Source organism: Saccharibacillus alkalitolerans, assembly GCF_011090185.1.
Taxonomy (GTDB): domain Bacteria; phylum Bacillota; class Bacilli; order Paenibacillales; family Paenibacillaceae; genus Saccharibacillus; species Saccharibacillus alkalitolerans.
Genome location: NZ_JAAFGS010000009.1, coordinates 115343 through 164128, shown reverse-complemented (window position 1 = coordinate 164128; position 48786 = coordinate 115343). Strand labels below are relative to the sequence as shown.

40 protein-coding genes (1 of these 40 running past the window's edge) are annotated in these 48786 nt (G+C 60.7%); 28 read left to right on the top strand and 12 right to left on the bottom strand.

Going from position 1 to position 48786, the window contains the following annotated elements; all coding sequences use genetic code 11:
* Positions 1-273: 273 nt before the first annotated feature.
* From GYN08_RS20345 to GYN08_RS20285, 13 genes are all read left to right on the top strand, one after another.
* Entirely contained in the window at positions 274-1758 is a 1485-nt protein-coding gene (locus GYN08_RS20345; RefSeq protein WP_166278384.1) for an ABC transporter substrate-binding protein, read from the top strand.
* 138 nt (positions 1759-1896) lie between these two features.
* Positions 1897-2826, top strand: a complete 930-nt coding sequence (locus tag GYN08_RS20340) for an ABC transporter permease (RefSeq protein WP_166278381.1) — start codon at positions 1897-1899, stop codon at positions 2824-2826.
* Positions 2827-2887: 61 nt separating this feature from the next.
* Positions 2888-3835: a carbohydrate ABC transporter permease gene (locus tag GYN08_RS20335; RefSeq protein WP_408015079.1), complete on the top strand. Its 948-nt coding sequence runs from the start codon at positions 2888-2890 to the stop codon at positions 3833-3835.
* Between the two features lie 233 nt (positions 3836-4068).
* Positions 4069-6411 (top strand): glycoside hydrolase family 3 N-terminal domain-containing protein, encoded by a 2343-nt coding sequence (locus tag GYN08_RS20330; RefSeq protein ID WP_206023851.1) that lies wholly within the window; start codon positions 4069-4071, stop codon positions 6409-6411.
* A gap of 108 nt (positions 6412-6519) precedes the next feature.
* A complete protein-coding gene (locus GYN08_RS20325) occupies positions 6520-9846 on the top strand; it encodes an alpha-mannosidase (RefSeq protein ID WP_166278378.1) in 3327 nt (1108 codons plus the stop codon).
* A 144-nt stretch (positions 9847-9990) separates the two neighbouring features.
* Positions 9991-11310: a glycoside hydrolase family 125 protein gene (locus GYN08_RS20320; protein WP_166278375.1), complete on the top strand. Its 1320-nt coding sequence runs from the start codon at positions 9991-9993 to the stop codon at positions 11308-11310.
* A complete protein-coding gene (locus GYN08_RS20315) occupies positions 11307-14675 on the top strand; it encodes a beta-galactosidase (protein ID WP_166278372.1) in 3369 nt (1122 codons plus the stop codon). The genes GYN08_RS20320 and GYN08_RS20315 overlap by 4 nt, the downstream gene beginning before the upstream one ends.
* Positions 14676-15137: 462 nt before the next feature.
* Positions 15138-15986, top strand: coding sequence for a hypothetical protein (locus GYN08_RS20310; protein WP_166278369.1), 849 nt, complete (start codon positions 15138-15140; stop codon positions 15984-15986).
* A 241-nt stretch (positions 15987-16227) separates the two neighbouring features.
* Positions 16228-16752: a hypothetical protein gene (locus GYN08_RS20305; RefSeq protein WP_166278366.1), complete on the top strand. Its 525-nt coding sequence runs from the start codon at positions 16228-16230 to the stop codon at positions 16750-16752.
* A gap of 43 nt (positions 16753-16795) precedes the next feature.
* Positions 16796-17368 carry an SUKH-4 family immunity protein gene (locus GYN08_RS20300; RefSeq protein ID WP_166278363.1) on the top strand — a complete coding sequence of 191 codons (573 nt, stop codon included), beginning with the start codon at positions 16796-16798 and terminating at the stop codon, positions 17366-17368.
* A gap of 160 nt (positions 17369-17528) precedes the next feature.
* The gene (locus GYN08_RS20295) at positions 17529-18368 is read left to right on the top strand and encodes a nuclear transport factor 2 family protein (protein WP_166278360.1); all 840 of its coding nucleotides are present in this window, start codon (positions 17529-17531) and stop codon (positions 18366-18368) included.
* Between the two features lie 241 nt (positions 18369-18609).
* Positions 18610-19902, top strand: coding sequence for an amino acid permease (locus tag GYN08_RS20290; protein WP_166278416.1), 1293 nt, complete (start codon positions 18610-18612; stop codon positions 19900-19902).
* Positions 19903-19905: 3 nt separating this feature from the next.
* The gene (locus GYN08_RS20285; RefSeq protein WP_166278041.1) at positions 19906-20082 is read left to right on the top strand and encodes a hypothetical protein; all 177 of its coding nucleotides are present in this window, start codon (positions 19906-19908) and stop codon (positions 20080-20082) included.
* Between the two features lie 55 nt (positions 20083-20137).
* Here GYN08_RS20285 and GYN08_RS20280 read toward each other — a convergent pair whose 3' ends face one another.
* Both GYN08_RS20280 and nfi read right to left on the bottom strand, forming a co-directional pair.
* Positions 20138-21019: a hypothetical protein gene (locus GYN08_RS20280; protein ID WP_166278357.1), complete on the bottom strand. Its 882-nt coding sequence runs from the start codon at positions 21017-21019 to the stop codon at positions 20138-20140.
* 107 nt (positions 21020-21126) lie between these two features.
* Positions 21127-21828: a deoxyribonuclease V gene (gene nfi, locus GYN08_RS20275; RefSeq protein ID WP_166278354.1), complete on the bottom strand. Its 702-nt coding sequence runs from the start codon at positions 21826-21828 to the stop codon at positions 21127-21129.
* A 144-nt stretch (positions 21829-21972) separates the two neighbouring features.
* Here nfi and GYN08_RS20270 point away from each other — a divergent pair, with 144 nt between their 5' ends.
* Positions 21973-22788 carry an ankyrin repeat domain-containing protein gene (locus tag GYN08_RS20270; RefSeq protein WP_166278351.1) on the top strand — a complete coding sequence of 272 codons (816 nt, stop codon included), beginning with the start codon at positions 21973-21975 and terminating at the stop codon, positions 22786-22788.
* Between the two features lie 86 nt (positions 22789-22874).
* Here the strand turns inward: GYN08_RS20270 and GYN08_RS20265 are convergent, their stop codons facing one another.
* Positions 22875-24113 (bottom strand): MFS transporter, encoded by a 1239-nt coding sequence (locus GYN08_RS20265; protein ID WP_166278349.1) that lies wholly within the window; start codon positions 24111-24113, stop codon positions 22875-22877.
* A 140-nt stretch (positions 24114-24253) separates the two neighbouring features.
* On the opposite strand from GYN08_RS20265, the gene GYN08_RS20260 reads away from it, so the two are divergent.
* Positions 24254-24772, top strand: a complete 519-nt coding sequence (locus GYN08_RS20260; protein WP_166278347.1) for a GrpB family protein — start codon at positions 24254-24256, stop codon at positions 24770-24772.
* A gap of 79 nt (positions 24773-24851) precedes the next feature.
* On the opposite strand, the gene GYN08_RS20255 is transcribed toward GYN08_RS20260, so the two are convergent.
* From GYN08_RS20255 to GYN08_RS20240, 4 genes are all read right to left on the bottom strand, one after another.
* On the bottom strand, positions 24852-25310 hold the full coding sequence (locus GYN08_RS20255; RefSeq protein ID WP_166278345.1) for an AAA family ATPase: 459 nt from the start codon (positions 25308-25310) through the stop codon (positions 24852-24854).
* A 27-nt stretch (positions 25311-25337) separates the two neighbouring features.
* Positions 25338-26072 (bottom strand): tRNA(His) guanylyltransferase Thg1 family protein, encoded by a 735-nt coding sequence (locus GYN08_RS20250; RefSeq protein ID WP_166278343.1) that lies wholly within the window; start codon positions 26070-26072, stop codon positions 25338-25340.
* An 18-nt stretch (positions 26073-26090) separates the two neighbouring features.
* Positions 26091-26630, bottom strand: a complete 540-nt coding sequence (locus GYN08_RS20245; RefSeq protein ID WP_166278341.1) for an SUKH-4 family immunity protein — start codon at positions 26628-26630, stop codon at positions 26091-26093.
* A 170-nt stretch (positions 26631-26800) separates the two neighbouring features.
* Complete coding sequence (locus GYN08_RS20240; RefSeq protein ID WP_166278339.1) at positions 26801-27994, bottom strand: M20 metallopeptidase family protein; 1194 nt, start codon at positions 27992-27994, stop codon at positions 26801-26803.
* A gap of 221 nt (positions 27995-28215) precedes the next feature.
* Between GYN08_RS20240 and GYN08_RS20235 the strand changes: the two genes are divergently transcribed.
* Complete coding sequence (locus GYN08_RS20235; protein ID WP_166278337.1) at positions 28216-29901, top strand: methyl-accepting chemotaxis protein; 1686 nt, start codon at positions 28216-28218, stop codon at positions 29899-29901.
* 77 nt (positions 29902-29978) lie between these two features.
* Here the strand turns inward: GYN08_RS20235 and GYN08_RS20230 are convergent, their stop codons facing one another.
* Positions 29979-31367, bottom strand: a complete 1389-nt coding sequence (locus GYN08_RS20230; RefSeq protein ID WP_166278335.1) for an SMI1/KNR4 family protein — start codon at positions 31365-31367, stop codon at positions 29979-29981.
* Between the two features lie 245 nt (positions 31368-31612).
* Between GYN08_RS20230 and GYN08_RS20225 the strand changes: the two genes are divergently transcribed.
* The 9 genes from GYN08_RS20225 to GYN08_RS20185 all read left to right on the top strand — a co-directional run bounded on the left by GYN08_RS20225 (position 31613) and on the right by GYN08_RS20185 (position 42386).
* Complete coding sequence (locus GYN08_RS20225; protein ID WP_166278333.1) at positions 31613-33028, top strand: methyl-accepting chemotaxis protein; 1416 nt, start codon at positions 31613-31615, stop codon at positions 33026-33028.
* A gap of 346 nt (positions 33029-33374) precedes the next feature.
* On the top strand, positions 33375-34583 hold the full coding sequence (gene fabV / locus GYN08_RS20220; RefSeq protein ID WP_166278330.1) for an enoyl-ACP reductase FabV: 1209 nt from the start codon (positions 33375-33377) through the stop codon (positions 34581-34583).
* A 204-nt stretch (positions 34584-34787) separates the two neighbouring features.
* On the top strand, positions 34788-35183 hold the full coding sequence (locus tag GYN08_RS20215) for a hypothetical protein (RefSeq protein ID WP_166278328.1): 396 nt from the start codon (positions 34788-34790) through the stop codon (positions 35181-35183).
* Between the two features lie 272 nt (positions 35184-35455).
* Positions 35456-36988 (top strand): MFS transporter, encoded by a 1533-nt coding sequence (locus GYN08_RS20210; protein WP_328802986.1) that lies wholly within the window; start codon positions 35456-35458, stop codon positions 36986-36988.
* 270 nt (positions 36989-37258) lie between these two features.
* A complete protein-coding gene (locus tag GYN08_RS20205) occupies positions 37259-38887 on the top strand; it encodes a sensor histidine kinase (RefSeq protein ID WP_235946410.1) in 1629 nt (542 codons plus the stop codon).
* The gene (locus GYN08_RS20200; protein ID WP_166278325.1) at positions 38880-39584 is read left to right on the top strand and encodes a response regulator transcription factor; all 705 of its coding nucleotides are present in this window, start codon (positions 38880-38882) and stop codon (positions 39582-39584) included. The genes GYN08_RS20205 and GYN08_RS20200 overlap by 8 nt, the downstream gene beginning before the upstream one ends.
* A 250-nt stretch (positions 39585-39834) precedes the next feature.
* Positions 39835-40737, top strand: coding sequence for a hypothetical protein (locus tag GYN08_RS20195; RefSeq protein ID WP_166278321.1), 903 nt, complete (start codon positions 39835-39837; stop codon positions 40735-40737).
* A gap of 12 nt (positions 40738-40749) precedes the next feature.
* The gene (locus GYN08_RS20190; RefSeq protein ID WP_166278318.1) at positions 40750-41475 is read left to right on the top strand and encodes an ABC transporter ATP-binding protein; all 726 of its coding nucleotides are present in this window, start codon (positions 40750-40752) and stop codon (positions 41473-41475) included.
* Complete coding sequence (locus GYN08_RS20185; RefSeq protein WP_166278316.1) at positions 41472-42386, top strand: ABC transporter permease subunit; 915 nt, start codon at positions 41472-41474, stop codon at positions 42384-42386. The genes GYN08_RS20190 and GYN08_RS20185 overlap by 4 nt, the downstream gene beginning before the upstream one ends.
* Positions 42387-42630: 244 nt before the next feature.
* Here GYN08_RS20185 and GYN08_RS20180 read toward each other — a convergent pair whose 3' ends face one another.
* The 3 genes from GYN08_RS20180 to GYN08_RS20170 form a co-directional block, all read right to left on the bottom strand.
* Positions 42631-44115, bottom strand: coding sequence for an MFS transporter (locus tag GYN08_RS20180; RefSeq protein ID WP_166278313.1), 1485 nt, complete (start codon positions 44113-44115; stop codon positions 42631-42633).
* Between the two features lie 2 nt (positions 44116-44117).
* Positions 44118-44627 carry an ArsR/SmtB family transcription factor gene (locus GYN08_RS20175; protein WP_235946409.1) on the bottom strand — a complete coding sequence of 170 codons (510 nt, stop codon included), beginning with the start codon at positions 44625-44627 and terminating at the stop codon, positions 44118-44120.
* Between the two features lie 547 nt (positions 44628-45174).
* Positions 45175-45927 (bottom strand): ZIP family metal transporter, encoded by a 753-nt coding sequence (locus tag GYN08_RS20170; protein WP_166278311.1) that lies wholly within the window; start codon positions 45925-45927, stop codon positions 45175-45177.
* Positions 45928-46169: 242 nt separating this feature from the next.
* Here GYN08_RS20170 and GYN08_RS20165 point away from each other — a divergent pair, with 242 nt between their 5' ends.
* From GYN08_RS20165 to GYN08_RS20155, 3 genes are all read left to right on the top strand, one after another.
* Positions 46170-47477 (top strand): VWA domain-containing protein, encoded by a 1308-nt coding sequence (locus tag GYN08_RS20165; RefSeq protein ID WP_166278308.1) that lies wholly within the window; start codon positions 46170-46172, stop codon positions 47475-47477.
* A 55-nt stretch (positions 47478-47532) separates the two neighbouring features.
* Positions 47533-47799, top strand: coding sequence for a hypothetical protein (locus GYN08_RS20160; protein ID WP_166278306.1), 267 nt, complete (start codon positions 47533-47535; stop codon positions 47797-47799).
* Positions 47800-47957: 158 nt separating this feature from the next.
* On the top strand, positions 47958-48416 hold the full coding sequence (locus GYN08_RS20155; protein ID WP_166278303.1) for a hypothetical protein: 459 nt from the start codon (positions 47958-47960) through the stop codon (positions 48414-48416).
* A gap of 67 nt (positions 48417-48483) precedes the next feature.
* On the opposite strand, the gene GYN08_RS20150 is transcribed toward GYN08_RS20155, so the two are convergent.
* On the bottom strand, positions 48484-48786 hold the 3' end of the coding sequence (locus GYN08_RS20150; protein WP_166278300.1) for a metallophosphoesterase family protein. Its footprint extends 423 nt past the window's final position; 303 of the gene's 726 nt are visible here — the last part of the coding sequence; the start codon falls outside the window, past its right edge — the gene reads right to left on this strand; it ends in the stop codon at positions 48484-48486.

The following is a 48786-nucleotide window of genomic DNA, read 5'->3' as shown; positions in this document are numbered from 1 at the left end:
GCCGAGCCGAGCCGAGCCGAGCCGAGCCGAGCCGAGCCGAGCCGGAAATGAAAAACAAGTCATTTTCATGTAAATAAATATTTCTTTTCATGATAGAGATCGTCGACAAAGGCGGTCTTTTCTTTATTTTGTACCCTTAAATATTGAGTTTCGCTCCTTTATGAAAGTGCTTTCATCCTCTAGAGTAAAGATAGTTCTTACGGCAAGGAAGAACGGACAGAAGGTCGGCAAGGCGGACACACAGACAGCAATTCAATAGAGGAGGTCTATTTCATGCAAAAAGGCAAGAAAAGATTTTCGCTCGCCCTCTCGATGCTGACGGCAGGCGCGCTGCTTCTCTCCGCGTGCGGCGGGGGAGGGGGCGGCAGTTCCGCGTCGGGCGGAGAAGGCACTCCGGACAAACCGGTGGAGCTGATCTGGTACACGATCGGCACGCCGCAGAAGGACGTCGACAAGGTCATGGCCGAAGTCAGCACATACACGGCCGAGAAGATCGGAGCGACCGTCAAGATGAAAATGATCGACTGGGGCGACTATCAGCAGAAGATGCAGGTGCTGGTCGCTTCGGGCGAGCCGATGGACATTATGTTTACTTCTTCCGGCGGTTTCGACTACGTGCAGAACGCGCGCAAAGGCGCGTTCATGGAACTCGACTCGCTGCTGGACGAATACGGAAAGGGCATCAAGGAGACGGTGAACCCGGCCTTCCTGGAAGGTTCCAAAGTCGACGGCCACAATTACGCGATCCCGGCCAACAAAGAGCTTCCGCAGCAGGAAGTATGGCGCTTCAACAAGACGCTGGTCGACGAATACGGGATCGACATCGCGAAAGCGAACACGCTGGACAGTCTGGAACCGATGCTGAAAACGGCCAAGGAAAAGTCGCCGGACGTGACGCCGTTCGCCATGGATAAAAACTACGTGCCTTACGTGCCGTACGATTACGTGATCCAGAACCTGCCGATGGCGGTCAAGCTAGATACGGCGGACTACAAAATCGTCAACATCCTGGAGACGCCGGAAATGAAAGAAGCGCTGACCACGATGCATAAATACTACCAAGCCGGTTATGTGGCGCCCGAAGCCGCGACGACCGGTTCGACAAGCGACCTGATGACGTCCGGCAAATGGCTGCTCGACCGCGCGCAGACCCAGCCGCTCGCCGACAACGTCTGGTCCGCCAGCTACGGCTACCCGGTCGTCTCGACGCCGGCCAGCGAACCGATCATCACGAACAACTCCGTGCAGGGCTCGATGATGGCGATCTCCGCCAACTCGGAGTACCCGGAAAAAGCAATGGAGTTTCTGAACCTGTTGAACACGGACGTCACGCTGCGCAACATGGTGGACTCCGGCATCGAAGGCACGCACTACAAGAAGACGGCCGACAACCGGATGGAAAACCTGCCGGAGTCGAAAAATTACGATATGCCGTCCTACTCGCTCGGCAACAACATGCTGCTGTACCTGAACCCGAACGACCCGGATAACAAATGGGACGAATTCAAGACGTTCAACGAATCCGGCGTCGATTCCCCGATCCTGAGCTTCAACTTCGACCCGAAAAACGTGTCGAGCGAACTCGCCGCCGTGCAGAACGTAAAGGAGCAGTTCTGGTCTTCCCTGATGACCGGCACGGTCGATCCCGAAGCGTATCTGCCGCAGGCGATCGAGAAGTTCAACCAGGCGGGCCTGGAAAAAGTAATGGCCGAAGCGCAGACTCAGCTGGACGCCTGGAAAGCGGAAAACGGCAAGTAAGATTCAAGCCCGGATAACCGCCGGGAACGGATAAAAAAGAACACGGTCAGGGATCGGGCGGATAAGCAGGATCGCCCGGTCCTTTTTTACCCGACGCGCAGGCCGCATCGCCGCGCGGAAGAAGGAGGATGCATACGCATGGGAAGATTTTTCAAAAACGTCAACCGCAACAAAGCGCTGCTGTTCATGGTGCTGCCGGGAGCGATCTGGTTTTTCTTTTTCTCCTACCTGCCGCTCGCGGGTACGATCGTCGCGTTCAAGGAATACCGGTTCAGCCGCGACGGATTCTGGGCCAGCATATTCCGCAGCGAGTGGGTCGGCTGGGACAACTTCAAATTTCTGTTCAGTACCGACGACGCTTTCACGATCACGCGGAATACGCTGCTCTATAATATCGCGTTCATCGTGCTCGGCCTGGTCTTCTCGGTGCTGCTGGCGATTATTTTGTCCGAGCTGGTCAATCGCAGGCTGTCGAAGATTTATCAAACGGGCATGTTCCTGCCTTACTTCCTGTCCTGGGTCATCGTCGGCTATTTCGTGTTCAGCTTCCTGAGCATGGACCGAGGGCTGGTCAATCAGATTCTGGGCTGGTTCGGCATGGACCCTGTCCAATGGTATTCCGAAGCGAAGTATTGGCCGTATATCCTCATTCTGGTCAATCTGTGGAAGTCGATCGGGTACAGCAGCGTCGTCTACCTCGCCGCCATCCTCGGCATCGATAAGTCGCTGTACGAAGCGGCGATGATCGACGGAGCGAGCAAATGGCAGCAAATCCGCCGCATTACCCTCCCGATGCTGATGCCGATCATGACGATCATGACGCTGCTCGCCGTCGGCAAAATTTTCTATGCGGATTTCGGCCTGTTCTACCAGGTGCCGAGGGATTCCGGAACGCTGTACCAGGTGACCAACGTCATCGACACTTACGTTTATCGCGGACTGATGACGACGGGCGAGATCGGCATGAGCGCCGCCGCGGGGTTGTACCAGTCGGTCGTCGGCTTCGTGCTCGTCATTCTCTCCAACTACGTCGTTCGCCGCATGGATAAGGACAGCGCGCTGTTCTGATCGTTTCTGCCGCTGTGCCGCCGACCCGAAGGGCCGGCCAACAAGAAAGGATGGTGCCGTTATGCAGATGACGCCCAACGCGAAAGTCATTAAACCGAAACCGAGAACGAAAGCGCGCGACTTCCATCGGATCACGCCCGGTTGGAACATCGTGTTCAATCTGATCGCCGGGCTGTTCGCCCTGGCCTGCGTGTTCCCGTTCGTCTTCGTCGTCATTATCTCCCTGACCGACGAGAGCGTGCTGGCAAGGGAAGGCTATCGGCTGATACCGTCGCAGTGGAGCCTCGAGGCTTACCGTTACATTTTCGAGAGCGGCGACACGCTGCTCAGAGCATACGGCGTCACGATCGCCGTTACGCTGATCGGCACGGTCGTCAGTCTGATCATGATCTCGCTGTACGCTTACGCGATCTCCCGCAAAAGCTTCCGCTACCGCCGGTTTTTCTCCGTGTTCGCGATCTTGACGATGCTGTTCAACGGCGGGATGATCCCGACGTACATGATCGTGGCGCAGCTGCTCGGGCTGAAAAACAGCATCTGGGCGCTGATCCTGCCGCTGGCGATGAACGCGTTCTACGTCATGATCCTGCGTACGTTTTACAGCACGAGCGTGCCGGATGCCCTGATCGAATCGGGCAAGATCGACGGCGCGGGCGAGTTCCGCATTTTCGTGAAGATTATCGTGCCGCTGTCGCTGCCGGGGCTGGCGACGATCGGGCTGTTCAGCACTTTGGGCTATTGGAACGACTGGTTCAACGCGCTGCTCTACATCGATAATCCGAATCTGGTACCGCTGCAGTCGATGCTTATGCGGATCGAATCGAGCATGCAGTTTATCCAGCAGAACTCGGCCAACAGCAATATCAGCATGGCCGCGCTTCAATCGCTGCCGCAGGATACGGCGCGCATGGCGATGGTCGTGCTGGCGACGCTGCCGATTATTTTCGCTTATCCGTTCTTCCAGCGCTATTTCGTGCAGGGCTTGACCATCGGCGCGGTGAAGGAATAAGAAGGTGCTCCGAAAAAGCGGAAGTCGCAAAAATCCTTCGAAATTGGCGGAATATTGTATCGACATAGGCGGTAGGCAACAGGCAATATAGAGGCAGAGCGGCGCGCAAGACCAAGAACAGACGGTTAGAGGAACGAACGGATGGACGGAAGCGATCATGAACCCGCAGACCGATTCCGGCGGTTTCCGCCGTGCAAGATCGGCCGGGCAGACACTCGGAGGGAGGAAGAAGCATGACGGAAAAAACGTCCGGAACGGCCGCGGCAGGACCCTGGCTGGACGCGGCGCTGCCTGCGGAGAAGCGGGCGGAGCTGCTGCTTGCGGCGATGACCCCGCGCGAGAAAGTCGGGCAGCTGATCCAGCCGTTCGGTTGGACGACCTATTCGCGCCGCGAAGGAAAAGCGGAATTGACGGAGGACTTCAAGGAACGGGTGAAGATGGGCGACGTCGGTTCGCTGTACGGCACGCTGCGCGCCGACCCGTGGACAGGCGTGACGCTTGCTACGGGACTCTCTCCGGCGGAAGGGGCCGAAGCGGTCAACGACATTCAGCGCTACGCGGTCGAACATTCAAGGCTGGGCATTCCGCTGCTGATCGGCGAAGAGTGCTCGCACGGCCATATGGCGATCGGGGCGACCGTGTTCCCGGTGCCGCTGAACATCGGCAGCGCCTGGAACACGGAGCTGTACCGGGAAATGTGCCGGGCGGTCGCGGCGGAGACGCGGGCGCAGGGCGGAGCGGCGACGTATTCGCCGGTGCTCGACGTCGTGCGCGATCCGCGCTGGGGCCGGACGGAAGAATGCTTCGGCGAAGACCCGTTCCTGGTCGGAGAGATGGCGGCGGCGGCCGTCGAAGGACTGCAGGGAGAGCGCCTGGACGGCGAAGACAGCGTCGCCGCGACGCTGAAGCACTTCGTCGGTTACGGCAGTTCCGAAGGGGGACGCAATGCGGGTCCCGTACATATGGGCTGGCGCGAGCTGCTCGAGATCGACCTGTATCCGTTCGAGCGGGCGGTCAAGGCGGGAGCGGCTTCGATCATGCCGGCCTACAACGAAATCGACGGCGTGCCGTGCACGACCAACAGCCGGCTGATGGACGGCATCCTGCGCGGCGAATGGGGCTTCGACGGCCTCGTCATTACGGACTGCGGCGCCATCGACATGCTGGCGAACGGCCACGATACCGCGGACGGCGGCGAGGACGCGGCGCTGCAGGCTCTCCGGGCGGGCATCGACATGGAAATGTCCGGCGAAATGTTCGGCCGCCATCTGCTGGCGGCGTTCGAATCCGGCGAGCTCGAGCCGGAGGTGCTGGATCGCGCTGCGCTGCGCGTGCTGAAGCTGAAGTTCGCGCTCGGGCTGTTCGAGCGCCCGTACGCCGACGCGGAGAGAGCGGCCGGGATCATCGGCTGCGAGGAGCATGCGCGTCTGGCCCGGCAGCTGGCCGCGGAGAGCGTCGTTCTGCTGAAGAACGACGGAGGCCTGCTGCCGCTGCCGGACAGCGTCGGCAGGGTGGCGGTGATCGGTCCCAACGCGGACCGGGGCTACAACCAGCTCGGCGACTATACGTCGCCGCAGCCGGAAGGTCGCGTATCGACCGTGCTGCGCGGCTTGAGCGAGCGGCTGGGAGAGGAGCGCGTGCTGCATGCGCCGGGCTGCCGCATTCGCGGCGAATCGCGCGAAGGCTTTCCGCGCGCGCTGGAATGCGCGGCGCAGGCCGACGCCGTCGTGCTCGTCATGGGCGGCTCGAGCGCCCGCGACTTCGGCGAAGGCACGATCGACCTGCGGACCGGCGCTTCGCTGGTCACGGGGGAAGCGGTCAGCGACATGGACTGCGGCGAAGGCATCGACCGCATGACGCTGGGTCTGTCGGGCGTGCAGCTCGACCTGATCCGCGAAGTGCACGCGGCCGCCGCGGGCAAGCCGGTGATTGTCGTCTATATCGGCGGACGCCCGGTGGCGGAGCCGTGGGTGGAAGAGCATATGCCGGCGCTGCTGCAGGCCGGATATCCCGGGCAGGAAGGCGGCCGCGCGATCGCGGACATTCTGCTCGGCGACGTCAACCCGTCGGGCCGGCTGACGATCTCGGTGCCGAAGCATGTCGGCCAGCTGCCGGTGCATTATCTCGGCAAGCGTTCGCGCGGCAAACGGTATCTGGAAGACGATTCGAAGCCGAGATATCCGTTCGGCTACGGACTGAGCTATACGCATTTCGACTATTCGGAGCCGGTATTGTCGGAAGGCCGGATTTCGCTCGAGCGCATCGCGGCGGGCGAAACGGTCGCCGTTTCGGTCACGGTCACGAATGCGGGAGACCGGGAAGGCGCGGAAGTCGCGCAGCTGTATGTCTCCGACGTCGTGAGCGCCGTTACGCGGCCGGCGAACGAGCTGAAAGGGTTTCGCAAGATCGTGCTCAAGCCCGGCGAGAGCCGCAAAGTGGAATTCGAAATCGGAGCGGAGCAGCTCCGCTACATCGGTCCGGATTGCGTGCCGGTCGTCGAACCGGGCTTGTTCCGGATCCGGGTCGGCCGGAACGTGAACGATACGCTCGGCGCCGATTTGACGGTCGGACATTAAGCGGGCAGGCCGCCTAACGGACCCATCAGATACAGATACATGAAATACAGGCTCATCCGTTACAGACTCATGAAACACAGTCCAATCGCAGGAGAGGAATGAGTATAGATGCAGCGTTTGACTCGTTTTATCCGGGAGCTGTCCCGGCAGCAGTGGCTGAAACAGGCGGAATGGAAAGACTGGGACATTACCCGCTCGACTTACGGGCTTCCGGGGGAATATACGGACATCGAGCCTTATCCGCAGGGACGCGAATTGAATCCTTTTCCTAGCCGAAACGGAACGACGTATTTCTTCCGGACGAAGCTCGCGCTTCCGGAAGGATGGGACGCGGACGCCGTCGGCCTGATCTTCGACTGCGGCGGCGAAGGGCTGCTGCGGGTGAACGGCGCGTCGTATCAGGGAATCGACGACAATCATACGTACGCGACGCTCGACCTGACGCGTGTCGGCCGGGAGCCGGAGCTCGAGATCGAGATGTTCGATATCATACCGGAACCGTACGATCCGCTGAACGAGCAGGCGACGATCAAGCCGCCGATCACGGCGGTGCGCAGCCTGATCGTGCTGCCGAACGAGCCGGTGCGCAGCCTCATGTATACGGTGACGGTCGTTCGCGATTCGGCCTTTCTGCTGCCGGACGCCGATTTCCGCCGCGTCCGGCTGATCGAAGCGCTGCACGCGGCGATGGACGCTTTTACCGGACTGACGGGCGAAGAAGTGCTTGAAGGGTCGGCGGTGTCCGCGATCGAGAAGCGCTTGAGAACCCGCACGCTCGAGATCGGCGGCAACAATGCCGAAGGGCGGGAAATCATGGTCGGCCAGTCGCATATCGACATCGCCTGGCTGTGGCCGGTGCGCGAGACGGTGCGCAAGACGAGCCGCACGTTCGCCAGCGTCGATACGCTGATGCGCGAATACCCGGGCTATCTGTACACGCAGAGCCAGCCCGTGCTGTTCGAGTTTCTCAAAAACAACGATCCCGAGCTGTACGAACGCGTCAAAGCGCGGATCGAGGAAGGGCGCTGGGAGTTGGTCGGCGGCATGTGGGTCGAACCGGACCTCAACATTCCGAGCGGCGAGTCGCTGATGCGGCAGATGCTGTACGGGCAGCGCTTTTATCGGGAGGAGTTCGGCAAAATTTCGCGGATCGAATGGCTGCCGGACACGTTCGGCTACTGCGCGTCGCTGCCGCAGATTCTGAAGCACGGCGGGGTCGAATATTTCATGACGACCAAGCTGAACTGGAACGATACCAATACGTTCCCTTACGACCTGTTCCACTGGGTGGGCATCGACGGCACGCCGATTCTGTCCTACCTGAACCACGGCGTTAACGAGCATACGCATCCGAAAGACATACACGAGCACTGGCAGTCCTACCGCCAGAAGGACAAGCATCCCGAACAGATGCTGCTCTACGGACACGGCGACGGCGGAGGCGGCGTGACGCGGGAAATGCTGGAGTATATCGACCGCGCCGACCTGATGGTCGGGCAGCCGGGCAGCCGTTACGGCACGGCCGCGGAGTTCTTCGACGGCATCCGGCAGAGCCGTCCGGATCTGCCGACCTGGCGCGGCGATCTGTACCTGGAGCTGCACCGGGGCACGTACACGACGCATGCCTACAACAAGCGGGCCAACCGCAAAGCGGAGATTCTGTATCGCGAAGCGGAGCTGTGGAACGTATTGGCGGCGGGCGCGGACGAGATCGCGTCGGTGCAGGCAAAAGCGGAAACCGACGCCGCGGCAAGAATCGCGGCGGCGGACTTCGCGGGCGGAGAACCGGTTCCCGCCGGCGCTTCGGAAGAGGCGGCAATCCTCGGCTTCGCCGCGGACGGAACGCTGCCGCCTTTGACGAAGCACGAAGGCTGCGGCGAAGCGCTGGAATCGCTGCGCAAAGGCTGGAAGCTGATCCTGCTCAATCAGTTCCACGACATTATTCCGGGCTCGGCCATCACGGAAACGTACCGGACCTCCGGCGCCGAGTACGAGGAAGTGTTCGCGGAAGGCCGCCGGAGTCTGGAGATCGGAACGAGCGCGCTGGCGAACCGGATCGATACGGCAGGCGAAGGGACGCCGTACGTGATCTTCAACAGCCTGGGCTGGAACCGCTTTGCCGTCGTGCGGATCGAAGACGCGGCGGGGCAGGCGGCGTACGACGCGGAAGGCACCCGTCTGGAGGCGGATGACGACGAGGCGAGCGGCGGGCTGTTCGTATACGTGCCGCATATTCCGGCGCTCGGCTATGCGACGATCTGGCTGCGTCCGGCGGGACAAGAGACCGGCGATCCGGCCGAAGCTTCCGCGCCGGCGGAACTTTCCGGAGGAGAGCCGGCGCACGGCCGGAACGCTGCGCCGACGTCCGAATCGGCAGCGGGCGCCGACGTCCCGGACGTCTGGGAAACGCCGTATTACACCGTTCGCTTCAACGGCGACGGCGAGATGGTCTCCCTGTTCGACAAGGAAGCGGAGCGGGAAATCGTCCAGCCGGGTTCCGCGGCGAACGTCTTCCAATTTTTCCATGACCGTCCGACTTCCTGGGATGCCTGGGACGTCGATCCGCGTTTCGAACGGCAGCCGGCAGGGAAAGCGCAGCTGCTGGAGAAAACGGTCGTGTCTTCCGGCGGCGTGCGCGACGTGCTGCGGTTCCGCTGGAAGTTGAACGATTCCGCGATCGAGCAGGATCTCATTTTCTACAAGCATGACCGCCGCATCGACTTCAAAACGCATGTGTCGTGGCATGAAGCGCACAAACTGCTCAAAGTGGCGTTCCCGGTCGACGTGCTGGCGGAAAAGGCGACGTACGAAATTCCGTTCGGCTCGCTGGAGCGCCCGACCCACCGCAACACGAGCTGGGAGCAGGCGCAGTTCGAAGTGTGCGGTCACCGTTTTGCCGACGTGTCCGAGCGCGGTTACGGCGTCAGCCTGCTGAACGACTGCAAATACGGTTACGACATTCAGGGCAGCACCCTTCGCTTGTCGCTGCTGCGAGCGCCGAAATGGCCGGACGCGCAGGCGGACCTGGGCGAACACGATTTTACGTATTCGCTGTATCCGCACGCGGGCAGTTGGGTCCACGCCGATACGGTGCGGGCCGCGGCGGCGCTCAATCAGGAGCTGCCGGTCGTGCGGACGACGGCCCACGCGGGCGACCTGGGAGCCCGCATGTCGCTCATCGCCTTCACGGGCGAGCATGTTATACTGGATACGGTCAAGCCGGCCGAAGACGGAAGCGGCATTATCGTGCGAATGTACGAATCGGCGGGCGGCCGCGAGACGGTAGGATTGAACTGGCGGCACGCGTTCGAACGGGCCGTGCTGTCCGGAGCGCTGGAAGAGGACGGCGAAGAGCTTGAACTGCAAGGAAGCGCCGCCGTGTTCCTGTCGTTCAAGCCTTACGAGATCAAGACGGTCAAGCTGATCCGAAAATAAAGCTGCAGAATTCCCGGTACTGCCGGCGCCTTCCGCACAACCATCCAAACGACGGCTTTCGCTGCCGGGACGGGGTTTGGCGGGGCGCCGGTTTTATTTTCGAACATCATCCCTTACTCCCAATCCGCAAAGGAGCGATTCCGTTTGGAACAATTCAGACTTCCTCAAATTCCGATGCCGAAATTCGAACTTCCGCAGGCGATTCAGGACGTGCTCGCCGAAGCCGATGCCGCGCTGGCCCACCGGCCGAAGCTGTTGAAGCTGTTCAAAAACTGCTTCCCGAACACGCTGGAGACGACGACCAAGCTGATGGACGACGGTACGACCTTCGTGATCACAGGCGACATTCCGGCCAGCTGGCTGCGGGATTCGGTCGAGCAGGTGGCGCATTATATTCCTTTCGCGAAAAAGGATAAGGATCTGCAGCGCATCATCGGAGGCTTGATCAAGCGCCACGTCAAGTACGTCCTGATCGACCCATACGCGAACGCGTTCAACGAGACCGCCAACGACTGGCACTGGAGCAAAAACGACGGCACCGAGATGTCTCCGTGGGTCTGGGAGCGCAAGTTCGAGATCGACTCGCTCTGCTTCGTCGTGCGCCTGGCGTATCTCTATTGGAAGGAAACGGGGCTGACGGACATCTTCGACGGGAATTTCCGCGAAGCGATGGAGGCGATCGTGCGTCTGTTTCGCACCGAGCAGCATCATATGGAGCAGTCTCCGTACCGCTTCACCCGCGACAACGGCATCGAACAGGATACGCTGCAAAACGGAGGACTCGGCATGCCGGTCAACTACACGGGCATGGTCTGGTCGGGCTTCCGCTCCAGCGACGACGCGTGCGATTTCCATTACAATATACCGGGGAACATGTTCGCGGTCGTGGCGCTGCGGCAGATGCAGGAGTTTTTCGAATGGATTTTCCGGGATCAGGATTACGTGCGCGAGCTGAAAAAGCTGGAGCAGGAGATCGACCGCGGCATCCGGCTGTACGGCATTTACCGTCATCCGCGGTTCGGCCCGATCTACGCGTACGAGACGGACGGCTTCGGCAATTACTGTCTGATGGACGACGCCGGCACGCCGGGCCTCATGTCCATTCCGTATCTCGGTTATGCCGGCGCGGACGATCCGGTGTATCGGAATACGAGACGGTTTGCGCTGAGCCGCGAAAATCCTTTCTATTATGAAGGTTCGGCGGCCAAAGGCATCGGCAGCCCGCATACTCCGCCGGATTACATCTGGCATATGGCGCTGTCGATGCAGGGACTGACGGCTTCCTCGAAGGAAGAAAAGTTGGAATTGATTCAAATGCTGGAGAACACGGACGCCGATACCGGGTTCATGCACGAAGGCTTCCACGCGGACGACCCGGCGATCTTCACGCGGACCTGGTTCGCCTGGTCGAACAGCCTGTTCTCCCAGCTTGTGTACAAGTCGATGAAGGAGGGCATTTTGTGAGCGAGACTTATTTGAAAAAAGCGGCGGAGCCGCCGAACAAGCGGCTGATTTTCTTCCGCGATCCGAGCTTTCCGGCTTCCGGCCCGCTGCCGGGACTGAAGGAGCTCGGCGCATACGGCGTCGTGACGAGCGCCGCCGATCTCGGCGACGCCCTGACCGACCGCTGCGGCGACGGGAACGGCGTGCTGATCAATCTGCATGCGCCGTATTTTCCGGAGAGCGCCTGGAGCAGCATTCTGGCGTTTCTGAAAAAAGGCGGCGGACTGCTCAGCGTCGGCGGCGCGCCGTTCAAGCGCCCGGTGCGCCAGGAAAGCGGCCGCTGGCGGATCGGCCCGGAGCAGACGGGCTACCATCAGCAGCTGTTCATCCATGAGACGCTGCCGGTCGAAGCCGGCCGCGCCGTGCGGCTGGAAGCGGCGCCGGAGCTGCCTCTGCTGAGCGGCGACGAAAGATTGTTCGCGCCCGAGACGGGCGCTTCGGCCGGAGCGGGCATCGGCGGCACCTGGAATCTGGTGCCGCATACGACCCGCGACGCCGATCTGCCGGAGCAGATGGGCTCGGCGGGCACGATGAGCACGCGGATCACGCCGCTGCTGCGGGCGTACGACGCCTCGGACCGGCCGATCTCCGCGCCGGCCGTGCTGTGGGAGCAGATGCGCGGCCCGTTCGCCGGCTCGCGCTGGGTGTTCGTGAACCGTCCGCTGACCGCCGGGCTGGCGGAAGGCGAAGGGCTCGAAGCGCTGTCCCGCTGGGCGGCGTTCTGCGGCCGCGAAGCGGCCGAGCTGTCGCTGGCGCCGCACAGCGCCGCGTACGAGCCGGGCGAGCGCGCGCGGCTGACGCTGCGCGCGCAGGCTATCCGGCGCGCGGGCGTGCCGGCCGATCTGCCGGCATTCGCCGGGCAGAGCGACGTCGGCCGGCTGGTCGGCGGCGGCAAAATCGAACGGATCGCGAAGTCCGGGCCCGGACGCGGCGGCGAAGCGGATGGAGCTGCCGCCGAGCGTTCCGCGGAGGGGGCGGTTCCGGCGGAAGGGAACGAAGGCGTGAAAGCGTCGGATTCCGTCGCAGCCGCACCGGGAAGTTGGACGTTCCGTCTGTCCGTCGCCTCGCCGACCGGCGAAGAAGTGTTCGCGCGGACGCTCGCGGTTCCGGTGACTTACGAATGGACCGCGCGGAACATCCCGCTTCCGTTCGACGTCGAACCGGGCCTGTATACCGTGAACTGCGTCGCCGAGTCGCCGGAAGGCGAAGTTCGCGTATTGAAGCAGGGCTTCTGGGGCCGCGACCAAGAGCTGCTGGCTTCGGGGCGGCCGATCTCGGCGGGACGGGATTACTTCCTTCAGGACGGACGCCCGCTGCCGATCGTCGGCATGACCTACATGACGTCCGACGTGGCGCGCAAGTTCTTGTTTCTGCCGAATGCGGCGGTCTGGGACCGCGACATGGCCGCGATGGCGAAGGCCGGCATAAACTGGATCCGTACCGGCATCTGGACGGCGTACCGGAACGTCATGCAGGTGGACGGCCATGCGTCCGAGGAAGTGCTGCGGGCGATCGACGCGTTCCTGCTGACGGCGGCGAAGCACGATCTGCACGTGACGTTCACGTTCTTCTCGTTTACTCCCGAGACGTGGGAAGGCAAAAATCCGTATCTCGACCCGCAGAGCGTGGAGGCGCAGAAGCGGTTTATCCGCTCGATCGTGAGCCGGCACGTTCATTCGACCCATGTCGACTGGGATCTGATCAACGAGCCGTCGATGTTCGATCCGGCGCGGATCTTCTCGGCGGGACCGCGCTCGATGCGCGACGAGTACGAACGGGCCGCCTTCGTCTCCTGGTTGAAAAGGCGCCACGGCTCGATTCAGGAACTGCGCGAGCACTGGAACATGACGCCGGCGGAGCTGCCTTCGTTCGAAGATGCCGCGATTCCGGAAGCGGAAGAGATCAACTTCGACGTGCAGGATATGCACAAGGCCAAAAAAGGCGCCCGCTGGCTCGACTACTGCCTGTTCTCAGTCGAAATGCACAGCGCATGGGCCGCGGAGCTGACGGAGTCGATCAAGCGGCTGGCGCCGGACCATCTCGTGACGGTCGGCCAGGACGAAGGGCTCGGCGCGCAGCGTCCGTCGCCGCTGTTCTACGAGGATGCCGTCGATTACACGACGGTGCATTCGTGGTGGCTGAACGACAGCCTCGTCTGGGACGGCGTATTCACGAAGACGCCGGACAAGCCCAACGTCATTCAAGAGACCGGCATCATGTACGTGGAGACGCCGGACGGACGGGCCAAGCGCAGCGAAGCCGAGCTGAGGAACTTCCTGGAGCGCAAATACGCGTATGCGTTCTCGACGGGCGGAGCGGGCGCGATTCAGTGGATCTGGAATACCAACTTCTATATGGATAACGCCAACGAATCGCATATCGGCGCGCTGCGCGCCGACGGCACGGAGAAGCCGGAAGCGGACGTCTCCTACGATTTCGGCCGCTTTATGGCGAAGATCCGCGATCTGTTCGCCGGTCGCCGGCTGGAAGACGTAGCGGCGGTGTTCCCGTATTCCAACGATTTCTCGAACCGTTCGTTTGCCGTGGAGACGACGAACCGGCTGACCCGGGTGCTGGCTTACGGACTTAAGCTGCCGCTGCGGGCCGTGTCGGAATACCGGCTCGATTCGCTGAAGGAGCATCCGGCGAAGCTGATCCTGCTGCCGAGCCCGCATAACATGGACGAAGACTCGATGAAGAAGCTGCTGCGCATCGCCAAATCGACGCACGCGACGCTGGTCATTACCGGTCCCGCCGGTCTCGACGCTTACTGGCACGAATCCGATCGCGCCGACAAGCTGCTCGGCATCCGCACTCTGCATAACGTGCGCCGCGAAGAGATGCTGGAGCTGGACGGCCGGCGTCTGCCCGTCTCGTTCGGCGGACGCCGCATCGCGGAGACGCTCAAGGAAATTCCGGCCGACGCGGAAGGCCGCGCGGATCGGGTGCTCGACGTGCCGAACGGCAGAGGCCGGCTCATCTGGAGCCCGCTGCCCCTCGAGCTGGGGTCGGGCGACGAACCGATCGCCGAACTGTACCGCTACGCCGCGAAGCAGGCGGGCGTCATCGACGATCTGGAGTGGCTGGCCGGCGGCGAGCTGGCCGGCGTGTACGGCCGCAAGCTGACGTTCGCAAGCGGCAGCCTGTATGTGTTCGTGTCCGAGTATGCCTGGGACGCGGAGATCGAGGTTCGCGACCGGACGACGGGCCGGACGTACGGCTTCGTGCTGGAAAGCGAGCGCTCCGTGCTGTTCGCGGCGGACGGCGAAGGCGCGGTTACGGCCGTGTACCGGCCGGAGGAAGTGGAAATTCGGGTCGGCGGGTAGGCATGTAAGAATGCCGCCTCTCCCTGTTTCCCGCGATCGTTACACGATCGTTAAATGCAGGGGGTTACAGCTCCAAAATGCCGGAAATCCGGCTCTCCAAATGGAGAGCCGGATTTTTGTTATCCTTCTCCTTGACGTACATGCGCATCTTCAAGCATCCTTCCGGTCCCCTTTTCGTCATCCTGCTGCGGAATCTTTCCGAAAAGTTCGAACGGTCGGAGCGCGCGGGTTTGAAGGCGCGTTTCGATAAACGATGGTTTTCGCACAGCTATTTTGCGAATCCGCGGCATTGTGCATGCATAGCGATAAGCACGCTTTCCGCTGCCGGTCGAGTCCGTCCTTTTGCCTGCTTTCTGAGTCACGCGGCGATGTAAGGGTTAAATGGAGAAAGTGCGAAGACGGGCTTTTTGCGAAACTTTTTGACAAAAGGTCTCGTCTATCTTCAACAGGAGGTGCATTCCCATGAAAACTTACAACCGTGCAGCCAGTTTGCTTGGCGTACTGCTGCTGAGCGGTGCTCTGGCAGCCTGCGGCAGCGAATCGGAGCCCGCATCTCAAACCGAACCGGCGGACTCCGCCGCGACTTCGAACGACGCGAAGATCGAAGATCCGGCGACGGCGCCTGCGGACGACGAGGAAGCTGCCGCAGAGGACAAAGAAGCGGCGGCGGACGATAAAGCCGATCCGGACGCAAAGGCGGCCGGGACGGACAAGAAAGACGCGGCGGCCGACAAGGAAGCGGCGGCAGACGAAGCGAAGGGCGGCAAGCCGTCCGGCGAAGCGTCCGGCAGCGGCAGCGCCGCCGATAAGGTCGCAAAGGTCGACGTCTCGAAACAGGGCAAGAAGGGGCAGGGCGCGGATCGCCCGAAAACCGAATCGTTCCAGGTGGCCGGCTCCAAGGAAACCGTGACCGGCAAGCTGCAGGAAGGTTACGGCTACGCGCTGTACGCCATGGACGGGCTGAAGTTCGACGCCGAGCGGAATTTGCTCACGATGACGTCCAACCCGGACTATTACGCGACGATTACGCCGCTCGAAAAGGGCTATACGCTGGCCGGACTGCGCAAGGAAGGCGAAAAGGCATTGAAAGATTACGGAACGGCCAAACCGCTGAAAGAGGCTAATATTCCGGCCGCCCTGTCCAGCTCGAGACTGTTCCTGTCTGCCGAAGGCGATGCCGGCACGGGCCAATTCGCGCTCTGGGAAACGCCGGGCAAAGGCTACAAGCTGGAGATCCATATGCCTTCGGGAGCGGATGCCGAGACGTTTGCCCCGCTTGCGCACGCTTCGCTGTCCACGCTGGCGGATTGAGTCAGACTTAAGCGAACATGCGGCTGGCTGCGAGAAGCGCTTCACGCATGCGAAACAAACAGGCCGAGGCAGAAAAGGCAGCACGTTTCCCCCGAGGCCGAACGACCCGGCCGTATAGCCGGCAGTCCCGATCGCAAACCGTGCCGCAAGGCACGGTTTTTGCCTGCCGCCGGATAGGGTATGATATACTTGCGCGACAGAATTCAGGAAGACATTCAGAAGGAAGCGGAGGCGATACCTGTTGCCGGACCGAAAACTGCTGGAGGAACTGTACCGGATGCGCGATCTGAACGGAAGCGACGACGACCTGGAGAGGTTTAGCGATATTTTGAACGAGCTGTGCGAGAACGCCTCGGCGGACGTAATCACCGATTTGTGCCGCATGCTGGAGGACGACGTCATCGAACCGAGCGCGGCCGGCGACCTGCTCGAGACGATTTTTTACATTGCGGATCGCTGCGGCATCGAAGAAAGCATGCGTTATTTGGCATTGGGCGTACCGGGATTGTTCCCGCACGCGGAAGGCTGGGCCGTTCGGCTTCACCGGATGCTGCTGCACGCGGATCGGCCCGGCGCGCCGTATATCGCGGCTTACAGCCGGGCGCTGCACGCCATTCCGGCCCGAGCCGTACGCCGGGTGGTGAATACGCTGCTCGATATCAAGCGGACGCAGCCGGAATTGTATACCGTCAAGGTGGACCGCTTCATGTTGGCGCTGATGCGCGGCGAAGAGAGCGGAGACGGACTGGCGTTCGCCAGGAATTAATCCCTCGATTCGAACGGCGTTCGAGGGAAGCAGGAGGCAAAGGATGGAGGTGGCGGACGTGACGATGACGCCCGAACAATTTAACGCCGCCTGGAATACGGCCGTGGACGGCCCGCTGCTGCGTTTCGATCCCGAAGCGCTGGCGGCGGTGCCGATCACGGAAGAAGCCAGGCGTTTTTTGTGCGAAGCCGGGCTGCCCGCGGATTCGGCTCCTTATCTGGAATTCCGGTCCGGCGAAGGGCTGCTGTCCGACCTCAAAACGGCTTACGGGATGCCGAAAGAATATTCCGCGTACTGGCTGCTCGGTTCGACGGGCTATGGCGATCCGGTCTGCTTGAAAGCGGGCGGTTCGCAGGTCGTCTGCATCCGGATGGACCGGGGCGGCACCGAATGGTTCATCAATTCGTCCGTGCCGCAGTTCGCGGAATTTTTGCTCGTCTACGCAGGCCTGGTACAGCGGACGATCGCCGAGAACGGCCCCGATGCCTTTCTTGAAAGCGATATCCCGCCGGATGCGCTCAAATGGCTGGTGCGCGAATTCGGACGGATCGACCCGGCGGCGTTCGCACACGGGACGTTTTGGCGGGAAGAGGTGGAGGAGCGGCTGCAGGGGTAACGGGGCGGAAATGACAGACGCTTCGTTCACCGAAGCTCTTTGCCGGAGACAGCCGGCATCTACATATTTGCAACTAAATCCTCGCCCTCCGCGTCTATTGCTTAAACCCGGCCGAACCCGCAAAGAAGCCGGAATCGGCATCGCATAGGAGGGCTTTGACATGAAAAGACCATATAAATCTGCCGGAATCAAATCTCTGCCGCTGGCCGCGGCGCTGCTCGCGTTCGGCACGCTGACCGCGGGCTGCGGAGCGAATTCGGCTACCGCCCCGCAGTCCGCGCCCGAGCGGCAGGAAGCGCCTTCGTCGAAAACGGACGAGAAAGCCGAAGCCGCAGAAACGACGGCAGCCGATATTCTCAAAAAAGAATATTACGTCGGCTCCATGATCAAGCCCGAGCAGGTCGACCTGATGAATGAGCTGTTCCGCGCGCAAAATGCCGGCGACGCCGAAGCCTACGAGGCGCTGCTGACGGCGGACGTTCCCGAAGCGGACCGCGGCATCCCGTTCAAGGTCGAAAAAGCCGATATTTATTCGGTCGACGCGGAATCGGACGAGGGACAGCCGGTCCGGGTGGAAGCATCGGTGCAGGAAGAGAAGCTGGGCGAATATCATCCGCTCATTTATACGCTCGAGCGAGAAGGCGAACAGTGGCGGATCGGCGGCATCGAGCGTTCGCAGGGACCTATGGCGGACGAAACAAAGTTTACGGGCGAACAGGCCGAAATCGTGAAGCTGATCAACGCCAGCACAAGATACCGGAATGAAGGCGATGCGTCCGCTTATCAAAAGCTTTTTGCGCCGAATGCGCAGATGGGCGTACTCGAAGATCATCCGGGCAAGGTTGCGGAAACGCTGATTGCCAATGTCAGAAACCCGAACGAAAGCGATACGGTCATCGTGAACGTGCGGCAGCGTTACGAAGAAGCAAAAAAGGTCACGAACCCCGCCTATGCTCTGCGCAAAGAAGACGGCAGGTGGCTGATTGTCGACATCGATTGAAGCGTGCCTGGTTTTCGTCTTCCTTTGTCCGCGCAGAGCGGACTTTTTTTATTGTGATTCACCGATTTTTCACGCTTTTTGCTGCCGACTGCCGAATTTTGTTGTAGGATAGAGTGTGCGTCCCGCAAACGCGGGCGTGCATTACTGCGCAAAAGAATCGGAGGAACGAGAAGTGGAATCTGCAAACAAGCCGGAAGGCGAACGGCTTCAGAAGAAGCTGCTGCCCCGGCATATCAGCTTTATGGCGATGGGCGGCGTGATCGGAACGGGCATTTTCAAAGGGAGTGCCGAGACGATCGGGCTGGCGGGACCGGGCGTCGTGCTGACGTACCTGTTCGGCGGGCTGCTGCTGCTGGTCGTCATGGGAGCGATCGCGGAACTGGCGAGTGTCTACCCGAACCGCAATATGAAAGATTTTATCCGTCAAGCTTTCGGGCCGCGTCCGGCGTTCGTCGTCGGCTGGCTCTATGCCTTCCTGATGCTGACGGTCTGCGTGATCGAAGTGGTCGCCGCGGGATCGTTCCTGCAGTATTGGATGCCCGGCGTGCCGCTGTGGGTGCTCAGTCTCGCCAGCGCGGTGCTCATTCTCGGCATCAACCGGATGAGCGTCGAAAGTTTCGGCGAAACGGAATTTTGGCTGGCCGGCATCAAGATTGTCATGATCGTCGTGTTCGTCATCCTCGGCGCCGGTCTGCTGTTCGGGCTGATTCCGGGGGCGAGCGGCGAAGCGCCGGGACTTAGCAACTATACGGCGCACGGCGGCTTTTTGCCGAACGGATGGCTGTCGGTCTTCTCCGCGCTGCTCGTCGTCATGTTTTCCTACGGCGGCTCGGAGCTGATCGGCCTGACGCTGACGGAAGCGAAAGACGCCGAGAAAGTGATGCCGCGAGTCGTCAAAAGCTTTATTCTGCGCGTGGTGCTGTTCTATACGCTGCCGATCCTGATCATCTGCGGATTGATTCCGTGGAATCAGCTTGCGGGGCAGGCCAGTCCGTTCGTCCAGGTGCTGGAAGCGACGGGGCTGAGCGGCGCGGCGCATATTATCAACTTCATTCTGGTGACGGCGGTGCTGTCTGCGGCCAACTCCAGCATTTACGGCGCGACGAGAATGCTGCATTCGATGGCGGCGGCCGGCGAAGCGCCGAAAGGTCTGGCCGCGACGACGGAAAAAGGCGTGCCGGTCGGCAGTCTGCGGCTGTGCGCGGCGGTGCTGCTGCTGGGCGCGATCGCGGCTTTCTTCGCGGGCGACCGGCTGTTTTCGTTCCTGCTGGCGGTGCCGGGCTTTGTCGTGCTGATCGTCTGGGGCTCGGTCTGCCTGGCGCAGCTCAAGCTGCGGCCGCAGTATCCGAAAGCTCCGGCATTCCGCATCTGGGGATACCCGTATATCACGTCGTTGACGGCCGTCGTGCTGGCGGTCATCGCGGTGGGCTTCCTGATCGATCCGCAGAACCGCCTCAGCATCGGGGTGTGCGTGGGCGTGCTGATTCTGCTGATCGTCTGGTCGGTCGTGAAATTCAAAAAGTCGGAGGCGTGAGACATGACGCTGCAGATTCTGGACCGTTTCGTATATAACGGGCAGGAAAACTGGGAATTGCTCGGGCTGCAGCCCGCCCCGCTGTTCGCGCCCGAAGGGATCGATCCGACGGAGAAGGCGGCGATGGCCTGCGAGCTGACGCTGCCCAGGGGAGAACGGATCGTTTACGAATTTCTATGAGTCTGCAGGCAAACGGAAAAAGCGGGACGCGAAAAATTCGCGTCCCGCTTTTTTGTTAGAGATACGCTCCGAAAAGCTCTTTCGCCCGATTCCAATCCACGCCGAGACGTCCGCGCCAGCCCGCATAAGGCATCTCCAGATCCGAGCGGCCCTGCGTCGTGTCCAGCTCCATTCCGGCTTCGACTATAGCTTCGTGGTCGATCCATCGATCCGGCTCGATCGGCAGTCCGATATTCGGCAGCACGCCGATTCCGGCCAGTACGCTGAGCAGCGCGCGGCGGGTACCGGCGTTGCCGCGCAGCACTTTCTCCGCGCTGAGTCGTTTCTCCAGCGCGCCGGGTTTCTCGTCGTCCGCCGCCCGGTCGACGGCTTCGAGCAGGCGCCGCAGCGCGACCGCGTCTTCGCTTGTCGGCATGACTTCCGGCAGTTCCAGACGTTCGGTCAGATCGGCGTAGACGCCGATCGGCGAAGCCCAGGCATGGCCGATCCAGAGCGATTCGCGGATCTGGGACAGATTGGAACAATCCGTGAGCAAATGTTCGTAATAGCCGCAGACTCCGCAAGAAACGAGCTTGCGGGCACGGCGGTAAGCATGCGTAGGCAGCCGCCGTATATAACGCAGGCTGATCGGGCCGTTGACGCCGCGCCGGTAGCGGCCGTCGACGGCCGCCACGAATTCGCCGATCAACCGGGCTTCGGACAGCCGCTCGTCGCGCCCCAGCTCGGCGATGGAGTCTATCAGCGCATCATGTTCCAGCAGGACGGGTTCGTTCGCTTTCCAGCCGATTTCGTTCATGAACGCTTTGTCTTCGCCGGAGAGGACGGAGTCGTCGTATAGGCTGACGCCGAGCTGCGGATCGTAGGTCGCGTTATCGTAGAAGTACAGCTTTTTGAACAACGCCATTCTTTTTTTATACAATTTGTCGAGATCGCTCATAAACTCGTCTCCTTTCGGATCGGAAGCGGGATTATCATCGCTTTTCGGTAAAGCGAGGCAGCGAAAGCGGAGCTGCGCATTTGTCGCTGTCGCGGATCAACGAACACTTACGGCAGGCGGCGGTCCTGCGTAATCCGCGACAGCTCCCGGCGCACGAGCTGGTCCGCCTGTCTTGTCGTCTCCGGCAGCCGGTAGCGAGGCGCCAGCTTCAGCACCCAATGGCAGGCCGTGTCCGGCGAAATCAGATGCCCCGGCGAGACGAACACCGGCTTGACCCCCGTCTGCGTGCGCAGAACGTGTCCGACGAGTTCGCCGCCGTCCGCCAGCAGCGGCGAAGCCGAGCCGCGTTCGGCGGCCGGTTCGTCGTATTCGCCGATCAGGCGGGTCTTGCCGCAGCCGATCGACGGAATGCCGAGCAGCAGCCCCAGATGGCTGGCCAGCCCGAACCGCCTCGGATGGGCGATGCCCTGGCCGTCGCAGACGATGAGGTCGGGCGCGGTCTTCAGCCGTCCGAACGCTTCCAGCACCGGCGGCAGTTCCCGGAAAGAAAACAGGCCGGGAACGTAAGGGAAGGACGGCGATCCCCAGGCGGCGGCTGTCTCGACGACGTCGAGCGTATCCGCGTCGAGCACGACGACCGCCGCGACCAGCCGATCGTCGTCTTTGTCGTAGGCGACGTCGATGCCGGCGATGCGGCGGACGTCGAAGGGCTCGGGATCGCGCAGCGAGATTTTGGCTGCCAATTCAAGCTGAAGCGAAACGGCTTCTTGTTCGTTCAAATTCCAAGCGTGTCTGGTGACGATCTGCATGTTATTCCTCCGGTAATATGAGCTGCGGGATGATTTAAATATTAGACATAGATACTTATAAAAACAACTATCGGATGACCGATAATAAGTAAGACAGCAAGTATATTAAAAAGAGACAGAGGGGAAAAGATGAGAAAGAAGGCAGTGGCAGCATTGATATTGTCCGGTTTTCTATGGATGGCCGGATGCAGGGGGGGACAGGAAGCGGAAAAGGAAGTTACCGTGGACGAGTACGGGCTTCCCATCATGATGAGCGCGGCGCTGGAAGGCGACTTGGACGAGGTGATCGACCAAATCGAGCGTCATCCCGAACATATTAATGCGGTGGATGACCGGTCGGACCGAACGGCTTTGATTTTTGCGGTAGCGAGCAATTCCGAAGTTAACCGGCTGGAGAAAGTCGAAGCTTTGTTGAATGCCGGCGCCGACGTGAATTTGGTCGGGCCCAATTCGACTCCCGCTCTCTCGCAAAGCATCCTGGAGGGAGATCAGAAGGTATTCGATTTGCTGATGGCGCATAACCCGGATATCGAGGTACCCGATTGGGACGGTTCGACCCCGCTCATGTACGCGGCGGCTAACGGACATCGGCCGATGATCGATGCCCTTTTGCAGGCGGGAGCGGATCTTAACCGACACGATCGGCACCGTCTCTATCCCGTCGATCATGCGCTGGCGACGGGACTGTCCGACACCGCGGATTACTTGAGAAGCCTGGGCGGCATCAGTTCGTTGGACGATATTCGCACGCCCGAGGAAGCCAATAAGCTGTTGAAAATCGCGGAAGTGGAAGAAACGCAGGATTTCTTCTATTTTCAAGTTTTTTATAACAATCTGTTTGCGGCAGAACTTATGGCAAAAGCCGGTTACAAAATGGATGATCGCATCAGGGAACTGATTCCGGATTTGCAAAACATGAATCGGACCGAGATGCTCGATATTTTGAACAAGATCGACTAGGGCGTGCGAGCCCTAGTCGGGTCCCCGGTTTGACGGCCAATTCAAAACAGACACCGCGCTTGCGCGGTGTCTGTTTGCGTTTTGGGTTAAGCCGCCGCCCGGCCTTTTCCCGTCCGGCTCAAATAAATCATGAGGAACGCGAAAGCCGCCGCGAACGACGCCGTGATGATCCAGATCGGGATGCGCGGGTCGAGCGCGTACGCCCAGCCGCCGACGATGCCGGCAGGCGAGGTGAGCAGCAGGATGACGACGGACAGCATGGAGAACACTTTAGCCCGTTTTTCGTCGTCGATCGCGTTCTGCACGGCCGCTTCGAGATAAGGGGAGCTGATCATGAGTCCGACCGCCGCAAGCACGGTGCTGAGACCGATCCAGGCCAGATTGGACGTCGGCCACAGGACGAGCATCACGTTCGAGAGGACCGACAGGGCGAAGCCCGTCATCATCGAACGGGTCTCGGCTTCGGCGGGAATCTTCGGCATGATGAACCAGAGCGCTAGCAGCATGATGACGGAAGACACGGCCGGCACGAGCGAGATCAGGCCGCTGTCCACATGCAGAAAGTCGGCCAGATACAGCGACAGATACGTCGTTTTAAGCGTCATTTGGAAGTTGAACAGGATGTAGACGACGAAGATCAGCATCAGGCTGCGGCTGGCGAACAGGTCGCGGATCGCGCCGCTGTAGTCGATCAGACTGGCCTTCAGCCCGAGCTCGCGCGTTTCCTTCATTTTTCGGTAGCCCATTTCCGTTTCTTTCGTGGTCACATGGCGCCCGATGAACTGGAACGTCATGAGCACGGAACAGAGCACGTACATGATCCGGGTGCCCTCCACGAGTCCGTAATGCTGAACCAGCAGGCCGCCGAGCGGAGCGAACAGGCCGCCCACGACGCCGATGATCTGCAGCAGCGTGAACACGTAGGTGCGGTCTTTGGGCGGCGTGTCCTCGACGATCAGACAGTAGAAGGCGACGTGGGGCACCCGCTGCAGGCCGTTGATGAAGGTCGCGATGACGAAAAACCAGACGTTCTGCGAAAAAGCGAAGATCAGCATCGCCACGCTCCAGCTGAGCACGTCGAATGTCAGAATGGCGCTTTTGCGGCCCATGCGGTCGGTCAGATAGCCGCTCATGAACGCCGACAGCACCTGCACGAGCAGCCCGAGCGTCGTGATCCAGCCGATATTCGTCTCGGTCACGCCCAGCTCGTACATGTACAGCGTCGCGTAAGTCGCCACCATGCTGTACGGAATCAGGAAAAAGGGCTCGAAAGCCAGACAGCCCCGGCTGTTGCCGCGGAGTCTCGGGAAAAGCGTTCTTGCCATGCGATACTTCCTCCGGTGTCGTAAGGTTGAGAAACTTAAAGCGTTTTCGATTCCGCTAAAATATAGGTTACTACAGATGTAAGGAAAGAAGAAGCGCAAAAGCGGACAAAGCGGAAAAAACTTGAAAGGCGGAAAAGATCATGGCCGAGCGAACAACATATATCGAAGTGGTTCCGTACGATCCTTTATGGAAAAAAGAATTTGCCGTAATCGCCGCGGCCGTAGAGTCATGGATCGGCGACCTGCTGATCGCCGTCGAGCATGTGGGCAGCACGTCCGTCGAAGGGCTGGCGGCCAAGCCGATCATCGATCTCGACGCCGTCATGCGCAGTTCCGATGATCTGCCGGAAATCGTCGAGCGGTTGGGGCGGCAGGGATTCGAGTATCAGGGCAATCTGGGCATCGAAGGCAGGGAGGCGTTCAGGCCGACCCGAGACTTCGGATTCATGAATTATCATTTATATGTATGCCCGCCGGACGGCCGAGGTTATCTGGAGCATATCGCGCTGCGCGATTACCTGCGGACCCATGACGGGGCGCGGGACGAATATGCCCGGCTGAAGCGGGCGCTGGCCGATCGCCATCGGACCGACATCGACGCTTACGTGGAAGGGAAAACGGCATTCGTGCGCGAAATTTTGCGGCGCGCGGGCAGGTAGCGAGCGGGACGACGAACGGAAAAGCGGACGCGGGGAAGCGGCATGAGCATGCCTTCCCGGCGTCCGTTTTTTGTTGCGTTCAGCCGTCCGTTTCCCGCTCTTCCGTCATCGGCTCCACCGCGAACGCGCCGCCGGACGATGTGACCCTGTAAAGCCGGTCGAACCCTTCCGATAAGGAAGGGGGGACGAGCTTTTTCATGACGCTCCCGATCCCGATCTCCCGCACGAACGCTTTGCCTGTCCGCTGCGCGTTGCGCCGGATCGATTCCTCGTAATCCGGTTCGAAGAAAAAGCCGACCACCGTAAAGCGATGGCTTTTCGCCGCTTCGATGTAAGGGAGACGGTCAGCGGGCGCGGGATTCGTATTGTCGACCACGAACGGCTGCTTCGCTTCGAGGAACGCGTTCAGCAGCAGCTTTTCCCGATAGCGCGTCTTCAGCATGTCCATGTTCAGCCGCAGATGGCTATCGATATAACGTTCTTTGTAAAAAGTCGATTTGCCCGAAGCTTGGATGCCTATGAGCACGATGCATTCCACGTTTCACACTTCCTTTTCGCGTTCGCCTTATTCCCGATCGAGGTACACGAAGCGGTTGATATAATCCCGGTCCTGCGAAAAAACGGGCGTGTTCAGATCGACGTCCCATTTGCGGCGCACGGCGGTTCCTTTGAGAACCTCCCGCTTGAGTATGCATGCGCCGCGTTTTTGCCAGGCCGGCAGATTGTTCCAGTTGATGCCTTTCTCCTTGAACAGCTTGTCCTGCAGCGCGCTTCCGTCCAGGCCCTGCAGCTCGCGATGGGGAAAGTGGGCCTGCGACACCATCGAGATGCTGTTCTTCGTCGCGTCCATCTGCCGCCAGAGGAAATAGTTCGTCACCTCGTCCTGCGGCAGCACCCAGGCGCGGGCGTCGAAAGTCGCGAGCGGACGGTCGGGGTACACGGCGCGGATCTCTTCGTTGAACTTGGCGGTCGTCAGCGACGCGGCCACGGACACGATCTTTTGCAGATTGTTTTCGAACCAGGAGGCCGTCGTCAGCTTGTCGTAGTTGGTCAGCAGGATCGAGATTTCGTCGCTCTGATGATACACCAATTTGCAGCCCATGATATTCTGCGCGAGATATTTGCACGTCTCCCAGAAGACGGAGATCAGCGGCTCGTCGAACGGCTTGTCCATCCCCTTGGTAAACGTGTGAAAATGGCAGCCGTCGATGCGGATCACGACGGGCATGCGGCCGGGCAGGTAGTGGCGGAACGCGTTTTCGTAATTTTTCATGCGTCCGCCGAAGTCGTCGATGTGCATGGGATTCAAGCTCCTTTGTCAGTTCTCTGCATCGAGCATCGATTGATAAAAGTTGATTCGCGAATCGTTAAGGGGAAACAGGCCGTCGGCAAGCTCGTATAAGCGCATCGGCCAAAAAAGATCATCGCGCTCCGTCGCGCGAGGATCGCGCCGTCCGAAAAAGAGTTCCAATTCGTTCGCCGACTCTTGGAGACTGCCGCGGAACTTGATTCGCCGCTGCACCTGTTCGAGGAAGGAGTTGTGAAATGCCGCGAAATCGCCAAAGTTTGAATTGCAAAACATCAGCCGGTACAGACCGTCTTCCTGATGAACGTATACGACGGTTTCGTTTTCGGCATCGACTGCGAAATATCCGCCCAGATCATGCCCGAATACGATTAATGTTCGCCCCTCTAAAAGCAAGCGACATGGGGGAGTATCGAATTCGATCGCGAAATTCCGGTAAGGCGTCAACCGCGATCTTGCGCCGAAGAGTTCGAGCAGCGCTTCGGAACGTTCGATTTCTTCGGGATCAAGAAGCGTGAATCGGGACCGGAGTTCCCGAATGACAGGTTCCATGTTTTTTACCTCCGCGTGTAAAAGGTAGGCGCCGGATGCATGCGCTTTTCCTTATTTTAACGGATCGCGGCGCCGCGGCAAAACCGTTCGCAGCGATACAAGCAAAAAGCCGACGGCGCTCCCGAAAATCTTCGGGGCCGTCGGCCAGCGGGAAATGGACCGCGGCGGGATCAATCCTCGCTCAGCAGCTTGTCCGCCGCGATCGCCAGAAACGCTTTGGCGGCGATCAGCAGCGCGCGTTCGTCGATGTCGAAGCGCGGATGATGGTGCGGAAACGCGGTGTCTTCGTGTTTGTTCTGCGAGCCGACGTTGAAAAAATTGCCCGGACGATGCTGGAGATAATAGGCGAAGTCTTCCGCGCCCATCGAAGCGTCGAGTCCGTACAGCGAGTCTTCGCCGAACTCGCGCGCGAAGATATGGCGCACTTCCTCGGCCTGCTGCGGCGGATTGACCAGCGCGGGGTAGCCGTTGACGTAATCCAGCTCGTAGGAGGCATGTTCGGCAAGCGTAATGCCGTGCACCATGTCGCGGATGTCGCGTTCGAGCTGCCTGCGCACTTCGGGATCGAAGCTGCGCACCGTGCCTTCGATCTTCGCTTTGTCGGCGATGACGTTGAACGCGGTGCCTGCGCGGAAGACGCCCACGGTGACGACCGCGGAGTGCAGCGGGTTGATATGGCGGGCGACGATGTGCTGAAGCGCCGTCACGAGCTGGCTGCCCACGACGATCGCGTCCACCGTCTGATGCGGCTTGGCGCCGTGACCGCCTTTGCCCTGGACGACGATGTCGAACGAATCGACGGCCGCCATGGAAGGGCCCGACGGGACGGACAGCTTGCCCAGCGGCATGTAGCTCGCCAGATGCGCGCCGTACACTTCGTCGACGCCTTCGAGCGCGCCGGCTTCGATCATGGCGATGGCGCCGCCCGGCAGCTTCTCTTCGGCATGCTGGAAAATGAAGCGCAGGCTGCCCCGCAGCTCGCCTCGGCTGTCGGCCAGCACTTTGGCGACCCCGAGCAGCGTCGACGTATGGCCGTCGTGGCCGCAGGCGTGCATAACGCCCGGATTTTGCGATTTGTAAGGGACGTCGTTCTCTTCCTCGATCGGCAGCGCGTCGAAGTCGGCGCGAAAAGCGATGCGGGGGCCGGGACGCGAGCCTTGGAGATCCGCCAAAATTCCGTTGCCGCCGACGCCGGTACGCACTTCGTAACCGAAGCCTGTCAGGGTCTCCGCAATAAAGCGTGCGGTATGCGTTTCTTGGAACGACAGCTCCGGGTGGGCGTGCATGCGGCGCCGCCACTGCACGAGCTGTTCGTATTCGTTTTCGAGCCGCCGAGTCCATTGTTCTTTGGTGGATGTCGTCATCGTAAAGATCCTCCCGCGCTGTGTGGAATATAAAACAAAGCAAACCGACCGGATATGCGTTAAAAATTACCACTTTCCTTAAGCTTCGTCAAATAATTGACTTTTTTCGACAAAAAGTATCAAAAAACGATTTTTTCAGCCGATAATAAGCAGGTGTGAAAGGAAGCTCGCTTCAAGAGGGGCGGTACCTTTTTAAATCCAACCGGAAAGCGGGATACGATATGAAAGTTAAAACGAAATTATTCGCCATTATCTTGCTGCTGGTCGCGGTGCTGGCCGGAAGCGGCGCTTTATCTCTCGTTTCGATCGAGCAGGGCATCACGAACAGCGGAGAGCTCGAAAAGAAGCTGGAAACGCAAAAGTTTTTGAAGCAGCTGCAGTATCGGATGACGGGGCTGGCTAACGACGAGCGCGGCTATCTGCTGACCGGCGAGGCGGAGTTCGCCGACGGCATGCAGAAAAAGACGGAAGAAATTCATGCCCTGCTGACGAAAGAAGCGGAGACGCTGACGGGAGCGGATCTCGAATCCCTGCAAAAGATCGAAAGCGAGCTGGAGGAACTGATCGAGCTTAACGCGCAGGTCGTACAGTTGGTCGGACAAGGGCGGATCGAGCAGGCGGAAAGCCTTCATTTCGGCGCCGAGCGCGATCTGCGCAAAGAACAGGTCGATCCGGCCGTAGGCACGTTCGTCGACCGGCTGGATGCCGAAGAGCTCGCCCTTAAAGACAAGAACCGCCATGAAGCGAGCGTCAGTCAAAATATTTTGTTCTACAGCGCGATCGGATCGGCGGCGGTCGGTCTGGCACTGGGCTTCTGGCTGCTGCGCTCCATCATGAATCCGCTGACGCTGCTGAACCGGCAGATGAGCGGAATCGCCGAAGGCGACGCCGATTTGACCCGGACCATCGAACTGCGCCAAAAAGACGAATTCGGCGAGCTGGCGGGCAGTTTCAACCGCTTCGTCGGATCGCTGCGGGACATGATGCAGCGCGTCGGGGACGCTTCCGAACAGCTGGCGGCGGCTTCCGAACAGTTTTCCGCCAGCGCGGAAGAGTCGAAATCCACGTCGCATCAGGTAGCTGCGGCGATGCAGCAGATTGCCGAGCGCTCGGGCGAACAGACCCAGATTACCGGACGCAGCACGGCATCGGCGCGCGATACGCTGGAACGCATTACGGAAATCGCGTCTTCGACCGCCGAAGTGGCTTCCTTCTCGCAGGAAATGAGCCGTCAGGCGGACGAAGGCGAACGAGCCGTCATTCGGATCGCCGATCAAATGACGGAGATCGATGCTTCCGTCGGCGACGCGGACGAACGCATCCGCCAGTTGGCCGTCCACGCGGAACACATCGATTCCATCGCTTCGATGATCGACGAGATTTCGGCGCAGACGCATTTGCTCTCCCTCAACGCTTCTATCGAAGCGGCCCGGGCGGGAGAAGCGGGCCGCGGCTTTGCCGTCGTGGCCGGTGAAGTCAAGAAGCTGGCCGACCAGTCGGCCGGCTCGACCCGGGAGATCCGCGAGCTGATCGTCAGCATTCAGCGGGAGACCCATGGAGCGATGGATATGATGCACGAAGTGAAGCGGAAGGTGCATGAAGGCGCTGACGCCACGCGTCACGGCGCTCGCCAGTTCGGCGGCATTCTGGAATCGATCGAAGAAGTGTCGGGCCGGACAAGCGCGATGGCGGCTTCGACGGAGCGGATTCACGCAGGATTCGCGGAAGTGTCGCAGTCGATGGAGCAGGTCAGCGAAGGCACCCAGGAAATTTCCGGAGGCACGCAGGAAATCGCGGCGGCGACCGAAGAGCAGCTCGCGGCAAGCGAAGAAATGCTGCACGGCGCGTCTTCGCTCAACCGCCTGGCGGACGAGCTGCAGGCGCTGGTATCGCGGTTCAAAGTATAGGGAGCGCGAAGAAAAAAGGACCGCCGTTTCGGCGGTCCTTTTGCTATGGAATTGGACGGACTCCGAAAGGTCCGGCGTCACGCTTCGCGGATCGCGGCGATCGCTTCGGAGATCGCCGCTTTTTCTTTGCGCAGCACGGCGTTCGCGCGCAGCTCTTCCAGCAGGCGGAGCAGCTCGGCGCGCTCCGCTTCGCCGTTCCTGCCGGCAAGCATGGCCGGCAGTTCGCCTTCGGCGAGGCGGCCGATCGCGGAGACGGCCGCCATGCGCTGCGCGTCGGCGCCCCGCAGCCAGCGGATCAGGTCTTCCGCTTCCGGCCGGGAAGCGGCGAGCAGTTCGTCCCAGCCGCCGAACGGGAACGCGACGTGCGGCTCCATCCACGGGATGACGCGCCGGCTGCGGAACGGCGCCAGCGAATGCGTCGGCGGCGAGACGCGCCGACCCTCGGCGGCGGCCCGCGCTTCGATGTCGCGCAGCACGAGCGGCAGCCCTTCCTCTTCCGGCAGGCAGACGGCCGCCAGATCATGCAGCACGCCGGCGTCGAGACCCGGCGGCGGAGAAACGGAAGAATCGGAAGAGTCGTCCCGGCCGTGCCGCTCCCACAGCGAACGCGTCCAGTCGGCCGCTGCCGGGCCCAGGACGTCGCCGATCAGGAGCAGCCGTTCCCTGCGGTTCCAGACCGGCTGTTCTTCTTCGCCGCGCGCCGTCCACTCCCGCAGGATGTCGTCGATCGAATAGCTTTCCAGAAGCAGGGTGCCGATCTCGCGGCGATCGGCACCTTCCGCCCCGATCATTTCGATCAGACGGAGCAGGGTCTTCAGGTCTTTTTTCGCCGTTTCCCAATTCAGCTCCGCGTAGTCCTTCAGCCATGCCTGCCACAGGCGGCCGTTCCGGCCTTCCGGTTCCAATCCGCCTTCTCCGATGAACGGCTCGTACGAATCGCCGTAAGCTCCGATCAGGCCGAGCTGCGTGATCCGGTCGAAAAATTCGGGCAGCGACGGCGCAAGCAGGCGAAACTCGTCCTCTTCGTGCGACCAGGAGACGACGGAGGAAGCGCTCGGCCCCTCCAGATCGAACAGCAGCAGATCGCCGTTGCCCGCCTCATGAAAGGAGAGGTAGCGCCGCTGTTCCCGTTCTTCGCCGTCTTCGTCGAAGAAGACCGGGAATTCCATCTCGGCCAGGTTCCAACCGAGGTCGCCTTCCGAAGCATTGGCGAACGGAGACAGCGTGGCGGACGGGAACTGCCAGTCGAACCGGGCGTGCACCGCACCGTAACGGATCAGAGCCTTCAGATCATCGGGAAGCTGAAGCGCGAGCCGCTGTTCGATTTCTTGTATTTTCGCTTCGGGCTCTTCGATAAATGAACAAATGCTGCCGCCGGCCTCGCCGCTGCGGTCGGTGATGCCGGTTATCCGAGCATTCCATTCTTCCATCCAAGCTTCCAACCTTGCTTTCGTTATGCCGCCCATGCCGTTTCTTCTCCTTTACCGAGTAGACTTTAAATTGAATTGTGGAAAATAAAATTTTAAAACTTTATGCAGGGGTGTTTGAACGCTCGCTAACTTGGATACAATAACTAATAGATAGTAAGAACTAGACCTTAAGACCTTATTGAGTGCTAAACAGCCTGGGTGAAAAGAGGCAGAGCGCGTGTTCGATAATAAACTGGGTCTAAAGTTTCTTTTTACTCCCAATTCTAATAAAGAGGTGCAGAATGATGAAGAACCGTTTGAAAATGTTGACCGGAAGTTTGTTGACTCGGGTGCTGGGGGCTGCCGTACTCGGAATGCTTCTTCCCGTCCTGTTAAATGCCCTGCTGATGAGCAATTTCGTCCAGCAGGCGAACATTTGGCATGCGGGGCCGATGGTGATCTCGCTGTTCGGGTTCGTCGTATCCTTTGTCCTGCTGTTCTTCATTGTAAGAGGCATCGTCCGTCCGATTCAAGCCGCCGTGTCGCAGCTGAACCGGATGGCGGACGGAAACTTTACGACGCGCCTGCCCGAGCAGTATTTGACACGCAGCGACGAAACGGGAACGCTCAGCCGAGCGGTCGACCGGATGCATGATTCGGCTCACGAGCTGCTGGCGGCGGTGTCCAAGGAAGCGGCCGAATTGAAAAACGCGACCGAGATCGCCGAGCAGAAGTTTATTCGAATGGAAGAATCGCTGCGTCAGGTGTCCGCCACGACCGAATTGATGGCGGCCGGCATGCAGCAGACGGCGGCTTCCGCCGAAGAGATCGACGCCTCGACGCAGGAATTCGAACGGGCGGTCGGCTCGATCGCGAAGCGTGCCGAAGAAGGCGCCGAGCAGGCGGGCAAAGTCAGCGGCCGCGCGATGGAAGCGCAGGAAAATCTTTCGCAGTCCGTCGAAGCGACGACCAAAGTCTATAACGAAGTCAAAGCGGAGTTGGACCAAGCGCTCGAGGAGTCGCATTCCGTAAGCATGATCCGGGAGCTGGCCGATTCCATTCTGCAGATCGCGCAGCAGACCAATCTGTTGGCGCTCAACGCTTCGATCGAAGCGGCGAGAGCCGGAGACGCCGGCAGAGGATTCGCCGTGGTCGCCGAAGAAATCCGCAAGCTGGCCGATGCTTCGAAGCAGTCCGTCGAACAGATCCATACCGTGACGGAAAGAGTAGTGGGATCGGTCGATAACCTCCAGACCCATTCGGGCCGTCTGCTGCAGCTGATGACGACGGAAATCGCGGCCGATTACCAGATGATGCAGAGCAACGCCGAAGCCTATTTGCAGGATGCGCTGTACATCGAAAACATGGTTTCCGACTTCAGCGCCACAAGCGAACAGCTCAGCGCTTCGGTGCAGAACCTGTCCAAAGCGATCAGCGAGATCGCCGCGGCCAACGGCGAAGCGGCCGAAGGAACCGAGACGATCTTCGCGCAGGCTTCCGACGTATTGGAGACCTCGGGCGAAGTGGCCGTTCAAGCGCACCGGACGGGCGACAGCTCGCAGCGGTTGGAAGGAATCGCCAGCCGTTTCCGTTTCCTGAACGGCCAAGGCGATGCGGCCGCTGTTCCGTTCGAAGCTCCGGTATCGGCCTCCCCGGCCGTTCAGCCGACCCTCGCGCCGAGCGAAGCCCGGAAAACGCAGGCTTCCCGGATCGCGTAAGCCGGTACGGGTTCGAATAAGCGGAAGATTGGCGGGATTTTCCCGATGCATGAACGGATCGCCTCCGGGTGATCCGTTTTTTTTTGATGCCGAACGATCCTGCGCATACGGACCGGATTTCGACGGCTCCTCGCATAGCTGCTTATACGCAGTTATTTGTCGGGCTTTTGCTCCGCCTATCCGATTGAATTGCAGCTTGCAAGTCCAAAAACCGCAGGAAGAGTGCCTAAATACGAAAAAATTGTTACACTAATACGGATAGGCTGCGGATAAGCGGTTCGTAGGCATGCTGCGATCCCTTTCCGGGAGCCGAGTACAAGAACCGAAAAAGCGAGGGACACCAACCATGATTATCAAACCGAGAACGCGCGGATTTATCTGCACGACCGCCCATCCGGACGGCTGCGCCGCGCAGGTTCAACAGCAGATTGACTACATCGCGGGCAAACCGCGCCTTGAAGGACCGAAAAACGTGCTCGTGATCGGAGCTTCCACCGGCTACGGACTGGCCGCCCGCATCGCGGCCGCTTTCGGCGCCGGAGCGGCGACGGTCGGCGTATACCGTCCAAGCAAGAGCAGCGAGACCCGTACCGCGTCGGCGGGCTGGTACAATTCGGCCGCTTTCGAACAAAAGGCCGCGGCGGCCGGACTGAAATCGTTCAGCGTGACCGGGGACGCTTTCTCGAACGAGACGAAGGCGAAGACGGTCGAAGTCATCAAGGCCGAACTGGGCCGGGTCGACCTGGTCGTCTACAGCGTCGCTTCCGCGCGCCGGACGAATCCGAAAACGGGCGAGACGGTCAACTCCGTGCTCAAGCCGATCGGCGATTCGTACAGCAACAAGACGGTCAATTTCCATACCGGCGAAGTCAGCGAAGTGACCATCGATCCGGCGTCGGAGGAAGAAATCGCCGCGACGGTCGAAGTGATGGGCGGAGAAGACTGGCAGCTGTGGATCGACGCGCTGCGCGAAGGCGGCGTGCTGGCGGACGGCGCGACGACGATCGCTTATTCGTATATCGGCCCGGAGCTGACCCAGCGCATTTACCGGGACGGTTCGATCGGCCGCGCGAAAGATCATCTGGAAGAGACGGCTCACCGCCTCGGCGAGCAGCTGGCAGAAACGGGCGGACGCGCTTTCGTATCGGTCAGCAAAGCGCTGGTCACCCAGTCCAGCTCGGCGATTCCGGTCGTGCCGCTGTACGTCTCGGTGTTGTACAAGATCATGAAGGAAAAAGGGCTGCACGAAGGCTGCATCGAGCAGACGTACCGCCTGTTCGCGGAGCGTCTGTACGGCGGCGGCGAAGTGCCGGTCGACGGGAAAGGACGCATCCGCATCGACGATTGGGAAATGCGCGGCGACGTGCAGGCGGAAGTGGCGGCAATTTGGGAGCGCATTTCGTCGGACAACATCAACGAGCTGAGCGACCTCGCAGGCTACCGCCGGGAATTTTTCCAATTGTTCGGATTCGAGGCGGACAGCGTGGATTACGAGGCGGACACCAGCCCGGTCGTGGAGATGCCGGAAGGCAGCCTGCATACCGTTCAGGAATAATTCGCCTAACGAATTCGTCATAACGGCAGCGGCCCGCCGCTTGGACGTGTCCGTCCGAAAAAAGCGCGTAACGAAACTCCCCTGCGAACCGTTCAAACCTAAAGAAACGGACGAGGGAGAACGGACTTGCGGCAGCTGCCGCATTTGCGAGGAGCGGATCTCGGCGCAGGCCGTGCCCCGGAAATCGGAAAAGGAGGATGCGAAATGCGAATGTTCGACCGTCACTTTACGTCGATTACCTGGGTTCTCATCGCCTTGATGGCGATCAGCTTGTTCTTGTTGGACAATGCGTATACGTCGCCGCTGCTTCTGCTCTATATCGTGCTGCGGGCCGTAAGGCACCGGAAAGAAATCGCGGATGTGCTGCGGCGTTCGACGCTCCGCCAGAAGATGATCGCGCTGGGTTCTTTTGCCGCCGCCGTGGCGGCGGCTTACGTTCTGATCGTGTACGGAGGGCGTTACCTGCAGGAGCTGGGAGCCGGAACGATCGTTTTATACGGCTGGGTCGCTCTCGTGATCTCGGTCGTGTTGATCGGCATGTACGCCGTCATCGCCCGTTCCGGCTTCGGAACGGAGCAGCCGGGCGATTCCGGATCTTGAAGCTTGGTAAAAAGGACAGACCTCTTTTGAGGCCTGTCCTTTTTTGACCGGGCGAAGGAGAAGGGAGATCGGTTCGGCGAATGGAATACGCTTAAGCCGCTCTTTCCGGGTGTAAAGAAAAAGGGAGCGGGATGCAGCCGGGAGAGACGGCCCGATTTCGGATTCCGGGTCCGGCCGATCCGTCGTATTAGGGTGGGCCGTCGTTTCGATCCGGCGTAAGCTGATGGGAAGCCTGACTGCCGCGCACGCAACCAATAAGCGGAGGTGTAAGCGTGAAACCCGAGATTTCCTCGTATCAGGACGACCCGCAGGTGCAGCAGCGCCGCTGGCGGATCTTGATCATTCTCAACTTGTTTACCTTTATGGCCACGCTCGACGGCAGTATCGTCAATGTGGCGCTGCCGTCGATCTCGAACAGCCTCGGATTGGAACTCGGACATGCCCAGTGGATCTCGAGCATCTATCTGATGGCGATCTGTTCGTTCATTCTGCTGTTCGGACGGCTGGGCGATATTTTCGGCAAAATCCGCATTTTCCGGATCGGTACGATCGTGTTCGTCGCCGGCTCGCTGCTGTGCGGACTCAGCGGATCGCTGGCGGCGCTGATCGCGGCGCGCATCGTGCAGGCGATCGGCGCTTCGATGACGATGGCGAACAGCCAGGGCATCGTCACCGACATTTTTCCGAGCAGCGAACGCGGCAAAGCGCTCGGTCTCGTGGGCACGTTCGTCTCGCTCGGCAGCATCGCGGGACCGGGCGTCGGCGGATTGATGGTCAGTTCGCTCGGCTGGGAATCGATTTTTTGGATCAACGTGCCGATCGGCCTCATCGCGATTCTGCTCGGCGCCAAGCTGCTGCCCGGAGATATCCGCACGTCCAAAAAAAGCATCGACGGCGCGGGCAGCCTGCTGTTTGCCGGCTTCATCGTGTCGCTGGTCGCGGCCATTTTGATCGGGCAGGAGATCGGCTACGGCGACTGGCGCATTCTGGCTCTGCTGGTCTTCGCCGCGGCTTCGTTCCTGATCTTCCTGCGCACCGAGTCACGGATCGGCGAGCCTATGCTGGATTTGGGATTGTTCCGCAATCCGCTGTTCTCGCTCAGCATCCTGTGCGGTTTCCTCGTCTTCGTCAGCATGTTCTGCTACAACATCATTGCTCCGTTTTACTTGCAATCCATTCTTGGTCTGTCACCTAGCAATGCCGGTTGGATCATGATGATCTATCCGCTCGTCATGGTCGTGGTCGCGCCGCTCAGCGGCGCCATGTCCGACCGCTTCGGCTCGGAATGGCTGACGTTTATCGGCCTGCTGCTGATGATCGGCGCTCAGGCCGGGCTGGCCGCCCTGCAAGAAGGCAGCGCGCTGTTGACGGTCGGCGGTTGTATCGCGCTGCTCGGCCTGGGCGGCGGCATGTTCCAATCGCCGAACAATTCGCTCGTCATGTCGACCGTGCCGCGTCCTCGTCTCGGCGTGGCCGGCAGCGTCAACTCGCTGATTCGCAACCTCGGCATGGTGACCGGCATCGCCGTCGCCACCACGACGCTGTTCGGCGTCATGAGCGGCGAAGCGGGCTACCGCGTCACCGGCCTGATTCCGGACCGTCCGGACATCTTCCTGTCCGGCATGCACGTCGTCTTCACCGTCGCGGCTTCGGTCTGCGTCGTCGGCGCCCTGCTGACGGGCTGGAGGCTGCTGAACCGCAAACGGGGCGGCCATGACCGTCATGAAGTCGGCGGCTCGAAAGAACACGGGGCAGGGAGTCCAAGCGGAAGCGGGACGGCCCGGGCGGCGAACGGGAAGCCGTGACAGACTGAAAGGAATAACCGCAAAACGCCTTCTCGGCAGCCGGCCGGAAGGGCGTTTTGCGTCGCTGGATATATAGAATCCGGGCAATTCCGCCATTCCTGTTTAACATTTGTTAAACTTCCGTTTAGCCGCTCGTTATTCCGCCGTGCTATCATGCAGATAACGAAGAAACGCGTCGGTCCGCACGGGCCGCAGCGGCAGCCGGACTTGTTCGACGAGCGTCCGGCCGCCTCCGCGTCTTCGATGACGAACCGAAACGGGAGAACGCCCATGACCATTAAAAGAAGACTTTTCATCTCCAACATCCTGATGATCGTCATTCCGATCGTGCTGGCGCTCATGCTGTCCGCGCTCCTCGCGCTGCTGCTGTGGATGCGGTTCGATTTCGAATTCGGCGGCAGCGACGATTATTACGGGGCCAGGGATTCCGTCATGGAAGCGTCCCGCGAACTGCTGACAAATCCCGACGCCGGTGCACGGAACATGGCTTTCATGATCGACCGGGTCGACCGACTGCTGGCGAGCAACGACATGTCGCTGCGCATCTACGAGGCGGACGCGGGAGACGCTTCTTTTTCGGGCAAAGGCAAGGCGGAAGCCGGGCAAATCCTCGGCGCTCCGGGAAGCGGCAGTCGATCGGACGCCGTGCAGGGTTCCGTAAAAGCTTCCGCTTCCGACGCCGACGCTGTTGCCGCTTCGGGAAACGGGCTCGGCAGCGGCACGCTGCGCTATTCGCTGGGCAGCGAGCCGTTCCGCGACGAACGGCTGACGCGGGCGCTCGCCGCGCTGGGAGGAACGGGACTCGTCGGGGAAAACGGCCGGGAGCTGTACGTGTCGGAAACGGCGGCCCGAGAGCGGATGTACCGGATCGAGCTGTACAGCACGCGCGAGACTCCGGAAGTCGAACATCCCCGCGGTCCGGGCAGCGGAGGATGGATTCCGCTCACGATCCTCCTCAGTATGATTGCCGTCGTCTTTTTGACCAGCCGCTTCCTCACGCGCTTCGTGTTCCAAAAAATCCGCCAACCGCTGGAGATTTTGGGAGACGGCGTGACGCAGATCCGGGACGGCAATCTCGATTATCGGATCGACTACAAGCGCAAGGACGAGTTCCGTCCGGTCTGCGAAGCGTTCAACGAGATGGCGGGAAGGCTGAAGGAATCGGTCTGGGCCGTGCAGAAGCAGGAAATGAACCGCAAAGAGCTGCTGGCCGGCATTTCCCACGACCTGCGTTCCCCGCTGACTTCGATCAAGGCGTACGCCGAAGGACTGCTGGACGGAGTCGCGAGCACGCCGGAATCGCAGCGCCGCTACGCGGGCATGATCAAGACGAAGGCGGACGATATCGATCACATGGTGTCGCGGCTGTTCCTTTTTTCGAAAATGGATCTGGGCGACTATCCGAATTATCCCGAAGAACTCGATCTGCGCGAAGAGTTGGACGGCTTTTTCCGTGCGGCGGCCGAGGAGCATGCTCATGAAGGACTGAAGATTGCGCTCGGCGAATCGGAAAAGGGAATGCGGCTGTATGCCGACCCCGTCCAATTCCGGCGCGTGCTGGCCAACATCGTCGAGAACAGCTTGAAATACAAGGAACGGCCGGAAGTGACGATATCGGTCAGCGCGATTCGAAAAGGGGACAAGGCGCTGATCGCGATCGAGGACGACGGACCGGGAGTGACGGACGAGGCGCTGCCGAAACTGTTCGACGTCTTTTACCGCAGCGACGCTTCGCGCAGCAGCCCGAACCGAGGCAGCGGACTGGGATTGGCGATTGCGGATAAGGCGGTGGCATTCATGAACGGGAGAATTTGGGCGGAGCACGGACGCGGCGGCGGACTGCGAATTGCGATCGAGCTGCCGGTAAGGAAAGAAGAAGGGGGAGCGTCGCATGGATAACGGAAAAAAGGTGCTGATCGTCGAGGACGACAGCGCCATTGCGGAGATCGAACGGGATTATCTGGAGATCGACGGCTTTAAGGTGGAGATCGTCGATAACGGACCGGCGGGCATGGAGCGGGGGAGCAGCGGGGAATTTCATTTGATCCTGCTCGACGTGATGCTTCCGGGCGCCGACGGGTTCGCGGTATGCCGCAAGCTGCGCGAAACGGTCGATATCCCGATCCTGATGGTGACGGCGCGGCAGGAAGACATCGACAAAATCCGGGGATTGGGCCTGGGGGCGGACGATTACATCGTGAAGCCCTTTTCGCCCGGGGAGCTGGTGGCGCGCGTAAAAGCGAACATCGCCCAATACGAGCGTCTTCGCAGCCGAAGCGGCGCGCCCGCGGACGGCGGCGAACTGAAGGTCGGCCAGATCGCGATCCGGCCCGGATCGCGGCGCGTGTACGTGCGGGGGGAAGAATTGACGCTCAAAAACAAAGAATACGAGCTGCTGCTGTTCCTTGTCGAGCATGTCGATATGGTGCTGAGCAAAGAAACGCTGTACGAGAAGATTTGGGGCTACGACGCCATCGGCGACAGCGCCACGGTAGCCGTACATATTAACCGGCTGAGGGAGAAGATCGAAGACAATCCCGGCGAGCCGAAAGTGATCCAGACGGTATGGGGAGCGGGATACCGGCTCAAAGCCTGATGAAGACAGCGGAACGCGGCGCCAAATCCGAAGATTCTTGCATGCCCGAAGAGCGGGTGTGCAAGGATCTTTTTTCATGCAAATTCATATAAAGAGCGGCGGTGCGGGAATATTTAAGAACCGTTTAAACTTTGTTTAGAAACGGTGAAAGGGCCGTTTATCTCCTCCCGTTACGATAAGGATGTACAAAAGAGCAGACAGCAAAGGCGCTCGGCGGAAGCATCCAAATCGAAAACGGGGAGAGATGAACATGAAAAAAAGCGTACGCACCAAAACGATCGGGATTATGGCGGCGGGTATGATCGTGACGGCAAGTCTGGGAGCGGCGGCTTACGCGAACGGGAACGCTTACGAGAATTTCCGTTCGGCCGCGCTCAAAACGATGGAGATCGACAACTCGACGCTGACGTCCGAAATCGCGGTTCGGCAGAACGGCGCGGTGACGGCCAGCGGCCGTTTGGAAATTCAATCGGCGGGCGAAGAAATCTACTCGTCGGGACAGCTCGAGATCGGCGGCAAAACGCTGGACGTCGAGCAGGCGACGGAAAACGGGAAAATGATCCTGCGCAAGGGAGACCGTTATTATTCCGTCGACGCGCCGAATGCCGCAGATCGGGAGGACAAAGACTTCGAAGCGTCGCCGAGCGCGCTGCGGTTGGCGGAAGCGGCAAGCGACCTGCTGCTGGGCGATATCAAAAACCGTTTTACGGAAAGCGGAGACACGATCACGCTTAACCTGACGGACGCGCAAATTCCGGAGCTGGCGAATCTGGCGATGAACGCGATGCTGGAAGCGGGCGCAAAACACGGAGAAGACCGCCTGAGCGAAGAAACGCAGTGGCAGGCGGAGTGGGACGGCTTCGATCACGCGGCGCTGTTCCCGATCGCTTCGGACGGCCGCGTAGAGAGCGTCCGCCTGGAAGCTGCCGTAAAGGACGGAGCGATCTCGACGATCAAGACGACGGTCGGCGTATCGGGTCTTGACGAAAAAGGACAGAAGATCGAACTGGAAGCTTCGGTCGACAGCGCCTTCAGCAAGGTCGGCAGCACCGTGCCGCAGGATATCGACGTAACGGGCAAAACGGTCGAGAAGCTCGAGCTTCCGGCCGATGCGGACGGCCGCGGACCTTTCGGTCACGGCCGTACCGAGTAAGGGGGCATAACCATGACCGTCGTTCGCATCGAAAACCTGACGAAGAAATATGCCAATCGGCGCGGCGTCGACCGGCTGTCGTTCGAGGTCGAAGCGGGGCAGGTGCTCGGCCTGCTCGGCCCGAACGGCAGCGGTAAAACGACTGCCATGAAAGCCATGACGGGCCTGCTGAAAGCGGACAGCGGAAGCATCGAGCTGCTCGGAATGGACCCGGCGGAAGAGCTGCCCGCGATTCTGGAGCGCACGGGCTGCATGATCGAGACGCCCGGACTGTATCCGTATTTGACGGCGGAGCAGAATCTCGCGCTGACGGGTCGTTTCTATCGCGGCTTCGATGCGAAGACGGTCGGTCCGCTGCTGGAACGGGTAGGGCTGCTGCCCTACCGCAACGAGAAAGTCCGGCGGTTCTCCGTCGGCATGAAGCAGAGGCTGGCGCTGGCGGCCGCGCTGCTGCCGGAGCCCGAACTGCTCGTGCTCGACGAGCCCACGAACGGGATGGATATCGAAGGAACCGCGATGTTCCGCGAACTGCTGCTGGCGGAGCGGGAACGCGGCTGCGCCGCGGTGCTTTCCAGCCATCTGGCGCATGAGATGGAGCAGCTCTGCACGCATGTCGCCGTGCTGAAGGAAGGCGTGATGGTCGACAGCGCGCCGGTGGCGCAGGTGCTGGAGCGCTGGGGAAGCATTGAACGCTATTACCTGGATGTCACCCATTCGGACGGGAGGGAAATCGTATGAGCACGCTGGAGAAGAGATCGGCGCGGCCGGCAGCTTCGGGAAATGCCGGAACGGAAATCGCGGCGGACGGAGGAACGAACACGGGAGCAGCGGAAACCGCGCATGTCGGGAGAGGCGGCGCTAAGGCGGGGAAGGCCGCGGCCGGGGAAAAAGGCGGCGCCGGGCCGACGTTCGGCGCGATGATCGCCCGTACGACGGAGGTCGAGCTGCGCAAGATTCTCGCGCAGTTCAAGTATCGCGCTCTGCCGGTGCTCATCGCGCTGGTACCGCTGGCCGTCATGCTGCTGAACCGTTCGGGCGGCATTATTCGCCTTTCGGCCGAGAATCTGCCGTATACGCTGCTGTCGCTCGCGGCCTATATTCTGCTTCCGCTGGCCGCCTGCATGCTGGCCGCCGACCTGTTCGCCGGCGAGCGGGAGCGCGGCGAGCTGAAGATCGCGCTCACCCGTCCGGTGAGCCGCCCCGCTCTGGCGATCGGCAGAATCGGCGCGATGCTTCTGTATCAGGCGGGGCTGCTGGCCGCGCTGCTGATCTTGTCGCTGGCCGCCGCGTTTCTATCGGGCGCGGTCTTCGGCGAACTGAACCTGCCGGCCGTGCTCGGCGCTTATGCCGTGACGATGCTTCCGGCGGCGGCGGTCAGCGCCGCGGCGGCCTTCGCCTCGACGCTGGCGCGCAGCGCGACGTCCGGCTTCCTGCTGGGCATCCTGCTGCTGGCCGTGATGGGCGGCGCCGCGCTTGCTTTTCCCGCGGTGTCGCCGGTTATGCTGACGGAGTACGCCACGCTGTACAAGTCGGTGATCGGCTCGGAGATCGCGTTCGGACAGCTGGCGCTGGGCGCCGGCATTCTGCTCGGCAGCTTCAGCGTGCTGACGGCGGCGCAGATTCTGCTGTTCGACGGAAAAGAAATCTGAATGCCGGAACGCGGCGGCAGAAAGACGGATACCGGGACAAAGCCGGCGCCGGACGTCTTCTCCTTATAACGGGGGAAGAACGGGATGAGGGGAAGAAGATGCCGTACGAAGAACGACATCCTGCAAAGAAAGATAGTATGCGAAGAACCAAATCATGCGAAGAACGATAAAAACGTTCCGTCGGCGCTGCCGAACGGAACGTTTTTTTGCGGCTGCCTGCGATCGGAGGGCTCCGCCGGCAGCGTCAATTGAAGTTTCGGATATGCGGCGAGCACAGCGCCGTCAGCAGAATCGCAAGACCGGCGCAGGCGAAGATCGCGATGGACGGAATGCCGCCGATCGTGTCGGCCAGGCGCCCGACGATCAGATAGCCGACGGGCAGCAGGGCGAACGAGCCGAGCATATCGAGGCTCGCGACTCGGCCGAAGCTCTCGGCGGGCACCAGCTCCTGCAGGCTGATCTCCCAGATGATCATGAACATCATCATGCCGAAGCCTTCCAGCACCATGGCCATGACCAGCCCCGGCACCCAGGTCACGATCGACAACAGCAGCAGGGCGACTCCGCTCAGCAGCGCGCCGCCGTAGGCGACGAGCCCGCGGCGCTTCCAGTCGCGCTTCGAGCCGAACAGCACCGCGGCCAGAATGGCGCCCACCGCGGTGCCGGCCATGGCAACGCCGTACACGGACGGGGACAGCCCATGATGGACTTTGAACAGCCACGGCACCAGAATCGCCACGATGCCGGTATAGCAAATATTCAGCAGGGAAAAGGCGACGATCGTGATCCACAGCCACGGAAGCCTGCTCAGCACGCGAACGCCTTCCATGAATTCCGTGCCGAAGCCGGAGAGAACGGAAGACGAATCCGCCGGCTTTCGCCGCGGATCGGATACGGCCCGCGCAAGCTCCGCCGAATCCGAAGGAGGCAGCGCGACCGCGCCGGGCGCAGTCGTCGGACCCGCGGCCGCTTCGGGAGAGCGGGAACTTTCGGCAGCGCCGGAAGCGGAAGGGTCAAGCGTCCGCGCCGAACGTTCCGGCTCGGCGGGCCGCGCCGCGAATCCGCCGCGCCGTCCTTTCTGAGCGGCCAACACCCGTCCCAGCATCATGAAGCAGATCAGCGAGATCAGATAGGTCACGGAGTCGAGCGCGAAGCCCGCGCCCGGCGACGCGGCGCTCACCAGCATGCCGCCCAGCGCGGGTCCGAGCAGGCGGACGCCCTGGATGCTGATCTGGCTGAGCGCGTTGGCGGCGTTGCGGATGTCCGGCGTGAACACCTCGGCGCGCAGCGCGGAATAAGCCGGGTTGAATACGCCTTCCATCAAGCCGTAGAACACCAGGCCGATGTACAGCCGCTCCAGCGTCAGGCTTCCGTTGAAGATCGAGACCGCCGCCAGCAGCATGATGATCAGCCGGGCCGAGTTGCTCAGCATGACGAGCCGCAGCCGATCCGTCTTGTCGACGATCAACCCGGCAAAAGGCAGAGCGAGAATATTCGGCAGCATATAGCAGGTCATGGCCAGGCCGAGCGCCGTCGACGAATCGGTCAGCGAATAGACGACGAGCGGCAGGATCAGCACCGACACGGAACTGCCGAGCATCGCGATCCATTGGCCGAGCCAAAGGTAAGTGAAGGCTTTCGACCGGCGCAGCGGAGAGAGGAACACGGACAGCCGCGATGCGGCGGAAGCTTCGTCCGTGTGCGCCTCTTTCACGGAATCGGACAGCATGCTTATTCTTCCTCCTTTGCGTCGATTCGCCCGATTCGGACGCTGACGCCGTACTCGCGGCCGCCTTCGGTATGCTGCTCCCATTTTTCAAGCAGCGCCTTCAGTTCGTCCGAGAAGCGGACCGCTTCTTCCTCCGACAGATCCAGCCGCGTGGCATGGTATTCGGAAAAAGGGCTGCCGCCCGTCCAGGAGTCGTCGTCCTGTTCCCAATCCGAGCCTTCGGCCGAGCCCGGAAAATGGAACTGCGACGCTGCGGCCGTGTAGTACTTTTCCACGATGCCCGAGACGCTGCGCGTATCCGCCAATTCGAGCAGGCCGCCTTCGTACAGCCGCTGAATATGATAGTGCACGTTGCCGGGCGTCTTGCGCAGCAGGTCGGCGACCTGTTTCGAAGTCATCGGCTGGCGTGCCAGCGCATGCATGATTTTGATCCGCAGCGCGTTCTGCAGCAGCTTGTTCTGCTTCTCGTCGATGACGAGCGAACCGTTCGGCAGCATTTCTTTTTCGGTCATCTTATCCCCTCCGCATCGGACCGTCGGCAAACGATCCGGATTATCGATCATTCTGGAAACAGTTCGATCTGGATACGGATCAATCTGGTTTCCAGATCATGAAGGCAATATAACATAACGGATTCACGGTGTAAACGGAAAAATCGCCGAATTTTTCCCCGCAAAAGTCGGAAAGGGAGCTCTAACGGATCGCAGCGGCGCTTAGAGCAGGAATCGCGGCTTTCGGAATTTTTAACGGATCGAGATGACGCTTAGCCGGTAAAAAGAGCCGTTTTGAGCCGATTTTACAGCTTCTGCTGCGTTTAAGCGTTCGTAGGATCCGTTAAAAATCGGTCGACGCCGCAAAAAGCCCGCTAACGGACATGCGATCCGTTAGCGGGCCGAGACAGGCGAAACCCGGGCAGAGGCGAAGCCGGTACATCGTTTAGCGAGCCGATCCGGCCAGCCGGACCGGCTCTCGCCGTTACGAGAACGTATCCAGCATGTTGGACCGGCTCTCGCTGGCTTACGAGAACGTATCCAGCACGCTGGACCGGCTCTCGTTATTTTACGAGAACGTATCCAGCAAAATCGCCGTCAGCAGGCCCATCGAAGCGATGAAGCCTACGAGGGGACCGCCTTCTTCGAACGCTTCCGGCATCATGGTCGAACACAGCATCGCGATGATGCCGCCGCCCGCAAAGGCGCCGATGGCCGCTTTCATTTCGCCGGACAGCTGTTCGAGGAACAGATAGCCGAGCATGGAAGCCAGCGCCGACACCACCAGTACCGCTCCCCACATGATGAAAATTTTGCCGCGGGAGTAGTTGTTTTTTTGCAGGCCCACGGTGCTCGACAATCCCTCGGGGATATTGCTGACGAAGATCGAGACGACGAGCACGACGCTGACGCCCTTGCCCGCCAGCAGGCTGGCGCCCAGCATGATCGACTCCGGAATCGCGTCCATGACCGTGCCGGCGAAAATGCCGAGTCCGCTCTGATCGGCTCCGCCCGCCGCCTGCGAGCCGGATTGGTCCTTGCCCGAACGTTTGCGGTTCGATCCGCCGCGGCGGGACACGATCACGTCGAACACGGTATATACGAGCGCGCCCGCAGCGAAGCCGATGCCGGTAGCCAGCACCCCGCCGTCCTCCAGCGCGTCGCCCAGCAGTTCGAACGCGGCCGCTCCGATCAGCGTGCCGACCCCGAACGCCATGATCCAGCCGATATAACGTTTTCCGATGCGCAAAAACAAAGCCGCCAGCGCGCCCAGCACGACGGCCGAAGCGGAAATGCCGCCCCACAACAATGCGCTCCACATGCCTATTCCTCCTTCGTCCGATTCAGCCTTCGTCTTACGTACGAACCGACATCACGAAGCGCTTCTGAACGTTCATTAACCCGCTGTTCCGGCAAACGAACCGGTTAAGCCGTCGAAGCGGGGAATGGACGTTCCGGGTGTTTTTGGCAATCCTCGCGACCCGATGATATAATTCTCCGTATAAGGATGCGGAACGCCGATTCGGCGCAAGCAAAGACATTCCATTTTGCGGAGGCGATCAGATGGCAGCACCCCAAACGGTATTGACGACAGGCGCGAACGCGCCGATCGGACAGACGGCGGAGCTTCGCGTGCGGATCGAATGGGACGGCGCGCCGGCCGATCTCGACGTAAGCTGTTTTATGGTCGGAGAGAACGGAAAAGTTCCGTCGGACGATTATTTCATTTTTTATAATCAGGATGCCAGTCCGGGCGGGCAGGTGCGCTACGAGCGAACCGGTCCGAACGGCGTCGCGTTCACGGTCCGGACGAATGAGCTGGACCCGACGCGAACGGCCAAATGCGTGTTTGCGGCAACGCTGGACGGGGCGGGGACTTTTGCCGATGTAAAAGGATGCCGGATCACCGCCGAGACGGGAGCGGGCGAGATCCTGTACGAGATCAAGGAAGCGACGCGGGAGCGCTCGCTGGTCTTCATGGAGCTGTACCGCCACTCGTCGGGGCTGAAGCTCCGGGCGATCGGGCGGGGCTTCAACGGAGGGCTCAAGCCGCTCGCCGAGGCGCACGGCGTCGAAGTCGAAGACGACGATCCGCAGGCCGCGGCACCGTCCGGCGCGCCGCCCGCATCCGTCCCCGCGTCTCCGCCGGCACCTTCCCCGACGCCGCAGCCGGAACCGGGCGTTCCGCTCGGCAAGATCGATCTGCTCAAGCGCAAGGTCGGCATTTCGCTCGAGAAGAAAAACATCGCGCACGAGAAGGCCCGGGTCGCGGTCGTGTTCGACGCATCCGGCTCGATGACCCATCTGTACAAAAAAGGCACCGTGCAGAGCGCGTTCGAGCGAATTCTGGCCGTCTCGGCAAGGATGGACGACGACGGCATCATGGACGTTTGGTTCTTCGCCACCAAGATGATGCGGGCGCCGAGCGTCACGGAACACGGGTACGAGAATTACGTGAAAAATACGTATCCGAAGCCGAGCATGAAAGGCAAGCTGGGCTTCGGAAACAACGAACCCGTAGTCATGGAAGATATCGTGAAGAAGTATACGCGGGAAGATCCCGACGACACGACGCCGACTTACATCATTTTCTTCAGCGACGGCGGCATTTACGAGACGAAAAAGATTTCCAAGCTGCTGATCGAGCATTCGGACAAACCGATTTTCTGGCAGTTCGTCGGATTGGGCAGCGCGAATTACGGGGTGCTGGAACAGCTTGACGATCTCAAAGGACGAACGGTCGACAACGCGGACTTTTTCGCGCTGGACGATCTCGATTCGGTGAGCGACGAAGAGCTGTACGACCGCCTGCTGAACGAATTCCCGGGCTGGCTGAAAGAAGTGCGGGCCCGCGGCATTTTAAAAGGTTGAATGACAAACAGACACTCGAAGCATCTTTACTTTACAGCCAAAAGGAGAACCCAACATGAGTACGCATCCAGAATCTTCTTCCGATCTCTCGATCTCCCCTTCGCTGACGCTGGGCCAATGCCTGAACATGCTGCACAAAGACCTGGTGCTCGTCGACATGGCGCGTCCCGGCAAGCCGACCCATCCGGTCTCGAAGTGGAAAAAGCTGCTGCCGCTGGACGCGCCGGGCTACGAGCTGCGAACGATGAGCTTCAACCACGGCCGCACGCAGAAAAAGTCGATCGTTCAGGTGGACGGACCCGGCGTCTGGCACGAATGGTGAAAGGCTTCGTTTGGTCCGGGCAAAAAGGAGCGCTCGAAAAAAGCCGGGCGGCCGATGCAGAGTGGCGAACGCCGCAAGCGGGTAATAAGTCTTGTAAGACGCTCCATTCCTTTTGATTTCACGAAACGCCATTCCGATAAACGAGGAGGCGATCCACGATGAAGCAGGATATCGGCGAACATCAAGACTTTTATATCGTTCGCGCGTCCGATCCGTCCGGAGCGGAAACGCCGCAGCCGAGCGAGACGCCGGACACTCAGCCAAGCCCCGGTCCGGAAGTCGAACCGAAGGAACCGCCGGGCGTCGATCCCGGACAGGCGCCGGAAGTCACGCCGGGCGAGCCGCCCGGCGTAAGCCCGGGGCAGGAACCGGAAATCGTTCCGGCCGACCCGCCGGGCGTGCAGCCCGGCCAGCCGCCGGAATTCGATCCCGACGACATGCCCGGCGTAAGGCCGAACCGGCCGGAGATCGAGCCGGAGGAGCCGCCCGGCGTGCAGCCGGGTCAGGCACCCGAGATCCGGCCTGTCGATCCCCCGGATATTCAGCCCGTGAACCCGCCCGAGATTCAACCGGTGAATCCTCCGGACGTGCAGCCCGGCCAGCCCCGGGAGTTTTAAACGGAAGAAAGCCTCTCCGCCGCATTCGGCGAAGAGGCTTTTTGCTGCGCAGGCCAAGCGTTTGACGTTAAGAGGACGATTCGCTTTTTACATAAAAGACTTCCCCGTTCTCTACCGAGAGCGCATTGAGCTGTCCTCCGAACACGGCGCCGCCGTCGATCCCGATAATACGGTTCGAGCCGTAATAGAGACCGTCATTGTCGGGGTCGCGGTGCAGAAGGCGCGTGGGGGTGTGGCCGAAAACGACGGTCTTGGCGCCGCCGTAGCCGAGATGGAATTCCTCGCGAATCCAGAGCAGCTCGGACGGGTCCGATTCGGCGGCCGTTTTGCCGGGTTGAATCCCGGCATGAACGAAGACGACGTGTTCCGT

Coding starts and splice junctions, on each gene's coding strand:
- GYN08_RS20240 (WP_166278339.1), bottom strand. CDS start 27,994: ATGACGACATCCACCAAAGAACAATGGACTCGGCGGCTCGAAAACGAA.
- GYN08_RS20205 (WP_235946410.1), top strand. CDS start 37,259: ATGACCATTAAAAGAAGACTTTTCATCTCCAACATCCTGATGATCGTC.
- GYN08_RS20160 (WP_166278306.1), top strand. CDS start 47,533: ATGAGTACGCATCCAGAATCTTCTTCCGATCTCTCGATCTCCCCTTCG.
- nfi (WP_166278354.1), bottom strand. CDS start 21,828: ATGCAGATCGTCACCAGACACGCTTGGAATTTGAACGAACAAGAAGCC.
- GYN08_RS20330 (WP_206023851.1), top strand. CDS start 4,069: ATGACGGAAAAAACGTCCGGAACGGCCGCGGCAGGACCCTGGCTGGAC.
- GYN08_RS20170 (WP_166278311.1), bottom strand. CDS start 45,927: ATGTGGAGCGCATTGTTGTGGGGCGGCATTTCCGCTTCGGCCGTCGTG.
- GYN08_RS20200 (WP_166278325.1), top strand. CDS start 38,880: ATGGATAACGGAAAAAAGGTGCTGATCGTCGAGGACGACAGCGCCATT.
- GYN08_RS20245 (WP_166278341.1), bottom strand. CDS start 26,630: ATGGAACCTGTCATTCGGGAACTCCGGTCCCGATTCACGCTTCTTGAT.
- GYN08_RS20285 (WP_166278041.1), top strand. CDS start 19,906: ATGACGCTGCAGATTCTGGACCGTTTCGTATATAACGGGCAGGAAAAC.
- GYN08_RS20345 (WP_166278384.1), top strand. CDS start 274: ATGCAAAAAGGCAAGAAAAGATTTTCGCTCGCCCTCTCGATGCTGACG.
- GYN08_RS20165 (WP_166278308.1), top strand. CDS start 46,170: ATGGCAGCACCCCAAACGGTATTGACGACAGGCGCGAACGCGCCGATC.
- GYN08_RS20340 (WP_166278381.1), top strand. CDS start 1,897: ATGGGAAGATTTTTCAAAAACGTCAACCGCAACAAAGCGCTGCTGTTC.
- GYN08_RS20295 (WP_166278360.1), top strand. CDS start 17,529: ATGAAAAGACCATATAAATCTGCCGGAATCAAATCTCTGCCGCTGGCC.
- GYN08_RS20190 (WP_166278318.1), top strand. CDS start 40,750: ATGACCGTCGTTCGCATCGAAAACCTGACGAAGAAATATGCCAATCGG.
- GYN08_RS20250 (WP_166278343.1), bottom strand. CDS start 26,072: ATGCACATCGACGACTTCGGCGGACGCATGAAAAATTACGAAAACGCG.
- GYN08_RS20235 (WP_166278337.1), top strand. CDS start 28,216: ATGAAAGTTAAAACGAAATTATTCGCCATTATCTTGCTGCTGGTCGCG.
- GYN08_RS20290 (WP_166278416.1), top strand. CDS start 18,610: ATGGCGATGGGCGGCGTGATCGGAACGGGCATTTTCAAAGGGAGTGCC.
- GYN08_RS20155 (WP_166278303.1), top strand. CDS start 47,958: ATGAAGCAGGATATCGGCGAACATCAAGACTTTTATATCGTTCGCGCG.
- GYN08_RS20185 (WP_166278316.1), top strand. CDS start 41,472: ATGAGCACGCTGGAGAAGAGATCGGCGCGGCCGGCAGCTTCGGGAAAT.
- GYN08_RS20265 (WP_166278349.1), bottom strand. CDS start 24,113: ATGGCAAGAACGCTTTTCCCGAGACTCCGCGGCAACAGCCGGGGCTGT.
- GYN08_RS20195 (WP_166278321.1), top strand. CDS start 39,835: ATGAAAAAAAGCGTACGCACCAAAACGATCGGGATTATGGCGGCGGGT.
- GYN08_RS20175 (WP_235946409.1), bottom strand. CDS start 44,627: ATGACCGAAAAAGAAATGCTGCCGAACGGTTCGCTCGTCATCGACGAG.
- GYN08_RS20225 (WP_166278333.1), top strand. CDS start 31,613: ATGATGAAGAACCGTTTGAAAATGTTGACCGGAAGTTTGTTGACTCGG.
- GYN08_RS20215 (WP_166278328.1), top strand. CDS start 34,788: ATGCGAATGTTCGACCGTCACTTTACGTCGATTACCTGGGTTCTCATC.
- fabV (WP_166278330.1), top strand. CDS start 33,375: ATGATTATCAAACCGAGAACGCGCGGATTTATCTGCACGACCGCCCAT.
- GYN08_RS20325 (WP_166278378.1), top strand. CDS start 6,520: ATGCAGCGTTTGACTCGTTTTATCCGGGAGCTGTCCCGGCAGCAGTGG.
- GYN08_RS20260 (WP_166278347.1), top strand. CDS start 24,254: ATGGCCGAGCGAACAACATATATCGAAGTGGTTCCGTACGATCCTTTA.
- GYN08_RS20335 (WP_408015079.1), top strand. CDS start 2,888: ATGCAGATGACGCCCAACGCGAAAGTCATTAAACCGAAACCGAGAACG.
- GYN08_RS20180 (WP_166278313.1), bottom strand. CDS start 44,115: ATGCTGTCCGATTCCGTGAAAGAGGCGCACACGGACGAAGCTTCCGCC.
- GYN08_RS20280 (WP_166278357.1), bottom strand. CDS start 21,019: ATGAGCGATCTCGACAAATTGTATAAAAAAAGAATGGCGTTGTTCAAA.
- GYN08_RS20300 (WP_166278363.1), top strand. CDS start 16,796: ATGGAGGTGGCGGACGTGACGATGACGCCCGAACAATTTAACGCCGCC.
- GYN08_RS20310 (WP_166278369.1), top strand. CDS start 15,138: ATGAAAACTTACAACCGTGCAGCCAGTTTGCTTGGCGTACTGCTGCTG.
- GYN08_RS20230 (WP_166278335.1), bottom strand. CDS start 31,367: ATGGGCGGCATAACGAAAGCAAGGTTGGAAGCTTGGATGGAAGAATGG.